Annotated in this window: 61 protein-coding genes, 3 tRNA genes and 1 other RNA gene (2 of these 65 only partly in view); 31 read left to right on the top strand and 34 right to left on the bottom strand. The window is 31.2% G+C overall.

All coding sequences use genetic code 11. The features are described 5' to 3' along the window. From ACH5TX_RS07080 to ACH5TX_RS07100, 5 genes are all read right to left on the bottom strand, one after another. A protein-coding gene (locus tag ACH5TX_RS07080) for a PAS domain-containing protein (RefSeq protein ID WP_439338834.1) crosses the window boundary here: on the bottom strand, nt 1-133 show its start. 2999 nt of this gene lie to the left of the window's left edge; 133 of the gene's 3132 nt are visible here — the first part of the coding sequence; its start codon is at nt 131-133; the stop codon falls past the left edge of the window. 169 nt (nt 134-302) lie between these two features. Next, nucleotides 303-376 (bottom strand) — tRNA-Arg (locus ACH5TX_RS07085). Between the two features lie 29 nt (nt 377-405). After that, nucleotides 406-480: transfer RNA gene (locus tag ACH5TX_RS07090), tRNA-Pro, on the bottom strand. Nucleotides 481-501: 21 nt separating this feature from the next. Continuing rightward, nucleotides 502-590 (bottom strand) — tRNA-Ser (locus ACH5TX_RS07095). 106 nt (nt 591-696) lie between these two features. Next, on the bottom strand, nt 697-2745 hold the full coding sequence (locus ACH5TX_RS07100) for an HD family phosphohydrolase (RefSeq protein ID WP_439338835.1): 2049 nt from the start codon (nt 2743-2745) through the stop codon (nt 697-699). 161 nt (nt 2746-2906) lie between these two features. Between ACH5TX_RS07100 and ACH5TX_RS07105 the strand changes: the two genes are divergently transcribed. Then, on the top strand, nt 2907-4085 hold the full coding sequence (locus ACH5TX_RS07105) for an acetyl-CoA C-acyltransferase (protein ID WP_439338836.1): 1179 nt from the start codon (nt 2907-2909) through the stop codon (nt 4083-4085). Between the two features lie 12 nt (nt 4086-4097). Next, on the top strand, nt 4098-4847 hold the full coding sequence (locus ACH5TX_RS07110) for a C40 family peptidase (RefSeq protein WP_439338837.1): 750 nt from the start codon (nt 4098-4100) through the stop codon (nt 4845-4847). Between the two features lie 49 nt (nt 4848-4896). Here ACH5TX_RS07110 and ACH5TX_RS07115 read toward each other — a convergent pair whose 3' ends face one another. Together ACH5TX_RS07115 and gyrA are read right to left on the bottom strand one after the other, a co-directional pair. Beyond that, nucleotides 4897-6144, bottom strand: a complete 1248-nt coding sequence (locus ACH5TX_RS07115) for a tetratricopeptide repeat protein (RefSeq protein ID WP_439338838.1) — start codon at nt 6142-6144, stop codon at nt 4897-4899. A 16-nt stretch (nt 6145-6160) separates the two neighbouring features. Next, a complete protein-coding gene (gene gyrA / locus ACH5TX_RS07120) occupies nt 6161-8716 on the bottom strand; it encodes a DNA gyrase subunit A (protein ID WP_439338839.1) in 2556 nt (851 codons plus the stop codon). Between the two features lie 262 nt (nt 8717-8978). Between gyrA and ACH5TX_RS07125 the strand changes: the two genes are divergently transcribed. From ACH5TX_RS07125 to ACH5TX_RS07140, 4 genes are all read left to right on the top strand, one after another. Next, a complete protein-coding gene (locus ACH5TX_RS07125) occupies nt 8979-11528 on the top strand; it encodes an ATP-dependent Clp protease ATP-binding subunit (RefSeq protein ID WP_439338840.1) in 2550 nt (849 codons plus the stop codon). A gap of 120 nt (nt 11529-11648) precedes the next feature. Then, nucleotides 11649-12212 (top strand): RNA polymerase sigma factor, encoded by a 564-nt coding sequence (locus ACH5TX_RS07130; RefSeq protein WP_439338841.1) that lies wholly within the window; start codon nt 11649-11651, stop codon nt 12210-12212. Nucleotides 12213-12222: 10 nt separating this feature from the next. Further along, the gene (locus tag ACH5TX_RS07135) at nt 12223-12774 is read left to right on the top strand and encodes a hypothetical protein (RefSeq protein WP_439338842.1); all 552 of its coding nucleotides are present in this window, start codon (nt 12223-12225) and stop codon (nt 12772-12774) included. Then, complete coding sequence (locus ACH5TX_RS07140) at nt 12752-13840, top strand: hypothetical protein (protein WP_439338843.1); 1089 nt, start codon at nt 12752-12754, stop codon at nt 13838-13840. The genes ACH5TX_RS07135 and ACH5TX_RS07140 overlap by 23 nt, the downstream gene beginning before the upstream one ends. Before the next feature lie 75 nt (nt 13841-13915). Here ACH5TX_RS07140 and ACH5TX_RS07145 read toward each other — a convergent pair whose 3' ends face one another. Further along, complete coding sequence (locus tag ACH5TX_RS07145; RefSeq protein ID WP_439338844.1) at nt 13916-15232, bottom strand: MFS transporter; 1317 nt, start codon at nt 15230-15232, stop codon at nt 13916-13918. 175 nt (nt 15233-15407) lie between these two features. Further along, a complete protein-coding gene (locus ACH5TX_RS07150) occupies nt 15408-16223 on the bottom strand; it encodes a M48 family metallopeptidase (protein ID WP_439338845.1) in 816 nt (271 codons plus the stop codon). 158 nt (nt 16224-16381) lie between these two features. Here ACH5TX_RS07150 and msrB point away from each other — a divergent pair, with 158 nt between their 5' ends. Together msrB and ACH5TX_RS07160 are read left to right on the top strand one after the other, a co-directional pair. Beyond that, nucleotides 16382-16864: a peptide-methionine (R)-S-oxide reductase MsrB gene (msrB, locus tag ACH5TX_RS07155; protein ID WP_439338846.1), complete on the top strand. Its 483-nt coding sequence runs from the start codon at nt 16382-16384 to the stop codon at nt 16862-16864. 16 nt (nt 16865-16880) lie between these two features. Continuing rightward, nucleotides 16881-17432, top strand: coding sequence for a DUF1572 family protein (locus ACH5TX_RS07160; protein ID WP_439338847.1), 552 nt, complete (start codon nt 16881-16883; stop codon nt 17430-17432). Between the two features lie 142 nt (nt 17433-17574). On the opposite strand, the gene ACH5TX_RS07165 is transcribed toward ACH5TX_RS07160, so the two are convergent. Next, nucleotides 17575-18858 carry an NAD(P)/FAD-dependent oxidoreductase gene (locus ACH5TX_RS07165; protein ID WP_439338848.1) on the bottom strand — a complete coding sequence of 428 codons (1284 nt, stop codon included), beginning with the start codon at nt 18856-18858 and terminating at the stop codon, nt 17575-17577. 105 nt (nt 18859-18963) lie between these two features. Between ACH5TX_RS07165 and lpdA the strand changes: the two genes are divergently transcribed. Then, nucleotides 18964-20340 (top strand): dihydrolipoyl dehydrogenase, encoded by a 1377-nt coding sequence (lpdA, locus tag ACH5TX_RS07170; protein WP_439338849.1) that lies wholly within the window; start codon nt 18964-18966, stop codon nt 20338-20340. A gap of 91 nt (nt 20341-20431) precedes the next feature. Here lpdA and ACH5TX_RS07175 read toward each other — a convergent pair whose 3' ends face one another. The 3 genes from ACH5TX_RS07175 to ACH5TX_RS07185 form a co-directional block, all read right to left on the bottom strand. Further along, nucleotides 20432-20746, bottom strand: a complete 315-nt coding sequence (locus ACH5TX_RS07175) for a hypothetical protein (RefSeq protein WP_439338850.1) — start codon at nt 20744-20746, stop codon at nt 20432-20434. Between the two features lie 359 nt (nt 20747-21105). Then, entirely contained in the window at nt 21106-21522 is a 417-nt protein-coding gene (gene aroQ, locus ACH5TX_RS07180) for a type II 3-dehydroquinate dehydratase (RefSeq protein WP_439338851.1), read from the bottom strand. 75 nt (nt 21523-21597) lie between these two features. Next, complete coding sequence (locus ACH5TX_RS07185) at nt 21598-22200, bottom strand: porin family protein (protein ID WP_439338852.1); 603 nt, start codon at nt 22198-22200, stop codon at nt 21598-21600. Nucleotides 22201-22362: 162 nt separating this feature from the next. Between ACH5TX_RS07185 and xerD the strand changes: the two genes are divergently transcribed. Continuing rightward, entirely contained in the window at nt 22363-23259 is an 897-nt protein-coding gene (gene xerD, locus ACH5TX_RS07190; RefSeq protein WP_439338853.1) for a site-specific tyrosine recombinase XerD, read from the top strand. A gap of 67 nt (nt 23260-23326) precedes the next feature. On the opposite strand, the gene rny is transcribed toward xerD, so the two are convergent. The 4 genes from rny to ACH5TX_RS07210 form a co-directional block, all read right to left on the bottom strand. Continuing rightward, a complete protein-coding gene (gene rny, locus ACH5TX_RS07195; protein WP_439338854.1) occupies nt 23327-24901 on the bottom strand; it encodes a ribonuclease Y in 1575 nt (524 codons plus the stop codon). 57 nt (nt 24902-24958) lie between these two features. After that, nucleotides 24959-25085: non-coding RNA, 6S RNA (gene ssrS, locus ACH5TX_RS07200), on the bottom strand. Between the two features lie 57 nt (nt 25086-25142). Then, nucleotides 25143-25436, bottom strand: a complete 294-nt coding sequence (locus ACH5TX_RS07205; protein ID WP_439338855.1) for a cell division protein ZapA — start codon at nt 25434-25436, stop codon at nt 25143-25145. A gap of 15 nt (nt 25437-25451) precedes the next feature. Next, the gene (locus ACH5TX_RS07210) at nt 25452-25742 is read right to left on the bottom strand and encodes a coiled-coil domain-containing protein (protein ID WP_439338856.1); all 291 of its coding nucleotides are present in this window, start codon (nt 25740-25742) and stop codon (nt 25452-25454) included. Nucleotides 25743-25917: 175 nt separating this feature from the next. Between ACH5TX_RS07210 and ACH5TX_RS07215 the strand changes: the two genes are divergently transcribed. After that, entirely contained in the window at nt 25918-27606 is a 1689-nt protein-coding gene (locus ACH5TX_RS07215; protein ID WP_439338857.1) for a M23 family metallopeptidase, read from the top strand. Then, nucleotides 27560-30085 carry a TonB-dependent receptor gene (locus ACH5TX_RS07220; protein WP_439338858.1) on the top strand — a complete coding sequence of 842 codons (2526 nt, stop codon included), beginning with the start codon at nt 27560-27562 and terminating at the stop codon, nt 30083-30085. Before ACH5TX_RS07215 ends, ACH5TX_RS07220 begins: the two co-directional genes overlap by 47 nt. Nucleotides 30086-30088: 3 nt before the next feature. On the opposite strand, the gene ACH5TX_RS07225 is transcribed toward ACH5TX_RS07220, so the two are convergent. Next, nucleotides 30089-31228 (bottom strand): cysteine desulfurase family protein, encoded by a 1140-nt coding sequence (locus tag ACH5TX_RS07225; RefSeq protein ID WP_439338859.1) that lies wholly within the window; start codon nt 31226-31228, stop codon nt 30089-30091. A gap of 101 nt (nt 31229-31329) precedes the next feature. On the opposite strand from ACH5TX_RS07225, the gene ACH5TX_RS07230 reads away from it, so the two are divergent. Then, entirely contained in the window at nt 31330-32244 is a 915-nt protein-coding gene (locus ACH5TX_RS07230) for a hypothetical protein (protein ID WP_439338860.1), read from the top strand. Between the two features lie 3 nt (nt 32245-32247). On the opposite strand, the gene ACH5TX_RS07235 is transcribed toward ACH5TX_RS07230, so the two are convergent. Together ACH5TX_RS07235 and ACH5TX_RS07240 are read right to left on the bottom strand one after the other, a co-directional pair. Continuing rightward, nucleotides 32248-32793, bottom strand: coding sequence for a DUF8465 domain-containing protein (locus ACH5TX_RS07235; protein WP_439338861.1), 546 nt, complete (start codon nt 32791-32793; stop codon nt 32248-32250). A 2-nt stretch (nt 32794-32795) separates the two neighbouring features. After that, nucleotides 32796-32942 carry a hypothetical protein gene (locus ACH5TX_RS07240; RefSeq protein WP_439338862.1) on the bottom strand — a complete coding sequence of 49 codons (147 nt, stop codon included), beginning with the start codon at nt 32940-32942 and terminating at the stop codon, nt 32796-32798. A 226-nt stretch (nt 32943-33168) separates the two neighbouring features. Here ACH5TX_RS07240 and ACH5TX_RS07245 point away from each other — a divergent pair, with 226 nt between their 5' ends. After that, complete coding sequence (locus ACH5TX_RS07245; protein ID WP_439338910.1) at nt 33169-33432, top strand: DUF2752 domain-containing protein; 264 nt, start codon at nt 33169-33171, stop codon at nt 33430-33432. Nucleotides 33433-33441: 9 nt separating this feature from the next. Continuing rightward, the gene (locus tag ACH5TX_RS07250) at nt 33442-33771 is read left to right on the top strand and encodes a CCC motif membrane protein (RefSeq protein WP_439338863.1); all 330 of its coding nucleotides are present in this window, start codon (nt 33442-33444) and stop codon (nt 33769-33771) included. Nucleotides 33772-33850: 79 nt separating this feature from the next. On the opposite strand, the gene ACH5TX_RS07255 is transcribed toward ACH5TX_RS07250, so the two are convergent. The 4 genes from ACH5TX_RS07255 to ACH5TX_RS07270 form a co-directional block, all read right to left on the bottom strand. Next, nucleotides 33851-34300 (bottom strand): DUF5362 family protein, encoded by a 450-nt coding sequence (locus ACH5TX_RS07255; protein ID WP_439338864.1) that lies wholly within the window; start codon nt 34298-34300, stop codon nt 33851-33853. Between the two features lie 34 nt (nt 34301-34334). Beyond that, on the bottom strand, nt 34335-35579 hold the full coding sequence (rocD, locus tag ACH5TX_RS07260) for an ornithine--oxo-acid transaminase (protein ID WP_439338865.1): 1245 nt from the start codon (nt 35577-35579) through the stop codon (nt 34335-34337). Nucleotides 35580-35713: 134 nt separating this feature from the next. Further along, a complete protein-coding gene (locus ACH5TX_RS07265) occupies nt 35714-36100 on the bottom strand; it encodes a DUF6768 family protein (protein WP_439338866.1) in 387 nt (128 codons plus the stop codon). Next, nucleotides 36090-36647, bottom strand: a complete 558-nt coding sequence (locus ACH5TX_RS07270; RefSeq protein ID WP_439338867.1) for an RNA polymerase sigma factor — start codon at nt 36645-36647, stop codon at nt 36090-36092. The genes ACH5TX_RS07265 and ACH5TX_RS07270 overlap by 11 nt, the downstream gene beginning before the upstream one ends. Before the next feature lie 237 nt (nt 36648-36884). On the opposite strand from ACH5TX_RS07270, the gene ACH5TX_RS07275 reads away from it, so the two are divergent. From ACH5TX_RS07275 to ACH5TX_RS07320, 10 genes are all read left to right on the top strand, one after another. Beyond that, nucleotides 36885-37319, top strand: coding sequence for a c-type cytochrome (locus tag ACH5TX_RS07275; protein ID WP_439338868.1), 435 nt, complete (start codon nt 36885-36887; stop codon nt 37317-37319). A gap of 81 nt (nt 37320-37400) precedes the next feature. Further along, complete coding sequence (gene rlmD / locus ACH5TX_RS07280) at nt 37401-38813, top strand: 23S rRNA (uracil(1939)-C(5))-methyltransferase RlmD (protein WP_439338869.1); 1413 nt, start codon at nt 37401-37403, stop codon at nt 38811-38813. A gap of 8 nt (nt 38814-38821) precedes the next feature. Further along, nucleotides 38822-39325 (top strand): DUF6452 family protein, encoded by a 504-nt coding sequence (locus ACH5TX_RS07285; protein ID WP_439338870.1) that lies wholly within the window; start codon nt 38822-38824, stop codon nt 39323-39325. After that, a complete protein-coding gene (locus ACH5TX_RS07290) occupies nt 39291-40022 on the top strand; it encodes a DUF6048 family protein (protein ID WP_439338871.1) in 732 nt (243 codons plus the stop codon). The genes ACH5TX_RS07285 and ACH5TX_RS07290 overlap by 35 nt, the downstream gene beginning before the upstream one ends. A gap of 165 nt (nt 40023-40187) precedes the next feature. Beyond that, nucleotides 40188-40532 carry a helix-turn-helix domain-containing protein gene (locus ACH5TX_RS07295; RefSeq protein WP_439338872.1) on the top strand — a complete coding sequence of 115 codons (345 nt, stop codon included), beginning with the start codon at nt 40188-40190 and terminating at the stop codon, nt 40530-40532. Further along, the gene (locus tag ACH5TX_RS07300; RefSeq protein ID WP_439338873.1) at nt 40526-41836 is read left to right on the top strand and encodes a type II toxin-antitoxin system HipA family toxin; all 1311 of its coding nucleotides are present in this window, start codon (nt 40526-40528) and stop codon (nt 41834-41836) included. Before ACH5TX_RS07295 ends, ACH5TX_RS07300 begins: the two co-directional genes overlap by 7 nt. A gap of 258 nt (nt 41837-42094) precedes the next feature. Then, nucleotides 42095-42715, top strand: a complete 621-nt coding sequence (locus tag ACH5TX_RS07305; RefSeq protein WP_439338874.1) for a hypothetical protein — start codon at nt 42095-42097, stop codon at nt 42713-42715. 16 nt (nt 42716-42731) lie between these two features. Next, on the top strand, nt 42732-43406 hold the full coding sequence (locus ACH5TX_RS07310) for a hypothetical protein (protein ID WP_439338875.1): 675 nt from the start codon (nt 42732-42734) through the stop codon (nt 43404-43406). Between the two features lie 50 nt (nt 43407-43456). Continuing rightward, the gene (locus ACH5TX_RS07315; RefSeq protein WP_439338876.1) at nt 43457-43855 is read left to right on the top strand and encodes an RDD family protein; all 399 of its coding nucleotides are present in this window, start codon (nt 43457-43459) and stop codon (nt 43853-43855) included. 275 nt (nt 43856-44130) lie between these two features. Next, nucleotides 44131-44643 (top strand): 3'-5' exonuclease, encoded by a 513-nt coding sequence (locus ACH5TX_RS07320; RefSeq protein ID WP_439338877.1) that lies wholly within the window; start codon nt 44131-44133, stop codon nt 44641-44643. A gap of 167 nt (nt 44644-44810) precedes the next feature. Here ACH5TX_RS07320 and ACH5TX_RS07325 read toward each other — a convergent pair whose 3' ends face one another. Further along, on the bottom strand, nt 44811-45974 hold the full coding sequence (locus ACH5TX_RS07325) for a THUMP domain-containing class I SAM-dependent RNA methyltransferase (RefSeq protein ID WP_439338878.1): 1164 nt from the start codon (nt 45972-45974) through the stop codon (nt 44811-44813). A gap of 134 nt (nt 45975-46108) precedes the next feature. Here ACH5TX_RS07325 and ACH5TX_RS07330 point away from each other — a divergent pair, with 134 nt between their 5' ends. The 3 genes from ACH5TX_RS07330 (at nt 46109) to ACH5TX_RS07340 (ending at nt 48181) form a co-directional block, all read left to right on the top strand. After that, on the top strand, nt 46109-46879 hold the full coding sequence (locus ACH5TX_RS07330; protein WP_439338879.1) for a class I SAM-dependent methyltransferase: 771 nt from the start codon (nt 46109-46111) through the stop codon (nt 46877-46879). Between the two features lie 51 nt (nt 46880-46930). Then, nucleotides 46931-47605 (top strand): ZIP family metal transporter, encoded by a 675-nt coding sequence (locus ACH5TX_RS07335; protein ID WP_439338880.1) that lies wholly within the window; start codon nt 46931-46933, stop codon nt 47603-47605. 147 nt (nt 47606-47752) lie between these two features. Then, entirely contained in the window at nt 47753-48181 is a 429-nt protein-coding gene (locus ACH5TX_RS07340; RefSeq protein WP_439338881.1) for a DUF4268 domain-containing protein, read from the top strand. A gap of 108 nt (nt 48182-48289) precedes the next feature. On the opposite strand, the gene ACH5TX_RS07345 is transcribed toward ACH5TX_RS07340, so the two are convergent. Genes ACH5TX_RS07345 through ACH5TX_RS07355 form a run of 3 tightly spaced genes read right to left on the bottom strand, consistent with a single transcriptional unit; the run spans nt 48290 to nt 50097 of the window. Continuing rightward, nucleotides 48290-48787 carry a GNAT family N-acetyltransferase gene (locus ACH5TX_RS07345; protein ID WP_439338882.1) on the bottom strand — a complete coding sequence of 166 codons (498 nt, stop codon included), beginning with the start codon at nt 48785-48787 and terminating at the stop codon, nt 48290-48292. Nucleotide 48788: 1 nt separating this feature from the next. After that, nucleotides 48789-49415, bottom strand: coding sequence for a PAQR family membrane homeostasis protein TrhA (gene trhA / locus ACH5TX_RS07350; protein WP_439338883.1), 627 nt, complete (start codon nt 49413-49415; stop codon nt 48789-48791). A 4-nt stretch (nt 49416-49419) separates the two neighbouring features. Further along, complete coding sequence (locus ACH5TX_RS07355) at nt 49420-50097, bottom strand: DUF4294 domain-containing protein (protein ID WP_439338884.1); 678 nt, start codon at nt 50095-50097, stop codon at nt 49420-49422. Nucleotides 50098-50200: 103 nt separating this feature from the next. Here ACH5TX_RS07355 and ACH5TX_RS07360 point away from each other — a divergent pair, with 103 nt between their 5' ends. The 3 genes from ACH5TX_RS07360 to ACH5TX_RS07370 are packed head-to-tail and all read left to right on the top strand — an operon-like array spanning nt 50201 to nt 52569. Beyond that, entirely contained in the window at nt 50201-51289 is a 1089-nt protein-coding gene (locus ACH5TX_RS07360) for a M42 family metallopeptidase (RefSeq protein WP_439338885.1), read from the top strand. Between the two features lie 50 nt (nt 51290-51339). Beyond that, nucleotides 51340-51894 (top strand): NUDIX hydrolase, encoded by a 555-nt coding sequence (locus ACH5TX_RS07365; RefSeq protein WP_439338886.1) that lies wholly within the window; start codon nt 51340-51342, stop codon nt 51892-51894. Then, nucleotides 51895-52569, top strand: a complete 675-nt coding sequence (locus tag ACH5TX_RS07370; protein WP_439338887.1) for a PrsW family intramembrane metalloprotease — start codon at nt 51895-51897, stop codon at nt 52567-52569. It begins immediately after the preceding gene. 369 nt (nt 52570-52938) lie between these two features. Here ACH5TX_RS07370 and ACH5TX_RS07375 read toward each other — a convergent pair whose 3' ends face one another. The 6 genes from ACH5TX_RS07375 to ACH5TX_RS07400 all read right to left on the bottom strand — a co-directional run. After that, complete coding sequence (locus ACH5TX_RS07375; RefSeq protein WP_439338888.1) at nt 52939-54510, bottom strand: helix-turn-helix transcriptional regulator; 1572 nt, start codon at nt 54508-54510, stop codon at nt 52939-52941. 72 nt (nt 54511-54582) lie between these two features. Beyond that, nucleotides 54583-55221, bottom strand: a complete 639-nt coding sequence (locus ACH5TX_RS07380; RefSeq protein WP_439338889.1) for an acyloxyacyl hydrolase — start codon at nt 55219-55221, stop codon at nt 54583-54585. Nucleotides 55222-55231: 10 nt separating this feature from the next. Continuing rightward, nucleotides 55232-55840 (bottom strand): DEAD/DEAH box helicase, encoded by a 609-nt coding sequence (locus ACH5TX_RS07385; RefSeq protein ID WP_439338890.1) that lies wholly within the window; start codon nt 55838-55840, stop codon nt 55232-55234. 127 nt (nt 55841-55967) lie between these two features. Next, nucleotides 55968-56546 carry a YceI family protein gene (locus tag ACH5TX_RS07390; RefSeq protein WP_439338891.1) on the bottom strand — a complete coding sequence of 193 codons (579 nt, stop codon included), beginning with the start codon at nt 56544-56546 and terminating at the stop codon, nt 55968-55970. A 99-nt stretch (nt 56547-56645) separates the two neighbouring features. Further along, entirely contained in the window at nt 56646-57239 is a 594-nt protein-coding gene (locus ACH5TX_RS07395; protein WP_439338892.1) for a Crp/Fnr family transcriptional regulator, read from the bottom strand. 1 nt (nt 57240) lies between these two features. After that, on the bottom strand, nt 57241-57671 hold the 3' portion of the coding sequence (locus ACH5TX_RS07400; protein WP_439338893.1) for a DinB family protein. Its footprint extends 16 nt past the window's final position; only the last 431 of its 447 coding nucleotides appear in the window; its start codon lies beyond the right edge, outside the window; its stop codon occupies nt 57241-57243.

The following is a 57671-nucleotide window of genomic DNA, read 5'->3' on the forward strand; positions in this document are numbered from 1 at the left end:
GCTCCAATTGTTTAATTGCTATTTTTAATTGGTTTATTTCAGTAAAAAAGTAATATGTTAGCTGGTTTGATTCTGGTAAAGAATCGGCCATAAACTTAAAATTGTCATGGCTATAAATAAATATTTTATTCATTTGCTATTAATCAATGTCTACCATAAATATAATATTAATTTTTCTACCAACTCTGTTTTTGTAAGAAATTCGTTGTTAACTATAAATAAAATAATGAAAAATGAAAATACCGATCTTAAAAACCTTATATAAAACAAAAAAGCCTCACTATAAATAGTGAAGCTTTAAGTGAGCCCTGAAGGATTCGAACCTTCGACCGCCTCCTTAGAAGGGAGGTGCTCTATCCAGCTGAGCTAAGAGCCCGTAGTTTTTATGTTTCTACGAAAACAGTGTCGGGGTGGCAGGATTCGAACCTGCGACCTCCGCGTCCCAAACGCGGCGCGATAACCGGGCTACGCTACACCCCGAATTGGTTATCTTATTTTTTGCGGAGAGACAGGGATTCGAACCCTGGGTAAGTGTTTCCACCTACGACGATTTAGCAAACCGCTCCTTTCGGCCACTCAGGCACCTCTCCGTTAATTTTTAATGAACTATGCACTTTGTCTCAAATGCGGATGCAAATGTAACTTTTACTCCTGTATGACACAAACATTTTTTTTACTTTTTTTACTTTTTTTTTACTATTCTGGATATTCAATACGTAAGTGATAGATATTAGCCAACTTATGTTTTAAAACTTTTTTTATAGATTGAATTTCTTTAAAAGTAATATTAGCATTTAAAAACTGTCCTTCTTCTATTTGCTTATCAATAATATTTTCTACAAAAGCATCAATTTTGGAAGATGTTGGTTCTTTCAAACTCTTTGAAGCCGCTTCAATACTATCACACATCATCAAAATAGCAGTTTCTTTACTAAATGGTTTAGGTCCAGGATAACTAAAATCTAATTTATCTACGGTCTCAAAATCTTTTTTCTCTTGCATATAAAAATAATAAACAACACTTGTTCCATGATGTGTTCTAATAAAATCTACAATCCTATCTGGTAGATTATTCTTTTTAGCTATTTCAATACCATTAATTACATGATCTGTAATAATTCTTGCACTTTCTTTTGAGGACAATTCATCATGCGGATTAATACCTGTAGATTGGTTTTCGGTAAAATAAGTTGGGTTTTTCATTTTCCCAATATCATGATATAAAGCTCCTACCCTAACCAACATAGCATTTGCTCCTATTTCACTAGCTGAAGCTTCAGCTAGATTCGCCACGTTTAATGAATGATGAAATGTGCCTGGTGCTAAATTAGAAAGTTCCTTTAGTAATTTTGAATTAGTATCTGATAATTCTAAAAGCGATACATCCGACACTAAACCAAAAAGTTTTTCATAAATATAAATTAGTGGTTGTACAAATAAAGTTGCCAATCCACATAAAACAAACCAAATAAAAGTCTCCCATTTTATAGTTTCAATAGTACCTTCATGAATAACAAAAAATGCAAAATAAGCTACTATATATATTAATGTAATCTGACCTACTGAAACAAACAAATTAGCACGTTTATAAAGCTCTGAAACCGTTAATATAGTTACAATACCAGCAATGATTTGAAGAAACATATACTCATAACTATTAGGAACTATAAACCCTAATAGCAACACTGTAACAACATGAGCAAACAAGCCTAATCTTGCATCAAAAAAAGCTTTAAAAACTAATGGTAAAATACAAATAGGAACGACATAAATATATTTAGCATTATAATTAATTACTAAAGTTGTAATTAATATCATTAAAAATATATTGAAAAATATAAAAGTAACTTTTGTGTTATTTTCAAAAACCGAAACTCTATATTTTCTTAAAAAAAGTAACAACATTAATAATGCCAATGCTACTAATAAAGTATATGCAAATAAAACCCATATATAATTAGATTTACTCCAAACTTGAGACTCGTACTCAGACTTAAGAGAATTTAATTTTTGAAACTTATCGCCTTCAACAACTTCCCCTTTTGAAACTATTAAAGTTCCCTTTTCAATGCTCCCTCTAACAAAAGAAATTTTATCAAACTCTTCTTTTAAAACGCGCTCTGTAAAAGATTTATCATATATTAAATTAGGCTCAATTAAATCAAAAAACAAAGCAACAAACTCGGTATTTAATTCCCTCTCATCATTGGCTATTAATACTTTATCAATTGTTTCTTTTACAGCATCAAGTTTTATCAAATTTGAAAATATCGCTTTTTGCTTTTCGACTCTACCTTCTAAAAGCACAATAGAACTCTCATCAGAGAAATCATAATTTTCATTTAAAATACCGTATGTATATAATTCATTTATAATACGCTCTCCTAAATTATATATTTTAGGTAAATCATTTTTAAAAACTGAATCACGAAAAACATTATTAAACTCTTCTCTATATGCCAGTTTAACATTTTTACTTACAGCCCTATCAACATTAAAATATAAAACAGAATTATCTGTTACTACTTTTTTCTCAGCACTTATTTCTTCTTCTGTTTTTTTTATTGCAAAATCAAAAGGAGCATATAGGTTTTCAGACTGCCAAGGTTTACCTTTTTCAAAATTATACTTAAACTTTCCGCTTTTTGGAAATAAATACACTATTAAAATAGTGGTACTCACAAACAAAAGTCCTTTATAAATTAAGGAATGATTTCTATATAGGCTATTTATAAAGTCTTTCATCTATCTGTTTTATTTTATAAGTAGTAATACTATCACTTATAATACTAATTTCAAATGTAATAAAATTATAAGCTATAACCATTTTTTATAATACGTGAATCTTTCAAATTTCTACCAAAAAATCATTATTTTCGCCTACAACTAAGCTAATTAATTTAATTATGAATAAAGAAGTTGTTATCGTAGCCGCAGCAAGAACACCTATAGGTAGTTTTATGGGTGGACTATCTACTATTCCAGCACCAAAACTTGGAGCAGCAGCCATAAAAGGTGCATTAAACAAAATAGATTTAAACCCTGAATTAGTTGAAGAAGTAATTATGGGTAATGTAGTTCAAGCAGGAACAGGACAAGCTCCTGCAAGGCAAGCAGCTATTTTTTCAGGAATACCTAATACTGTTCCTTGTACCACCATTAATAAAGTTTGTGCTTCTGGTATGAAAGCAGTTATGCAAGCCGCACAAGCAATTGCTTTAGGTGATGCTAATATTATTGTTGCTGGAGGTATGGAAAACATGAGCTTAATCCCTCATTATTTGTATGGTAGAACAGGCACAAAATTTGGGCCTACATCACTAATTGATGGCATGCAAAAAGATGGATTAGTAGATGCTTATGATCAAAATGCTATGGGTGTTTGTGCTGATGCTTGTGCTAATGAATATGAGTTTTCTCGTGAAGACCAAGATGCATATGCTATACAATCATATACTAGATCTGCAAAAGCTTGGGAAGCTGGTATGTTTGATAATGAAATAATACCTGTTGAAGTTCCTCAAAGACGCGGAGAACCTATCATTGTTTCAAAAGACGAAGAATTTAGTAATGTAAGAATAGATAAAATACCGCAACTTCGACCTGCTTTTACTAAAGACGGCACAGTAACTGCTGCTAACGCTTCAACAATTAATGATGGTGCAGGCGCTATGATATTAATGAGTAAGGAGAAAGCTGATGAGTTAGGATTAAAGGTTTTAGCTACCATAAGAAGTTATGCAGATGCTGCTCATGAACCAGAATGGTTTACAACAGCTCCAGCAAAAGCTTTACCTAAAGCTTTAAATAAAGCAGGATTAAACATAAAAGATGTTGATTTTTTCGAATTAAACGAAGCATTTTCTATAGTTGGTTTAGTAAATATGAAAATTCTTGGACTTAATGATAATAACGTAAATGTAAATGGTGGAGCTGTATCATTAGGACACCCTTTAGGTTGTTCTGGTGTTAGAATTTTAATCACTTTATTAAATGTTTTAGAACAAAATAACAGTAAAATTGGTGCAGCAGCTATTTGTAATGGTGGCGGTGGTGCATCTGCAATTGTTATTGAACGTAATTAAGCTTATTAATTAATGCAGTACGGAATTTGTAATTTAAGCATTGTTCCTCTTAGAGAAGAAGCCTCAGATACTAGTGAACTTGTATCTCAAGTGCTTTATGGAGATATTTTCAAAATTTTAGAACAACGTAAAAATTGGAGCAAAATAAGACTTGCTTTTGATTCTTATGAAGGCTGGATTGATAATAAGCAATACATAGAAATTACGGAAGATCAATATAAATTATTAAACAAAGAAACCCCCAAAATATGTATTGATTTAGTTGAATTTATTCAAGACAATAATCAGCAATTACATACTATAGTATTAGGCTCTTCACTAAATGGATTATCTGTTTTAAATCATTCCCACGATGGTAATATAGTTGAAGGTAAGACTCCAAAAGAAAACTTAATACAAACTGCTTTTTTATATTTAAACACTCCTTATTTATGGGGAGGAAAAACCCCTTTTGGCATTGATTGCTCTGGATTTACACAAATGGTTTATAAACTTAATGGCTACAAACTATTACGTGATGCTTCACAACAAGCCTCTCAAGGAGAAGCTTTAAGTTTTATTGAAGAAAGCGAACCTGGTGATTTAGCTTTTTTTGATAATAATGAAGGGGTTATAACTCATGTTGGTATTATAATGAAAGATAACTACATTATACACGCTCATGGTAAAGTGAGAGTTGATAGATTAGATCATTCAGGTATTTACAATGTAGATAAAAAAATACACACACATAAATTACGTGTAATTAAAAAAGTGATATAAAAAAAGCCGCAAATTGCGGCTTTTTTTATATTACTAAATAAGAGAGAAATTAGTTTGCTTCTAAAGCATCTACTGTTTCTTTAATACTCTTATATTTATCTGTTTCTCCTAAAATACTATAGATATTCATTAATGTTTTAGCTGCATTAATATTCTTAGCATCAATCTCTAAAGCTTTTGACAAATAAGGAATAGCTTCTCTATAAAGGTTTTGACGCTCTTCTCTTAATTCATCATATCGTTTATCATCTGCTTTTGACGATCCTAAACCATTCATTTCCTCAATTAACGGCTTCTCTCTTGATAATACTAAAGCTGAAAGGTTTATATATGCATTAATATAACTAGGGTTTAATTCAATCGTTTTTTCGTAATACCCTCTTGCTGCTTCATTTTCACCAGCTTCTGCAGACACAACTCCTAAATTATATTGAAGTTCAGCATTATTAGGATCCATTTGAGTTGCTTTTTCTAAAAGCTTTTTAAACTCTACTATGTTCCCCATTTTATAATGAACATTTGCTTCACTAAGAATAAGGTTAACATCATTAGGGCTTTCTGCTCTAGCATCTTTCATTGCTTCAATAGCTTTTTCATCCTCTCCTTGGCTAACATAAATAAGTGCAATGTTTTTAACAATTTCTGGCTTTTTTGAGTCTGTTAAACGCTCTCCTGGATTTATATGACTTTTAGCCTTAACATAAATATCACGAGTTGATTTATCTAAAATCTCTTCTTCACCAGTCTCTTTATTTGTCGCAAAATACTTAGTTTCAATACCTGTATAGCCTAAATTTTTAAGTTCTTCATACAAACCTATAGCTCTATCATATTCTTGTACATTAACAGCTGTTGCTGCTGCATAGTAAAGAAACAACGTATCCTTTTCACTTAATCTATATGATTTTTCAAAATATTTAGATGCTACAGAATATTCCTTTTTCTCATAAGATTCATTTCCTTTAGTTAATAATGCATTTACCATCTCTTGTTTTAAAGTAGCTATTTCAGAACTATAAGCTCCTTTTACTTTACCTAAACTTTCTAAAGCACCATCAACATCATTTAAAGATCCTGCTCCTCCAGCATACAATGCTTTTCCTAGTAAATAGTAATATTTTGATTTACTCTTTTCGTCCATTGCAGACATTAAACCTTCGGCTTGTTTTAAAGCCGCTTTAGCCTCTGCATAGTTGTTTCCTTTAATAGCCTTTTCTACCGCTTTCAATTCTTTTTTTTGGGCAAATGAAAATGCACCAATAGAAAGTGCTAAAGCTATAATAATTTGTTTTTTCATTTTAATAATATTTAATTTAATTTTCAGTGTTAATATCTTCTTCTTGATTATTATCAAGAGTTGTGCCACCTTCTACACCTTCAGTGTTATCAACAGATTCAACGCCTTCTTCGTCAACTACAACTTCATCTTCATCATGCATTACTTTTGCAACTGCTGCAATAGAATCATTACCTTTAAGATTAATTAATTTAACACCTTGCGTTGCTCTTCCCATAACTCTCAAATCTTGAACGGCCATACGAATAGCAATACCAGATTTATTAATAATCATTAAGTCATCATCGTCTGTAACATTTTTAATAGACACTAGATTACCTGTTTTTTCTGTAATTGAGATAGTTTTAACCCCTTTACCTCCACGGTTGGTAATTCTATAATCCTCTAAACTAGAGCGTTTACCATAACCATTTTCAGATACTACAAGCACATTACTATCCATATCATCAACAGCAATCATACCAATAACTTCATCTGTTTTTTCATCTTGTAAACGAATACCTCTTACTCCAGAAGCACTACGTCCCATAGGTCGTGTTTTAGCTTCTTCAAAACGAATGGCTTTACCAGATTTTAATGCTAACATTACTTGGCTTTCTCCTGTCGTTAATTTAGCTTCTAATAAAACATCATCATCTTTAATAGTAATGGCATTAATACCATTTGTTCTTGGTCGAGAATATTGCTCAAGAGACGTTTTCTTAACCTGGCCTTTTTTAGTAGCCATAATTACATAATGACTATTAATATACGCTTCATCTTTTAAATCTTGCGTACAAATGAAAGCCATTACTTTATCGTCTTGCTCTATATTTATAAGGTTTTGAATAGCTCTACCTTTAGATGTTTTGCTACCTTCTGGAATTTCGTAAACACGCATCCAGAAACATTTTCCTTTTTGAGTGAAGAATAACATATACTGATGGTTTGTACCAACAAATAAATGTTCTAAGAAATCTTCATTACGAGTTGTTGATGCTTTTTGACCAACACCACCTCTATTTTGTGTTTTATATTCAGTAAGTGAAGTACGTTTAATATAACCTGCATGCGAAATAGTAATCACTACTTTTTCATCAGGAATCATATCTTCAATACTTAAATCACCACCTGCATATTCAATAACTGAACGACGCTCATCACCATATTTATCTCTTACAACTTCTAATTCGCCTTTAATAATATCCATACGACGCTCTTTCCTGTCTAGAATATCTTTTAAATCGATTATAGTTTTCATGATCTCGTCATACTCAGCACGCAATTTGTCTTGTTCTAGTCCTGTTAATTGACGTAGACGCATTTCAACAATGGCCTTAGCTTGAATTTCAGATAATTTAAAACGTTCTATTAAATTAGCACGTGCTTCATCAGCATTTGAAGACGCTCTAATTATTTTAATAACTTCATCTATATTATCTGAAGCAATAATTAATCCTTCTAAAATATGTGCGCGCTCTTCTGCTTTACGTAACTCATAAGTTGTTCTTCTTACAACAACCTCATGTCTATGCTCAACAAAATAATGTATTAATTCTTTTAAGTTTAATAACTGAGGCCTTCCATTAACTAATGCAATGTTATTTACACTAAATGAAGACTGTAGCGCTGTGTATTTAAATAATTTGTTTAATACGATATTTGGAATAGCATCACGTTTTAAAACGTACACAATACGCATTCCGTTTCTATCAGATTCATCACGAATAGTAGAAATACCTTCTAACTTTTTATCGTTTACCAAGTCAGCAGTTTTCTTAATCATATCTGCTTTATTCACTTGGTAAGGAATCTCATCTACAATGATACACTCACGACCATTAACTTCTTCAATATTAGCTTTCGCACGCATAACAATACGCCCTCTACCTGTATGAAAAGCTTCTTTTACACCATCGTAACCATAAATTGTTCCTCCTGTTGGAAAATCTGGTGCTTTAACATGGGTAATTAACTCATCTATTTCAATATCGTTATTTTCTATATAAGCAATCGTTCCATTAACAACTTCTGTTAAGTTATGAGGAGGCATATTAGTTGCCATACCAACTGCAATACCAGATGCTCCATTAACTAAAAGCCCTGGAATACGTGTTGGTAAAACGGTTGGTTCTTGTAGCGTATCATCAAAATTTAATTTATGATCTACAGTCTCCTTGTCAATATCTGCCAACATGTCTTCAGATATTTTTTTCATACGCGCTTCTGTATAACGCATTGCTGCTGGACTATCACCGTCAATAGAACCAAAGTTCCCTTGTCCATCAACCAGCATATAACGTAAACTCCATTCTTGAGCCATACGCACCATAGCGTCATATACAGATGTATCACCATGTGGGTGATACTTACCTAAAACTTCTCCAACTATTCTTGCGGACTTTTTATGTGCCGAATTTGCTCTAATACCTAGTTCATGCATACCATAAAGTACACGTCTATGAACAGGCTTTAAACCATCTCTTACATCTGGTAAAGCACGTGACACAATAACTGACATTGAATAATCAATGTAAGCCGATTTCATCTCATCTTCAATATTAATAGGGATCAATTTTTCTCCTTCTGCCATATATAATTTAATTAAGTTTTTATCAATATTTCAAAACATGCTAATATACTAATTCCATCAGTCAGAAAAGATGATATACATCTGTTTTTTGAGACTTTTTATTAACAATTTAGACCTACATTTTCGTTAATAAGTATGCCTAGTTAAATTTTGATTTTTTAAAGTTTTTTTCGTCAATTAGCAACTTTCACATTAATTTAAGGTATAGTTTTTGCCTTAAGTAAAATGTTTTAGTATTTTTAATGCAGAAAGGAACCCTATTATGGATGATAATTTTTCCCCAAGAGTAAAAGATGTAATTGCATTTAGCAAAGAAGAGGCTTTACGTTTAGGTCATGATTTTATTGGCACCGAACACTTAATGCTAGGATTATTACGTGATGGAGATGGCAAAGCCATTAGCATATTAAATGCTTTAGATATTGATTTAAATCATTTAAGACGAAAAGTAGAAATACTAAGTCCTGCCAACCCAAATATAGCAGTAGCCTCTAATCAAAAAAAGAATCTACATCTTACCAGACAAGCAGAACGTGCTCTAAAAACAACATTTTTAGAAGCCAAACTATTTCAAAGTACTTCCATAAATACAGCGCATTTACTGCTTTGTATTTTAAGAAATGAAAACGACCCCACTACCAAGCTTTTAAATAAGCTTAAAGTTGACTATGATAATGTTAAAGAACAATTTAAATTTATGATTACAAACGACAATGATTATATAGAACCAAAATCTGAATCTTTTCAAGATGATGACACAACACCTGAAGGAGGCTCATCAAAAGATAATATTTTTAATGCACCTACAGGAAAGACAAATAAAAAATCTAAAACACCTGTTTTAGATAATTTTGGACGCGATTTAACTGCTATGGCCGAAGAAGGTAAATTAGACCCTGTAGTTGGACGTGAAAAAGAAATACAACGTGTATCTCAAGTTTTAAGTAGAAGAAAGAAAAACAATCCGCTACTTATTGGTGAACCTGGAGTTGGTAAATCGGCTATTGCAGAAGGTTTAGCACTCAGGATTGTAAAAAGAAAAGTATCTCGTATTCTATTTAACAAGCGTGTTGTTACCTTAGACCTTGCAAGTTTAGTTGCGGGAACCAAATACCGTGGACAGTTTGAAGAACGTATGAAAGCTGTTATGAATGAGCTTGAAAAAAATGACGATGTTATTCTTTTCATTGATGAAATTCATACCATAGTTGGTGCAGGTGGTGCAACTGGAAGCTTAGATGCTTCAAACATGTTTAAGCCAGCCTTAGCAAGAGGTGAAATACAATGTATTGGTGCTACAACTTTAGATGAATACAGACAGTATATTGAAAAAGACGGTGCTTTAGAACGTCGTTTTCAAAAAGTAATAGTAGAACCTACTACAGTAGAAGAAACTATTGAAATTCTTAACAATATTAAAGGCAAATACGAAGAACATCATAATGTTGATTACACACCTGAAGCTATTGAAGCTTGTGTAAAATTAACCAATCGTTATATGACCGAACGATTCTTACCAGACAAAGCTATTGATGCTTTAGACGAAGCTGGATCGCGTGTTCATATAACTAATATTGATGTCCCTAAACAAATACTTGAATTAGAAAAACAACTAGAAACAGTTAAAGAAACTAAAAATTCGGTTGTTAAAAAGCAGAAATACGAAGAAGCGGCAAAACTTAGAGATGATGAAAAACGCATTGAAAAAGAACTTGTAGCTGCTCAAGAAAAATGGGAAGAAGACACCAAACAACATCGTGAAGTCGTAACCGAAGACAATGTTGCCGATGTGGTTTCTATGATGACTGGTGTACCCGTAAACAGAATTGCGCAAACCGAAATTAATAAACTCGCAGAATTACCAAACCTTATAAAAGGGAAAGTGATTGGTCAAGACCAAGCTGTTGCAAAGGTTGTTAAAGCTATCCAGCGAAACCGTGCTGGACTTAAAGATCCTAATAAGCCAATTGGGTCATTTATATTTTTAGGACAAACAGGGGTTGGTAAAACGCAGTTAGCCAAAGTATTATCTCGTGAGTTGTTTGATAGCGAAGAATCACTTGTACGTATAGACATGAGTGAATACATGGAAAAATTTGCTATTTCTAGATTAGTTGGAGCGCCTCCAGGATACGTTGGTTATGAAGAAGGTGGACAACTTACAGAAAAAGTAAGACGCAAACCTTACGCTGTTATTCTTTTAGATGAAATTGAAAAAGCGCATCCAGATGTTTTCAACATGCTTTTACAAGTACTTGACGATGGGTATTTAACAGATAGTTTAGGTAGAAAAATTGATTTTAGAAATACCATTATTATTATGACTTCTAATATTGGAGCTCGTAAAATTAAAGATTTTGGTACAGGTATTGGTTTTGGAACAGCTTCTCAAAAAGCTCAAGAAGATGCTAACACTAGAAGTATTATTGAAAATGCTCTAAAAAAATCGTTTGCTCCTGAATTCTTAAATAGAATTGATGATGTTATTGTATTCAATGCTTTAGAAAAAGAAGATATCAATAAAATTATTGATATTGAATTAGAAAAGCTACTTGCTCGTATTAAACTTTTAGGATATAACTTAACACTTACCGATAGTGCTAAAGATTATATTGCCGATAAAGGTTTCGACAAACAGTATGGAGCACGTCCATTAAAGCGAGCGATTCAAAAATATGTTGAAGACGCTTTAGCCGAAGAAATTGTAGCTTCAAATTTAGAAGAAGGCGATAACATAAAAATTGATTTAGATAAAGATTCTGAAGAGTTAAAAATTTCTATTGAAAAAGCTGAAAAGCCTACGGAATCATAATTAATCTTAACTTTTAATCATATTAAAATCCTACAATCTTTTAGAGCGTAGGATTTTTTTTTTGAAAAACTGTAACAAATAAAAAACCGAATACTCTTTACTATAACAATTTGATCATATTTGACACCAACCAATTTAAATACTGAGCAACTCATTGACTTATGTAAGTCTGGAAACCAATCTGCGCAATTGGAAATTTACAACAGGTATTACAAAGCCATGTATAACACTTCTTTTAGAATTGTAAAAAACAATTTTGAAGCAGAAGATATTATGCAAGACTCGTTTTTGATAGCTTTTACAAAATTGGAAAACCTAAAAGATGCTAAAATTTTTGGCCCTTGGTTGAAACGAATTGTTATAAACAACAGCATTTATCATTACAAAAAGAACAACAAAAAACAAGAAACTTCTTTAGATGATATGCTATATAAAATTGAAGATAATTCTGATGGAATTGATAGTGATTATGAGTTTACAAACACAAAGGCGCAGCAAGTATTAAACACCATGAAAACGCTTAAAGATAACTACAGAATTGCTTTAACATTAAACCTTATTGAAGGATATGATTACGAGGAAATTAGTGAGATTATGAATATTTCTAACGCTAATTGCAGAACAACAATCTCTAGAGCTAAAGACAGTTTAAGACAGAAATTATTAGCATCTGTTGCGATTTAAAATACATACTATGAGTAAAGATACTATAGATAATTTATTTAAAAGACTGGAGCATGATTTTGATATGGAAACTCCAGAAGTAAATCATACACAACGTTTTTTAGATAAGTTAAATAACCAAGAGTCGCCCAAGTTAGCGGTTAACAAAAAAAGTAGACCATTTTGGAAACCTTTTATAGGTATAGCTGCTTCAATAGCGCTTTTTATAGTTACTCAGCAACAACCAGAAACAAGAGATTTAGCTAGTGTATCTCCTAAAATGGCTGAAACTGAAGATTTCTTCATTGGTTCTATTAATGACGAGTTAAACAAACTTCAAGAAGCATCTTCTCCTGAAACTAAAAAAATAATAGAAGATGCCTTAAGCAGAATAGAAACCTTAGAAAGAGATTACGAAAATTTAAAATACGACTTAAAAGAAAGTGGTAATGACAACCAAGTGATATATGCTATGATCTCTAATTTTCAAAATAGAATAGACATTTTACAAAACACTTTAGAACAAATTAATATCATCAAACAATTAAAAAATCAATCAAATGAGAACAGTAATACCATATAAAATTTTATTAGCATTCATCATGCTTCCATTATTCGTTTTAGCATCTCCCAAATTGGATGGTAAATACACAAAAAAGAAAGTTATTAATAAAACGTATTCCGTTTCTTCGAATGCTACATTAAAAGTAAATAACAGCTATGGAAACATAGATATTATTACATGGAACGAAAATCGCATTGTCTTTGAAGTAACCATTACTACTTCTGGAAATGATGAAGAAAAAGTACAAAAAAAATTAGACAATATTGGAGTCGATTTTGAAGAGGCTTCAAACTTTGTTTCTGCAAAAACAATATTTAGTAAATCAAAATCAAGCTCTTGGTGGAGTTGGGGAAATAACAACAATGTTAATATGAAAATTAATTATGTTATTAAAATACCAATAACAAATCATGTAGATTTAAACAACGACTACGGTTCTATTAATTTAGACAAACTTGAAGGTGTTGCTAAAATAAGCTGTGATTACGGAAAAATTACTACCAAAGAATTAATGGCAGATAATAATGATATTAATTTTGATTACACAAAAGGTTGTTATTTTGAATACATAAAAAGTGGAAAAATAAATGCAGATTATAGTGATTTTACAGTTTCTAAATCACAAAAAATAAATATAACTGCTGATTATACGAATTCTAAAATTGAAGTTGCCGAAGATGTTAATTACAATTGTGACTATGGTAGTATAAAAATTGAAAAAGCAAATAATATAATTGGCAAAGAAAACTACTTAACAACTTACATTGGTGATGTATACAAAAACATCTCCCTTAATTCTGATTACGGATCTATAAAAATAAACAGATTAACTAAAAACGCCGAAAACATAACAATTAAAGCCGATTATGTTGGTGTAAAAATTGGCTATGATGCAACTCATGATTTCACATTTGATATCGATTTAGATTATGCCTCTTTAAGAGATAGTGATGGATTAATTTTTACCAAGAAAATTGTAGAATCTACTTCAAAACACTATATCGGATATCACGGAGATGCTAATTCTAAAAACACTGTTAATATAGTATCAGATTACGGAAGTGTATCTCTTGTAAAAAAATAATTTATAATCATCAATCAAAAAACGAATAGCTAAATCTATACCTAAAAGCAATTAAAAGAATAAATCACATTAATTTTAGGACGATTTAGGCACCCTAAACAACAAAATAATCCCTACAAAAAAGAACAAAAACAAAAACAAGATTGCATTACGCATACTACCTGTAATTTGAGCTACAAAGCCATAAAGAAAAGTACCTATTACAATCCCTATTTTTTCAGCAACATCATAAAAACTAAAGAAAGATGCCGTATCTGATGTTTCTGGCAAAAACTTAGAATAAGTAGATCGCGACAATGCTTGTATCCCTCCCATAACTATACCTACTAAACCTGCAGCAATATAAAAATCGGTTGGAGTAATAACAAAATAAGCATACACACAAATAATAGCCCAAAAAACATTTATAACAATAAGCGTCTTTATATTTCCAAAAACTCTAGAAATTCTAGCAGTAACTATTGCTCCTATAATAGCTATAACTTGAATAACTAATATACTAACAATAAGTCCCATTGTACGATCTGAATCTGTTCCCCAATCTATTTCTTCTTCTCCAAAATAAGTTGCTATAAGCATAACAGTTTGTACAGCCATACTATACACAAAAAAGGCTCCTAAATAACGCTTAAGTTTTACATTTTCTCCTAATTGATTCCAAACTAATTTTAATTCTTTAAACCCATTAAGGATAATATGTTTTTTAGGATTCTCTTTCTTTGTGCCATTGGGTAAATGATAAAATGTATATTGACTAAAAATAATCCACCAAAAACCAACAGAAACAAAAGAGTATTTCATGGCTTTAATTTCTGCTACACCATCAACATCAGTACTAATTCCAAAAAAATCAGGCTTCATAACCATTGCTAAATTAAACAACAAAAGAATTACGCTACCAACATAACCTAAAGAAAAACCTTTTGCACTAATCCTATCCTGTTGATCTGGAAATGCTACATCTGGTAAATAAGAATTATTTATTGCAAAACTTACCCAGAACCCAACTAATCCAAAAAAATAACAAGCAAGACTAAAATAAATATGCTCTAATGAAAACCAATACAACCCTATACACGAACCTCCTCCTAAATAGCAAAAGAACTTCATAAACATTTTCTTATTCCCTAAATAATCAGCGACTCCAGAAATTAATGGTGTTATTATAGCTATAAATATAAAAGCAACAGAAGTTGTGTAGCTTATTAAAGGCGCTCTTGCTATTTCTCCTCCAAAAATACTCACCTTTTCAATGTCTGCTATCCTAAATAGCGCTCCATAAAAAATTGGAAAAATGGCTGAAGCTATAACTAAACTATACACCGAATTTGCCCAATCGTAAAACGCCCAAGCGTTAAGAAGTTTTTTACTTCCTTTTTCTAGTTGATTCATATAAAATGTTTACTATAATTAATTAACTTTTATCTTATAACTTATAAGACCCCAACCTACCTTGGAGTTCTTAAAATAAGAGAAATGGTGATTTCTTATTTTAATAAAAAAAGCTGCCCATTTATGAGCAGCTCCTAAAGTAAACAAATATTTTAATTTGAATGATAATAAATTATTATCTAAACGATGTTACACCAAATTTAGCAGCTTCTTCTCTTGCTTTTGGCGCTAATGCTGTAAGATTAGCAATTCTTGATTCATTTGACGGGTGTGTACTTAACATTTCTGGTGGTGCTTCTCCTCCACTATTAGCACTCATACGCTTCCAAAGTTCGGCAGCTTCTTCCGGGTTATAACCTGCAATAGCCATTAAATACAAGCCTATTTTATCGGCTTCTGTTTCATGACTTCTACTAAATGGCAACATCCCTAAAACATTAGAACCTACACCATAATATTGGTTAAACATGCCTCTTGACTGCTCATCTTTAATTACTACATTTCCTGCAACGGCTAATCCTTGTTGTATATAACCAGCACTCATACGTTGTTGTCCGTGATTTGCAAGCGCATGCGACACCTCATGCCCCATTATTGCAGCTAAACCAGCCTCCGTTTTAGCTATTGGTAAAATTCCTGTATACACAACTATTTTACCTCCTGGCATACACCAAGCATTTACTGTTTTATCATCAACTAAATTATACTCCCATTTATAATCGTTTAAATAACCTTGGTGACCGTTAGCATTTAACCAACGTTCTGCAGCAACAGCTATTTTTTGACCAACTCGAGTTACCATAGCCGCATCAGACGTTCCTGTAACGACATTGTTTTCAGTTAAAAATTGATCGTATTGCGCAAAAGCTGTAGGGAATAGCTGAGAATTAGGCACTAATGCCATTGTTTTTTTTCCTGTAAATGGATTTTCTGCACAAGCAACAAATAGTAATGCAGCTCCAAATAGAATAAATATGTTTTTAATTTTCATGGTTAATGGTTTATTTAAGTTATAAAAATACAATAATTGTCTCTTGAATATTTTTTAGACACCTATTTTTTTTATTGGTCACTTAACTCCTAAAATTATTTTCTATTAATACGTTAAGTTTCGTATGTATTCTCGACAAAACATAAAAACCTATATAAATGAAAAAATTAATAATTTTAATAGTATCCTTTTTTGTCTTAAGCTGCAATAGTTCTGCTCAAAAATCTAGCAAAACAGAAACCAATACATATAAAATTACTAAAACAGATAGTGAATGGAAAGCACAATTATCAGACATAGAATATCGTGTACTTAGAAAAGCTGGTACAGAACGTGCTTTCTCTAGCCCTTATAACAAAAACTACAAAGCAGGTGTTTATGTATGTAAAGCTTGTGAAACACCTTTATTTAAAAGCGAGCATAAATTTGATTCTGGTAGTGGCTGGCCTAGTTTTGATAGAGAAATTAAAGGTAACGTTGCTTTTTCTACCGACAAAAAATTAGGCTACACTAGAACTGAAGAACATTGTGCAACTTGTGGCGGCCATTTAGGACATCTTTTTAATGATGGACCAAGAAATACGACTGGAAAGCGTCATTGTATAAATGGGGTTTCACTAAAATTTATTCCTGAAAAATAAAAATTATATTTGCTGAATGGAAAGCTATTTAGGAAGTATTATTAAACAATTTGAATATTATAAAAGTTTAGGCGACAAAACTTTTGCGCAACTTTCGTTTGAACAAATGGAATGGCAAAGTGATGAAGACTCAAACAGTATATCTATAATCGTTAAGCATATTGTTGGTAATATGCTTAGCCGATGGACTAACTTTTTAGATGAAGATGGTGAAAAAGCATGGAAAAATCGTGATGCTGAATTTATAAGCAGTTATAATAGCTTAGAAGAAATTATTGCTTCTTGGGAAAGTGCTTGGGCTTGTTTATTTAAAGCTATTACACCTTTAGAAACTGCCGATTTAGAACGTATTGTTTATATTAGAAATGAAGGACATACAGTTACCGAAGCCATTAACAGACAATTGGCTCATTACCCATATCATATTGGGCAAATGGTGTTTTTAGGAAAGCTTTTAAAGGGTAAAGAATGGCAATCATTATCAATACCAAAAGGAGGTTCTTTAGAATATAATGACAATAAATTTAGTAAAGAAAAAGGAAAACGTCATTTTACTGATTATTTGTAAAAACTAAATTGTTTTGTTCTCATTTTAAATTAGCAAATACACCCCGCGAGAAGGATTGAGGCATTTGTTGGAGCTCCTCGCAGAGAGCGACTGCCGAAAGCCTGTTTGCCATTTTTCTTGGCAACTCGCCCAAACCTCTACTCTACTGCTTTCTGTTCTTTTTATAGGGCCTAATAATTAATCGTGCCTCTCTATCAAACCTAATGTAATTATACACCCAATTTATAAAAACTACCATGCGATTTCTAAAACCTATTAAGAAAAAGAGGTGCACAAACATCCAAACATACCAAGCAAATACGCCTTGAAACTTAAACTTTTTTAAATCTACTACCGCTTTGTTCCTTCCAATAGTTGCCATAGAACCTTTGTCTTTATATGTAAAAGGCTCCATAGGTTTTTGCTCTATTAATTTTAAAATATTATCGCCTAATTGATCGCCTTGTTGTATGGCAGGTTGCGCCATCATAGGAAATCCGTTAGGAAATTCATCACTAACCATAGATGCTATATCTCCAATTGCAAAAATGTGATTATATCCTTTAACTTGATTAAATTCGTTTACAACAAGTCTATTGCCTCTTGTTATAAATTCTTCTGAATCTAGCCCTTTTATGGTAGCACCTTTTACACCAGCAGCCCAAACCAATGTAGCTGCTTCAAAAGTTAAATCGGTGTTTGTGGTAACCGTTTTACCATCATAATTAGTAACGCGTACGTTTTTCCAAATGTGAACGCCTAGTTTTTCTAAAAAATCTTCTGCCTTGGCTGAAGCATTAGCACTCATTCCTTTTAAAATACAATCGCCTGATTGTACAATATGTATTTGTACTAAACGGGTATCTAAATCGGGATAATCTTTTGGTAAAATACCTTTTTTAATTTCGGCTAATGCACCAGCAAGCTCAACACCAGTTGGTCCACCTCCTACTATTACAAAATTCATTAAAGCATTACGCTCGTTTAAATCTGATGTTAATAAGGCGTCTTCAAAATTTTCAAGAATTAGACTTCGTAAATTGAGCGATTGTGGTATGGTTTTCATTGCCATACTGTGCTTTTCTATTTCAGAATTACCAAAATAATTTGTTTTAGAACCGGAAGCAACAACCAAATAATCGAATTTTAAATCGCCAATATCTGTATTAACGACCTTATTTTCGGTGTCAATTTCATTTACTTCTGCTAAGCGAAAATGAAAATTAGGAAAATCTTTAAGAATTTTTCTAATAGGATAAGCAATAGAATCGGGTTCTAAACCACCTGTAGACACCTGATAAAGAAGCGGTTGAAATGTGTGGTAATTATTTTTATCTAACAAAACAACTTGCACTTCTTGCTTCGATAATTTTCTGGCTAAAGCCACACCTGCAAAACCGCCGCCAATAATAACGATTCGAGGAAAACTTGTTCTTGATATATTCATATAATGAAATTGCAAAACAAAGGTAATAAAAGATATAAATTTATAGGTTTCTAAAATTTATTATTCAAAATCGATTTCGTAAATTCGTAGCCTAAAAAATTACACATGAGTAAATACGATATTATTGTTCTTGGAAGTGGTCCTGGTGGTTATGTTACAGCTATTAGAGCATCTCAATTAGGTTTTAAAACTGCTATTGTTGAAAAAGAAAACCTTGGAGGGGTTTGTTTAAATTGGGGTTGTATACCTACAAAAGCCTTATTAAAATCTGCTCAAGTTTTTGAATATCTTAAACATGCAGGAGATTATGGTTTATCTGTTAAAGATTTTGATAAAGATTTTGACGCCGTTGTAAAACGTAGCCGTGGTGTTGCCGATGGTATGAGCAAGGGTATTGAGTTTTTAATGAAAAAAAATAAGATTGACGTTATTTCTGGTTACGGAAAATTAAAACCAGGCAAGAAAATTGACGTTGATGGTACAGAATATAGTGCCAACAACATTATAATTGCTACAGGAGCACGTTCTCGCGAATTACCAAATTTACCTCAAGATGGTAAAAAAGTAATTGGTTATAGAGAAGCGATGACTTTACCTAAACAACCAAAGAAAATGATTGTGGTTGGTTCTGGAGCAATTGGTGTTGAGTTTGCATATTTCTATAATTCAATGGGAACTGAAGTTACTATTGTTGAATACTTACCAAACGTTGTACCTGTTGAAGACGTAGATGTTTCTAAACAATTAGAGCGTTCTTTTAAAAAGAGTGGTATAAAAATAATGACTTCTGCCGAAGTAACATCGGTCGATACTTCTGGTAAAGGCGTTAAAGCAACTGTAAAAACAAGTAAAGGTGAAGAAGTTTTAGAAGCTGATATTATACTTTCTGCTGTTGGTATTAAAACAAACATTGAAAACATTGGTTTAGAAGATGTTGGAATTGTTGTTGATAGAGATAAAATTTTAGTTAACGATTTTTACCAAACTAACATACCTGGATATTTTGCTATTGGAGATGTTACTCCTGGTCAGGCGTTGGCACACGTTGCTTCTGCCGAAGGTATTCTTTGTGTTGAAAAACTTGCAGGACAACATGTTGAAGCTTTAGACTACGGAAACATTCCTGGTTGTACATATTGCTCTCCAGAAATTGCTTCTGTTGGTTTAACTGAAAAACAAGCAAAAGATAAAGGTATTGATATTAAAGTTGGTAAATTCCCTTTCTCTGCTTCTGGTAAAGCGAGTGCTGGTGGAAACAAAGATGGCTTTGTAAAAGTTATTTTTGATGCTAAATACGGTGAATGGTTAGGTTGCCATATGATTGGTGCTGGTGTAACCGATATGATTGCTGAGGCTGTTTTAGGTAGAAAACTAGAAACTACGGGTCATGAAGTATTAAAAACAGTACACCCTCACCCAACTATGAGTGAAGCGGTTATGGAAGCTGTTGCTGATGCTTATGATGAAGTGATACATTTATAAAATCGCTTAGATTTTTATAAATCTAGATTCTTAAATATAAAAAAGTTCCGATATAATCGGAACTTTTTGTTTTTACATAAAACTACAGTTTTTAAAATCTAATTTTCGAGCCTACTGTAAACGACGTTTTAGATCCGAAAGTATAATCTGGAGTTATAGAAGCTCCATTTGACAATCTATAATTAAATCTTGCTTCTAACAATGTGCTTTTAGAAACTTCATACTGAATACCGAAAGTAGAATGTAAAGACACATCTTCAATCTTGCCGTCTGTTTTTAACACATCTACTTTGGTGCCAAATAAAACACTAAACTTATTACTAATTTTATATTTAGCCAATAATGGATGTTCTATAAGTGTATAACTACCAAGTAAGTTATTATTACTTCTTTCTAACATTTCCATTCTAAAAAACCAATTTTCATTCAAATTAAACTCAGAAAAATAATTTCTATAAAACCTCGGAGTATTTAATATATTGACATCGTCAATTACACCAAAAGAGCTTGTTTCTCTTTTTTCTTGTGAAAAAAATAATACAAGAACTTGTTAAAACACATATAAAAGTAAGTTTCTTCATCACAATAGACTTTGTTTTATTGATTAGCAAAACAAATCTAAAAGAAATACTTCTTAAAATTCTCACAAGAAACTTATAAATAAAACAAAATATTAAGTTAAGCTTATGTGAAAAATCACAATTATAAAAAAAGCGATTCAAAAAAAATTGAATCGCTTTTTTTTATTTTAATATTTAAGATTGTTTAAAGAAAACTCTGAATAGCTAACTCATAACTCTGCAAGCCAAAACCTAATATAACACCTCTAGCATTAGGCGATATAAACGATTGGTGACGGAATTCTTCTCTATTAAACGTATTAGAAATATGAACTTCCACAACAGGTGTTTCAATAGCTTTAACAGCATCTCCTATGCCTACCGATGTATGTGTATATGCTGCAGCATTTAAAATAACACCATCATAACTAAATCCTATTTCATGTAACTTATCAATAAGTTCTCCTTCTATATTCGATTGAAAATAATCTATATCTGCATCTGGGTATTTTCTAACTACTTCTTCCAAAAACTCGGTAAAAGATAAACTTCCGTAAATATTTGGCTCTCTTTTACCTAAAAGATTAAGATTAGGTCCGTTGATTATTATTAGTTTTTTCATTAGGTAAATATATTAAAAATAAGGCATAAAAAAACCGAAGTTATTCACTTCGGTTTTTTTATAAACTAGATTATTTTAAAGTTGAAAAACAACCCCAAAATTAAGAGCTGAACTAGCATTAAATAAACTAAAATTAGCATCTATTATACTTATAAAACCATTGTATCCTTGATATTGAATATATAGCTGCGTGTCATCTGCTAAATCAAATTTATAACCTATTCCTACACCTAAACCAGCATCAAAACTATTCATCCCATCTTTGATATCGATTTCTCCAGATGGTAAATCAGATTTAGCACTAATTAAAACTCCTAATGTAGGTCCAAAATTTAAGAACCAATTTCTTTCAGAACCAAAATGCCAATTAGCATGAATAGGTAATGCTATATAATTTAATTTATCAATTACATCATATCCAGACTGACTTACTTTTGTTCCTTTAGAATCATAAAGAAGTCCAGAACGTAAACTCCAACGGTCACTAAAATAATACTCAGCAATTACACCTGCATCAAAAGATGTTCTTATTTTATTTGTTAAACTTTCAGAACTTGTATAGTTGGACAAGTTCAAACCAACTTGCGGTGCTATTGTAAAATCACCTGAATCTGATTGAGCAGTCATATTTGACAATCCAAAAACTGCAATAGCAATAAATAATAATAATTTTTTCATCTTTTTAAGTTTATTTGATTAATTCACTACAAATTAAGTTTTTATTTACTAAACATAAAAGTAATTTCCTTATTATATTGTAGTCTTATTCTTAACAACCTATACTTTAATACTTTATATTATAATTTAGATATATAATGTAATTAAACTATTTTTACATCTATGAAATGGCAACAAGCACTTAAAGATTATCAATTATACTTAAAGATAGAACGCGGACTATCTAAAAACTCTATTGATAATTATGCTCTCGATGTAAAAAAGTTAATGTCTTATTTAGAAATTAACAACATGAGTATATCTCCAATTTCAATTACACCAGAAATTATTCAGCAATTTATTTATGAAGTTGCAAAACATGTAAATGCACGTTCTCAATCAAGATTAATATCTGGCTTACGTAGTTTTTTTAACTATTTAGTTTTTGAAGATTATAGACCATCAAACCCTTTAGAATTAATTGAATCTCCTAAAATAGGTAGAAAACTTCCTGACACTTTATCTGAAGAAGAAATAGATAGTCTTATTAATGCCATAGATTTAAGTAAACCAGAAGGTGAACGCAATCGTGCGATGCTAGAAACCTTATATGGCTGTGGGTTACGTGTTAGCGAATTAATAAATTTAAAATTATCTGATTTATTCTTTGACGAAGGTTTTATTAAAGTAACTGGTAAAGGAGATAAACAACGCTTTGTTCCTATTGTAGCAATTACTCAAAAATTCATCAATATTTATAGAATCGAGATACGTAATCATTTAAATATTCAAGCTGGTTTTGAAGACACCTTATTTTTAAACCGCCGCGGAAAACAATTAACCAGAGCCATGATTTTTACTATTATTAAGCAATTAGCAGAAAAAATAGAACTTAAAAAAAGTATTTCCCCTCATACCTTTAGACATTCGTTCGCAACTCATTTATTACAAAATGATGCCGATTTGCGTTCTATACAACTTATGCTAGGTCATGAAAGTATTACCACGACTGAAATTTATGTGCATCTAGACAAAAGCCATTTAACTAAAGTGGTTGAAAAATTTCATCCTAGGAAATAGAGTTTACACAAAATAAAAAATCCAGCAAATGCTGGATTTTTTATTATTTCTGCCTTCTTAGGAATTTTTACTTCGCGATATTAACCGCTCTAGTTTCTCTAATAACAGTTACTTTAACTTGTCCTGGATAGGTCATATCTGTTTGTACCTTTTGAGAAATATTAAATGATAAATCGGCTGCTTTTTGATCGTCTACTTTTTCGCTTTCTACAATAACACGTAGTTCTCTACCTGCTTGAATGGCATAAGCCTTTTTAACACCTTGAAAACCAAAAGCAATATCTTCTAAATCTTTTAAACGTTGTATATAACTATCTAAAACTTGACGACGCGCTCCTGGACGCGCTCCTGAAATAGCATCACAAACCTGAATAATTGGTGCTATTAATGATTTCATTTCTACTTCATCATGGTGAGCTCCAATAGCATTACACACATCAGCTTTTTCATTATATTTTTCAGCCCATTGCATTCCTAAAATAGCGTGAGGAGTTTCCATATCTGCTTCTGCATCTGGCACTTTTCCTATATCATGTAATAATCCAGCACGTTTTGCTAATTTTGGATTTAAACCTAATTCGGCAGCCATAACACCACAAAGTTTAGCAACTTCACGCGAGTGTTGTAATAAGTTTTGTCCGTAAGAAGAACGATACTTCATACGTCCTACCATCTTAATAAGTTCTGGATGTAAATTATGAATTCCTAAATCAATAACAGTACGTTTACCAACTTCAATAATCTCCTGCTCTATTTGTTTTTGAGTCTTTTTAACAACTTCTTCAATTCTTGCAGGGTGAATTCTACCATCTGTTACTAACTTGTGTAATGACAAACGAGCAATTTCTCTTCGAACAGAATCAAAACAAGACAAGATAATAGCTTCTGGGGTATCATCGACAATAATCTCTACTCCTGTTGCCGCTTCAATAGCACGTATGTTTCGACCTTCACGACCAATAATTCGTCCTTTAACATCATCAGATTCTATATTAAAAACAGATACACAGTTATCTACCGCTTCTTCAGTTCCTATACGTTGAATAGTGTTAATAATAATTTTCTTAGCATCTTGTTCAGCTGTTAATTTAGCTTCTTCTAAAGAACTTTGTACAAATGCCATGGCATCATTTTTAGCTTCACCTTTTAAAGACTCAACTAATTGTTCTTTGGCTTCTTCTGCAGAAAGACTAGAAATAACTTCTAATTGTTGTACTTGATTTTTATGTAATCTATCAAGCTCTTCTTGTTTCTTTTCATAAACATCAATTCTATGATCGTAGTCTTTAAGCTTATCTTCAAGACTTTGATTTAGCTTAGTACTTTTAGAAAGTTCATTTGAAATCTTAGACTCTTTATCTCGAGTACGCTTTTCGGCTTCTGCCATTTTTTTATCACGAGAAAGAATGACTTTTTCGTGTTCAGATTTAAGTTCTAAAAACTTTTCTTTAGCTTGAAGTATCTTATCTTTTTTAATTGATTCTCCTTCACTTTTAGCTTCTTTAAGTATTAAAGCAGCATTTTTTTTCGCTTCTTTTACCAGTTTTGAAGCATTATTCTTTTCAAGTGTCTTTGCTATAATAAAGCCTATTATTAGACCTAAAGTAACACCACCTAGTGCAAATATAATTGGGTTATCCATCGTATTTAGTTAATTAGTATATATAAAAAAAGCCTACACCAGTATAAAGTTTTGTATAAACTCCTTAAAAACAAGTTTAGGGCTAACAAGCTGATCAAGGATCTGCTCAAGATTCTAAATTAATAGTTCTAGCAGCTTGCTTTTACAACTTAAACTCACCCTTTTTAAAGAATTAACGTTGAGTTTATCAAAAAAAATAACCAATGTAGGCAGTAACTTTTAGTTTATTTTAAAGAACGTTTTAAGAGACTAAATAAGACTGTAACAAATCATTTAAAGCATTAAGCTTTTCTTCGACATGCTCGTTTACATTTTCTTTATCTATAGACTTCTGCTCTACTTGAGAAGCAAATTGTAAAGCACACATAGCTAATACATCTTGTTTATCTCGAACAGAATAACTTTGCTCAAATTGTTTAACCATTTCTTCAATGTTTTTAGCCGCTTTACGAAGTCCTTCCTCTTGACTCGCTTCAATAGTTAAAGGATATACCCTATTTCCTATTGACAACTTTATTTTAAGCTTTTCTGACATTGAATTTATGTTGCTTTATTCAGAAAGTTGACCAATACAATGATCTATATCTCTAATTAATGCGTTTATTTTAAGCTTAGTATCTCTTTTATTATCGTCACTACCTAATATTGAATTCGCAATTTTAAGAGCTTCATACTTTTCTTCCCAAGTTGCAATGTGCACTTTTTGGTTATGAATTTCTTTTTTTGAAACTTCTAATTCTTCAGTTAATTTAAAATTAGCTTGCTTTAAAAGCTCTAGTTTGTGTAATACTTTGCTAATTTTGTTTTCTAAAGAATCTACAATATCTTCAATATTACTCATTTACAAATTTCAATACTTATCTCACAAAGTTAACATACCTTATGATAAATTACAATTGTTTTTACATAAAATTTAAAATAAAATGTTATTACTCATAATCAATACAATGGCTTGATTATTGTTTTATTCTTTGCGTTCTCATATCTAATTAATATTTTAGCACCAATACTTACCTATGCGATTCAGTCTTTTTATTTTTTTAATTTTCACAGCCCTTTCTAGCGCTCAAAATAATTACCCACAAGATTACTTTAGCAACCCTTTAGAAATACCTCTCATACTTTCTGGTACTTTTGCAGAGTTACGTTCTAACCATTTTCATTCTGGATTAGATATAAAAACACAACAACGTGTTGGTTTAAAAGTAAAAGCTATTGCTAACGGTTATGTTAGCCGCATAAAAGTATCTCATTTTGGTTACGGAAAAGCTTTATACATAACACACCCTAATGGTTATACAAGTGTTTACGGGCATTTACAAAAATTTGCTCCAGAAATTGAAGCTTATATTAAGAAACATCAATATGAAAAGGAATCTTATCAAATAGAACTATTTCCTTCTGCAGAAACTCTACCCGTTTCAAAAGACAGTTTAGTTGCTTATAGTGGAAATTCTGGAGGATCTGGCGGTCCTCATTTGCATTTTGAAATTAGAGACAAGGCTGAACGCCCCATGAACCCTATGCTTTTTGGAATTAACATAAAAGATAATATAGCACCTGTTATCAAATCTATTTATGCATACCCCATTGATAACAATTCTTTTATTAATAAATCGAATGCAAAACAAAAGCTAAACTTAATCCCTTTACAAAATGGTGATTATGTAATAAAAAATATTGAAGCCTATGGAAACATTGGATTTGGCATTGAAACAATAGACAGGCAAGACCTAGCAGCTAATTCTAATGGTGTTTACAATATTCAAACTTTTGTAAATGGTAATAGAACTTTTGAAATAGACTTTAAAAAATTCTCCTTTGCAGAAACAAGACATCTTAATCAATTAATTGATTATGAAATTTACACGACTAAAAAACGTCGCATTCAAAAACTATTCAAAAAAAATAATCCTTTAAGCCTTATAAAACCTATTATTAACAATGGAAAATTAAATATTGAAGACAGCACCTATTCGGTTTATAAAATTAGAGTTGCCGACTACAAAAACAACGAGTCTTGGGTTACTATCAATATAAAAGGAACAAAAAACAGTATTTCTGATACTAAAACAAATAAAAAAACAACACCTTATTATATTAAAGCTAACCAAGCTGTTAATTTAAAAGAAGGAAATGTTGCTGTTAATTTTTACAAGGACACTTTTTATGATGATTTTTATTTGAATTTTGAAACAAAAAACGATACCCTAACGCTTCACAAAAACACGATTGCTGCAAAAAAAAGTTTCAATATAACTTTTGACATTAGCAAATACAATGAAGAAGACAAACAAAAACTATACATTGCGCGTTTGGTAGGTTACAAAAAGCTCCCAACTTATTCTACTACTAAAAGAAAAGAAAATATCTTAACTACTAACACAAAAACACTTGGCACATATACAATTGCTACAGACAGTATAAAACCTACTATAACTCCTATTAATTTTAAAAACGGTCAATGGCTTAGTAAGTATCGATATTTAAAAATTAAAATTAACGATACAGGCTCTGGCATTTCTAATTACAGAGCAACTATTAATGGAAAATGGATTTTAATGGAGTACGATTACAAAACAAAAACACTCACTCACGATTTTAACGATAGTGTTATAACCGATACTAAAAATAATTTAAAAGTAATTGTAACTGATAATGTTGGAAATAATTCTACTTTTGAAACGTTATTTTACAGAAAATAAACCAACAAACCAATTGAAAGCAAAATTCTCACTCTTCACTGTATTCTTTTTATCAATATTATATATTGGCTATTCGCAAACTGGTACTATTCAAGGTGTTATTTTAAATGAGGACAACTTCCCCATTTCTAATATAAACATTAAAGCTGGTACTAATAATGGAACAAAAACAAATGATAACGGGTTTTATACAATTAACATTCCCGCAAATCAAGATATAACAATTGAGTTTACTCACTTATCATATAAAAAAGTTGTTAGCACCTTTCATTTAAAAAATGGCGAAACAATAGAATTTAACCCTGTAATGAGTACTTCTATATCACAAATAGCTACTATAATTGTAAATAGTAATAGAAGAAAAGATGTGGAAGGTGTTGTTACCATAAAACCAGAAACCATTAGAAAAATTCCTGGTGCAAATGCAGGTGTAGAAAACCTATTATTAACACTTCCTGGAGTTAGTAACAACAACGAATTAAGTACACAATATAATGTTAGAGGTGGAAACTATGATGAAAACCTAGTATATGTTAACGATATTGAAGTGTATCGTCCGTTTTTAGTTCGCTCTGGACAACAAGAAGGCTTAAGCTTTGTTAATACGGACTTGGTTCAAAACGTTGATTTTTCAGCTGGGGGATTTCAAGCAAAGTATGGCGATAAATTATCTTCAGTTTTAGATATTACTTATAAAACACCTTATCAATTTGAAGTTAATGCCGATTTAAGCTTATTAGGAGCTAGTCTTTCTGTTGAAAACATAAGTAAAGACTCAAAGTTTTCAGCAATCGTAGGGCTTCGTTACCGTGACAATAGCTTATTGGTTAATGCAAAAGAAACGGAGACCAATTTTAATCCGTCATTTGCAGATGCTCAAGGCTTTTTTACGTATAAATTTTCAAATAAATTTCATTTGAGTTTTTTAGGAAACGCCTCCTTCAACAAGTATAATTACGCTCCGCAAACAAGACAAACCAATTTTGGAACATTAACAGATCCTATTGCATTACTTGTTTTTTACGAAGGACAAGAAAAAGATCAATACCAAACCTTATTTGGAGCTTTTAAAGGCACCTACTTTGCTAATGATAATCTATCACTTGATTTAATTACATCAACTTATCATACTACCGAAGAAGAGTATTTTGATATTTTAGCACAATACAGGCTTGGTGAAGTAAACACAAATATTGGTGAAGAAAATTTAGGTGAAGTTGAATTTAGTGAAGGCGTAGGTAGCCAATTAAATCATGGACGCAACGACTTAGATGCTCTTATTACTAATATTGAACATAAAGGGCATTTAAAAATTGATGAAAATCGTATTGAATGGTCTCTTAAATATACAAATGAAGATATACGTGACCGTTTAGTAGAATGGGAAGTTATTGATTCTGCAGGCTTTTCAATTAGACCACCAAAAACAGTACTTGACAACGAACAACCTTACACACCTTACAGCGGTCCTCTAGAATCTTTTAATAATGTTCGCACTACTAATAATACACAAATAAACAGAATACAAGCCTATGCCCAATGGAGTAAACGCTCAACAATAGGAACTAGTGATGTTTGGTATAACGCAGGAGTTAGAGTTCATAACTGGTCGGTTAGTGGCGATGGGATTGCGTCATCAAACCAAACCGTTTTTAGTCCGCGTGCACAATTCACAATAAAACCTTATTGGGAAAAAGACATGTTGTTTAGAATTTCAACTGGTTTATATTATCAGCCACCTTTTTACAGAGAACTGCGTGATGCTAATGGTATTGTGCAACCTAATGTAAAAGCACAAAAATCGTTTCATGTTGTTTTAGGAAACGATTATAGTTTTAAAATGTGGGATAGACCTTTTAAATTAACCACAGAAGCTTACTACAAGGGTTTAACCAATGTAAACCCGTATACACTTGAAAATGTACGAATTAGATACAGTGCTAATAACAATGCAAAAGCACGTGCTTATGGTTTAGACATGAGATTGAATGGCGAATTTGTTCCAGGCACAGAATCATGGGTTAGTTTTGGGTATTTAAAAAACGAAGAAAACATAGATAACAGAGGTTATATTGCACGACCAACAGATCAACGTTTAAAATTTGCCGCCTTATTTCAAGATTATGTACCAAATGTACCAAACATGAAAATGTATTTAAATTTGGTTTATAACACAGGCTTACCTGGAGGCTCTCCTAGTTATGTAGATCCTTACGATTATCAAAACAGACTCCCAGATTATAAAAGAGCCGATTTAGGGTTACAATTTGTTTTAGTAGATGAAAGAAAACAATTCAAAAGCGGTTGGAAAAAACCTTTTAAAACTTTATCCTTTGGGTTTGAAATATTCAACATGTTTGATGCACAAAACTCTATTACAAATACATGGGTAAGAGATGTGTATAGCAAGCGTCAATACGCCATTCCTAATTACTTAACACCGCGGGTTTTTAATGTAAGAACTACTATGAAGTTCTAATTACTAAATAAACTCCTTCAAAACATCAACAACATAATCTACTTCTTCTTTAGTATTATAAATACTAAAAGAAAATCGAATAGAAGGTTTAAGTAAATCTTCTTCTGTTAAAATTTCAGTCAAAACATGCGAGTTATGAGAGCTTCCACTTTGGCAAGCACTTCCTTTAGAACAAGCTATTCCTTTTAAATCCAACTGAAATAATAACATCGCCGATTTTTCAGGAGGCACAGGCAAACAAACGTTTACCAAGGCATAACTACTTTTTTCTAAACCATATGATTCTCCATTAAATGTCGCTTCTGGAATATGCTTAGTAACAGAATCTATAAAATATTGTTTTAGTTCTTTTACGTATGTAGCTTCTGTTTCAAAATTATTATTAGCCATTTTTAAAGCCGTTTCAAGCCCTACAATATTATGAACACTTTCGGTCCCTGCACGAAGTCCACGCTCCTGTTCGCCACCAAAAATAAGGGGTTTTAAACCTGTATTCTTTCTAACAAAAGCAAAACCAACACCTTTTGGTCCGTGAAATTTATGTGCAGCAGCAGCTAAAAAATCAACTTGAATATCTTGTAAATCCATTTTATAGTGCCCTACAGATTGTACAGCATCAGTATGAAACAAAGCACCATTATCTTTACATAAATTGGCAACACGTTTTATATCTAACATATTACCAATTTCATTATTTATATGCATTAAGCTAACTAATGTTTTCTCCTCGGTTTGCAACAACGTTTCCAAATGTAAATAATCTACATCACCATTCTTCTCAATATTTACATAACTAACAGTAATTCCATATTCCTTTTGCAATTGCTCTACAGTGTGTAAAACAGCATGATGTTCAATTTTTGAAGTTATAATGTGTTTAATATTTAAATCTCTAACAGCACTATTTAGTATTAAATTGTCAGCTTCAGTGCCACCGGCTGTAAACACAATTTCACCTGCCGAAACATTTAAACTACTCGCAATAAGCTTTCTTGATTTTTCAATTAAAACTTTTGATGATCTACCAAAACTGTGTGAAGACGAAGCATTTCCGTAATTGCTTCTCATAACTTCCATCATCGCATTAATCACCTCTTCTCGTATTTGAGTAGTCGCAGCATTATCAAAATATATTGGATTCATCTATTTATTTTAAAACACAAAAATACTTGAAATAAAATTATTATTAATATCCTACGTTATAAATAACAATTCCATTATTTTTGCCTAAAACCCAAATACAAATGCGCAAGTTATTTTATATTCTTCTTCCTTTAAGTTTATTAACCTTATACACATGTGATGATGGCGACATTATTACAGTTGAATTTGATTTTGACAAAACATTAGAGTTATGTCGAGAAGATAATATTGATAATTTTGTTACTAAAGACAACTATGTTTTGTCTGATGTCCGTAAAGATCCATACGAATCACTTATCCTTTTGTTTCCTTATTCAACAGCTAATGAAGCCATATTTAACCCAACAGAAGCTAATACAGAAACAGAACTTATAGTAAATAACTCTTCTGTTATTTTTAATTACAGAACCTATGATGGTGACCCTAGCGATTTAATTTGTCAAGATATTCCTGGTTCTGGCACTAATATTTTAAGTGATTATAGTGCTGCTGCAGGTGCTAGAGTTAGCTTTTTATCAACTTTTACTGATGATGATGACGATGGAGTCCTTACAATAGATGAAGATATAAATCAAGATGGAGACCCAACAAATGATGACACAGACGAAGATGGTATTCCTGACTATATTGATGAAGATGATGATAATGATAATGTAAAAACATCTATAGAACTTGGAAATATTGACGACCCCTTAGATACCGACGAAGATGGTGTTCTTAACTATTTAGATTCTGATGATGATGGAGATGACATACCTACTATAAATGAAGATGAAAATGGTAATTCTAATCTACGCGACGATTTTGATATAACTATAACAGGTAGTGAACAAATTCCTAGATATTTATTAAAAGAAGCTAAAGATTCTTTCCCTGCGGGTAAATCACTTTCTAACTCCTACGAAAGAACCTATACCGTTTCTATAAAATTATTAGATTTTGATTTAGTAACTATACAAAGTGATTCTCTTGATTTTGGAACATATACTAGAACCATTACAATAGAATCTGAATAACAACTAATTAGGGTTTTGGTAAATATAAACCTCGGTAGCTCCTAAACCATATTTTTGGTAATTGGCATCGTAGAATTTTACGTTGCTATAACGTCCAAATAAATATTCTAATTCTATTTTTAGAACCCCTTCACCTACTCCGTGAATAAAAACAATTTTTTGAATACGCTTAGATATAGCCCAATCTAGTTTATGTCTAGCTGTATCTAATTGAAGGGTTAACATATCGTGATTAGACATACTTCGTGACGATTTTACTAACTGATTAATATGCAAATCTACTTCCATAGTAGGTTCATATCTATCTTTAGCTTTTACACGTTGTTGTTGTTTTCTTGCTGGCTGCTCTTTTTCTGAAATAACAGTATTGGGTATCCTAGCTTTATTCAACATACTTTTAGAAGTATCCTTTATAAGCTCTTCGCTATTAAAATCTAACAAAAAACCGTCCTCAGTTTCTATAGAAATTGAAGTTCCAACAATGTCTTTAATAACACCAGACATGTTTTCGTCTAAAACCATTACATGATCTCCAATATTAAAAGTCATAACTAATTATTTGTTTCCTCATCAAAATTATCTTCATCAGTATTTTTACTAGGAATCGTTTTTGATATTCTATAAACTCCAATCATTAGCAAAACAATACCTCCTATTAAAACGTATTGATTTTGCTCTAAACCAGTCTTAGCGTACATTGCTACAAACCCTCCAACAATGATTAGTAAATAATTTAAATATTTCATGAAATAAACTTAAAATTTAAGACTGTTAAATTACATTAAAAAAATCTCATAAATAGTTAACCATACTTAAAGAAAATTATGCTTTAAAAATAAAACAATAGTAGGTTTTAGCATATGTTTATTTTTTAAATTTGCTAAAAACAAATAACAATAACCTTTGCAATCTCCAGAAGAATATATGTTACCCTGCTTAAACAAAAAGCTTTTTGGAGTAGATTGTATGGGTTGTGGTATGCAACGTGCTGCCCTTTTAGTTTTTAAAGGTGAGTTTGTCGAGGCTTTTTATATGTATCCAGCTATTTACACGCTTATACTTTTGTTTGGATTCATTGTTCTAAATATTTTCTTTAAATTTAAACATTCAAATAAAGTAATTGCAGCACTAGCTATTTTAACTGTTCTTACAATTATAACAAGTTATATTATTAAAATAATCAATTAAAATTCACACATGGAACAACAAAAACTCAACCCAACTATCGTTTACGTATTAGCTATTATAGGACTATTTTGCTGCTGTTTTGCTGGTCTTGGTTTTATATTGGCAGGTATTGCCTTTTTTATTGCTTACAGTAAATTAAATGCCGCAAAGCTTAATCCTGAAAACTATGAACCGGCTAGTGTTAAGGCTATGGATACAGCAAAAACAGTTGCTCTAGTTATACTAGCTATTAACGTTTTATATTTTATTTATTCTATCTACCAAATATCTACAGTTGGCTGGGACGAAATGATGAGAAAATCTCAAGAAATGATGGAACAATATCAACAAAACCAATAATAAAAATATTTTAGAAAATAAAAACGACGACCAATTGGTCGTCGTTTTTATTTAAACTGTTGTTTTTATCCTATAGTAATTAAAACAATGTAGAATTAGCCAGTACTCCTATAAAAACCAACAAATAAAGTGATAATATTACAATTACAAAAACAGCTATAAATTTATAATGTGATTTTAGATTTAAAAAAGCCATTTTAAAATCGTTATTATTATTCGAACTTAATGCGCTTTTCATTTTCTTTGAAAATTTAAATAAATAAAGAAGTGGAAAAAGGTAAATTAATGCAAATAGGACGTAAAAAATGCCTACTCCTACCGAATAACCTAATCCATAAGCTGAATTGTCTCCAAACTTATTTAATCCGGTATAAAAACTTATACCTACACCAATTAAAACCAACAAACCAATACCTATAAAACCGATTACAGATAATAAATAAGACCACTTAATTATTTCTTTTAGATAACCTCTAATTTCATTATTTACTTCTAATTCAAAACTTTCAAAGACCGACCTCTCTTCCATATAAATTTAATTTTCATCTATCAAATACCAATTATTAGCTTTCAAATTGCTTCAATGTTTTTACAATAATACTAACGCAATCTAATAATTGTTCTTTATTCATAACCAAAGGTGGTGCAAAACGTATAATATTTCCATGCGTAGGTTTTGCTAACAAACCATTATCTCGTAATGCCAAACATATATTCCAAGCGGTATCACTGTCTTCATCATCATTAATAACAATAGCATTAAGCAAGCCTTTACCTCTAACTAATTTCGCAATGCTACTTGTTTCAATATAAGTGTTTAATTCACTTCTAAACAATTGCCCTAACACTTCTGCATTATCGGCTAACTGTTCATCTCTAACAACTTCTAAAGCAGCAATTGCTACTACAGCAGCTACAGGGTTTCCTCCAAAAGTACTACCATGATTTCCTGGTTTAATAACATCCATAACGTTATTATTTGCCAAAACAGCACTTACGGGATACACTCCTCCACTTATAGCTTTACCAAGTATTAAAATATCTGGTTTTACATTTTCATGATCTACAGCCAATAATTTTCCGGTTCTAGCAATACCTGTTTGAACTTCATCTGCTATAAACAATACATTATATGCTTCGCACAATGCTTTTGCTTTTGCTAAATAATTGTCGCTTGGCACATAAACACCTGCTTCTCCTTGTATTGGCTCCACTAAAAAACCTGCTACATTCGGATTGTTTTTTAAAGCAGCTTCCAAAGCTTCTAAATTATTATATTCAATTTTAATAAATCCGTTTGTAAACGGCCCGAAATTTTTACGAGCAACAGGATCATTACTAAAAGAAATAATAGTTGTTGTTCGTCCGTGAAAATTGTTTTCACAAACAATAATTTCGGCTTCATTTTTATCTATACCTTTTACTTCATAAGCCCATTTTCTACAAAGCTTCAAAGCGGTTTCTACAGCCTCTGCCCCTGTATTCATTGGTAATAACTTATCAAATCCAAAAAATTCGCAAGCAAATTTTTCGTATCTACCAAGCACATCGTTATGAAATGCTCTAGAGGTTAACGTTAATGTTTGTGCTTGTTGCACCATAGCATTAACAATTTTAGGGTGACAATGCCCTTGATTTACTGCGGAATATGCCGAAAGGAAATCGTAATATTGTTTTCCATCTACATCCCAAACATGCACACCTTCTCCCCTGTTTAAAACCACAGGAAGTGGGTGATAGTTGTGAGCTCCATACTTGTTTTCTAATTCAATTAATTGCTGAGAATTTAATTTTTCTAAAACAGCCATTTTAATTTGTGTTAAATTAATAAATAACCATTCCTTCTGTACCTTTATTCTTCCGAAGATTCGAAAAAGCAGCGTGGGAGAGAAATCATCCCTAGGGCTCGCAAATTACTAAATATTAATTGCTTCATAAAATGTTATTCAGACATTCTTCCAGATAACGATGATACTTGTAATTCCAATCGTTTTAATTCACGCATCAAGGCATTCTTGTCCATTCGCATCCAAGCATATAATTTAATCATAGAATTAAACATCAAACAAACAACAACTCCTAACGCCCATTTAATAAGCTCGTTTGTTTCTGTGACGTTAAAAAACTGAATTAAACAATAAATAAAAAATCCAAATACTATTATATTAACAATATTCATAACAATTACTAACCATCCCAATTTCCCTTTAAAAATTCCAGTAACCATACCCCACATACCTTGCTCCTCTAATTCATCATAAAATTTAGCTTCTTCTTGTGTTAATGTTTCTTTAATTAATTTATCAATGTCTTCCTTATTAGTTTTCATAATTTTTATTTTTTAATGTTTGTTTTAATTTTTCTCTAGCATGAAATAATCTCGATTTTGCTGTACCAACTGATATATTCAAAATATCACTTATCTCTTTTAATGAATAGTCTTGTACATAAAACAACCTAATTACTACCTGTTGATGTTGTGGTAATTCTTTTATTGATTTTAAAAGTGTGTTTTTCAAGTTTTCAGTATCGTTTTCATCTTCTATAACGAGTTCATTCTGTTCATATTTATAATCTTCAAGAACTTTAGTTTTTCTTTTGTTTTCATTTATAACATCTAGAGATTTGTTATAAACAATACGTAATGCCCAACTACCAAAACTATTAGGGTTCTTTAATCTATCTATTTTATTAATAATCACCTTCCAACTATCTTGTGCTATATCTTTTGCTAAATCTGCATCTTTAACTACCCAAAAAGCCTTGTTGCAGAATAATTTATGCCAGCGTTTAACTAATAGAGTCAAAGCTTTACCATTTCCAGACTGGTATTCAAGTATCAACTTACTATCTATTAATTGCTCTTTTTTATTCATTGCAAAACTTTCGCTTTATACTTTAAAGACAGTAAAAGTCTAAAAAGGTTCATTTTTATTTTATATTAAAAAAAATCACATTAAAGTTAATGGAAATAAAATGATATTATTTATTCGTTTTCTCTCCCAATAATTTAAAAATTCAACGTAGAAAAATAATTGCTCTTAAGTAATATTTATCATCTTTTATAAAATTACAATCTATTATTTTAGTAAAATTTAAAATCTAAATTTTCCATGAAAAAAATTTTATCGTTAATACTTTTAGGTATCGTTATCTCTTTTTATAGCTGTGGCGAAAAAAAATCTAACAAAAAACCAGAAACTATAACAATTAAGGAAGCTCCAGCTATGAAAACCGAAGCGCCTAAAACTGTTAAAGGAGATCCCGTTTTAATTGCTAAAGGACAGCAATTATTTAAAGACAAAACATGTTTTACTTGCCATCAAGCAGACACTAAAATTATTGGTCCTTCAATTAAGGAGATCAATAAAATTTATTCTCAAAAAAACGGAGATATTGTTGCTTTTTTAAAAGGGAAATCACCTGCCATTGTAGATACAGACCCTGGACAAGTAGCCGTTATGAAAGCAAATTTAGACAGTTTTGTTAAAGATTTAAAAGATGAAGAGCTGAATGCTATTAAAGTTTATATGCAAAGCGTCAACTAACTTTCACTTTTCTTAATAATTATTTTAAAACGCCTAATAATATTTAGGCGTTTTTTAATGCAAAAAAATTACTTTTGCAGCATGTCTAGAAGAAAAGCAAGAAAACAAGTTTTTGAAAACGTAGAAGTCATTGATGCAGGCGCTAAAGGAAAAACCATAGCCAAAGCACCTGACGGAAAAGTGATTTTTTTACCAAATGCCGTACCTGGTGACGTTGTTGATGTACAAACTTTTAAAAAGCGAAAAGCTTATTACGAAGGAAAAGCAACGGTTTTTCATAAACTTTCTGATAAAAGAACCCAACCTGCTTGCGAGCATTTTGGAGTTTGTGGTGGTTGTAAATGGCAAGATATGGCATACGAACACCAGTTATTTTACAAACAAAAAGAAGTTACCAATAACTTAACCCGTATTGGACATATAGAACTTCCTGAAGTAACACCTATATTAGGCTCTGCTAATCAATATTTCTACAGAAATAAAATGGAATTCTCTTTTAGTGATAGCCGTTGGTTAACATTAGAAGAAATTCAATCTGATGAAGATCTAGGAGATAGAAATGCTTTAGGTTTTCATATTCCGGGTATGTGGGATAAAATTTTAGACTTAAACAAATGTCATTTACAAGCAGATCCTTCAAACGCCATAAGAAATGCGGTTAAAAAATTTGCTATTGAAAATGACATAGAATTTTTCAATACGCGTAATCAAACTGGTTTATTGCGCACCATGATGATTCGCACCTCAAGTACGGGTGATATTATGGTGATGCTTCAGATGTTTCAAGAAGATAAAACGAAACGCGAATTATTACTAGATTTTATTGCGGAAACATTTCCAGAAATAACATCCTTACAATACGTTATTAACGGAAAAGCAAACGATACCATTTACGATCAAGATGTTATTTGCTACAAAGGAAATGATCACATTTTTGAAGACATGGAAGGCTTAAAATTTAAAATTAATGCCAAATCATTTTACCAAACAAATTCCGATCAAGCTTTTGAGCTATATAAAATAACACGAGACTTTGCAGGTTTAACAGGAAATGAATTAGTTTACGATTTATATACAGGAACTGGAACCATTGCGCAATTTGTTGCAAAACAAGCCAGTAAAGTTGTTGGTGTTGAAGCGGTACCTGATGCTATTATAGCTGCCAAAGAAAATGCACAATTAAATAACATTAATAACGTTGAATTCTTTGTTGGAGATATGAAAAATGTATTTAACGCCGATTTTATAAACACACATGGCGAACCAGATGTTATTATTACCGATCCGCCACGTGATGGTATGCATAAAGATGTTGTACAACAAATATTAAATATAGCGCCTAAGAAAGTGGTTTATGTAAGCTGTAACAGTGCTACACAAGCGAGAGATTTAGCTTTAATGGATGCACAATATAAAGTAACAAAAACCCAAGCTGTCGATATGTTTCCACAAACATTTCATGTGGAAAATGTTGTACTTTTGGAAAAACGATAATACTATTAATGAAAAAAATAAGCCTACTTGTTATTATTCTAATTGCAACAATTGTATACATAAGTTGCGAACGCGATGATATTTGCCCTGAAAACACTCCTACAACACCAAATTTAATTATTGATATTTTTAATGCAGAGAGTATAGAAGACGCAAAAAATGCTGTCAATCTACTTATAGTTGGAGTTGGTAATAAAGACACCTTAGGTATCTACCCTTCTACAAGAACTATTGTATTACCACTAAACACAAATGCAGATAGTACCCAATACATACTTCACAACAACTATAAAGTAAAAGAAGATGGAACCATTGAAGGCAAGAAAGATACCCTAACCATAAATTACACCAGAGAAAACGTATATGTATCTCGTGCTTGTGGTTACAAAACCATTTTTAATAATGTAGCCTTTAATGTTGAAACCAATAACTGGATACAATCAAGTCAACCCGCAAACGATAACCAATCTGTAGAAGATGAAGAAGAAGCACATTATATCATATTTTATTAGTAGCCTTATACTAGTATTTCTTATTTGTGCTCCTGCAAACGCACAAAATGATAGCATTGCTAGTACCGTAAACGATTCTATAAAAATTAAAGAAAAATACGGACTTCGTGTTGGAGCAGATCTTAGCAAACTTGTGCGTACATTTCTTGATGATGACTATACAGGTTTTGAGGTTACGGCAGATTACCGATTAAAAAAGCGTTTATATATTGCTGGAGAAATTGGTACTGAAGAAAAAAACACGACTACCAATTACCTTGATATTACCAGCAAAGGAAGCTATATTAAAGTAGGTATTGACTACAACATGTATCAAAATTGGTTAGATATGGATAATATGATTTATAGCGGGTTTCGTGTTGGAGCAAGCACTTTCAGCCAAGACCTAAATAGCTTTAACATTTACAACACAAACCAATATTGGGAACCTCAGTTTTCTTCAACCGATTTAAAAGAGTTTAAAGATTTATCAGCTGTGTGGGTAGAACTTATATTAGGTATGAAAGCAGAGTTACTCAACAACTTATACTTAGGTCTTAATGTTCAGCTTAAGGTTTTAGCAAGTGAAACCGAACCAGACAACTTCCAAAATGTATACATACCTGGGTTTAATAAAACTTTTGATAGTAGCGGTATAGGCGTTGGTTACAGCTATACTATTTCTTATAGAATTCCGCTTTACAAAAAGGACAAATAGTTTAACTCATATATTAGTGCTAGTTTTTACTAACATTAATACTTTTTAAATTTGTTTGTGATGGTTTTTACCATCACAAACAAACATCCTACATGCTTAACTCAAATATTTTTAGTAAATTGCGATAGTAAATACTAACATTAAAAATATTTAAACACTTTAATTATGGCAAATACTAACATTAACTGGACTTCAATGAGCGATAAATCTATCATTGAAAGCATAGGTAGCTATATTAAGCAGCAACGCTTAAATAAAAATAAAACCCAAGCACAAACAGCAGAACATGCAGGTGTTAACCGCTGGACCATTAGCCAAATAGAAAACGGAGAAGCCATTTCATTAACATCTCTTGTGCAAATACTTCGTGCACTCGATTTACTGCATGTTTTTAATTCATTTAAAATAGAGACTCAAATAAGTCCGTTAGAGTTAGCAAAACTTGAAAAACAAAAACGACAACGCGCTAGAAACAAAAATAATAACACGCAAACCGAATCGGAATGGTAAGTACAAACACAGCCTTTGTTAAAATATGGAACCAAATAGTTGGTGCCGTTTCTTGGGATGCTACCACTGGTATTGCCAGTTTTGAATACGACCCAAAATTTAAAACTACCGAAATTGATTTAGCTCCAATTAAAATCCCCATTCTATCAGGAACTAAAGTTTTTTCTTTTCCAGAATTACGTATGTTAAGAAATGGTGATTATGATACGTTTAAAGGTTTACCAGGATTATTAGCCGATGTTTTACCAGATAAATATGGAAATCAACTTATAAATAGTTGGTTAGCACAACAAGGAAGACCAGAAAATAGCATGAACCCTATTGAGCAATTATGTTTTATAGGTACCCGAGGCATGGGAGCTTTAGAATTTGAACCTACACAGTTAAAACCAAACAAACGTACTTTTGAAGTTGAAATAGACAGTTTGGTTGATATTGCGCAACGTATGCTAAACAAGCGTGAAGGTTTTGAAACCAACCTAAATCAAGACGAGCAACAAGCTATGCTCGACATACTAAAAATAGGAACCTCAGCAGGTGGTGCACGCCCAAAAGCAATTATTGCTTACAATAAAAAAACAGGACAAGTACGTTCTGGACAAACCAAATCGCCAAAAGGTTTCGAACAGTATCTTATAAAACTAGACGGTGTTAGCGATGCACAATTTGGAAAAAGCAGAGGCTACGGAAGAATTGAAATGGCCTATTACAACATGGCAAAAGACTGTGGTATAAACATGATGGAGTCTATTTTGTTAGAAGAAAACGGACGCGCACACTTTATGACCAAACGTTTTGATAGAGAGGGTGGCGACATAAAACACCACATACAAACCTTTTGCGCCATGCAGCATTTCGATTTTACCGATATGCAAAGTTTTAGTTACGAGCAACTCTTTCAAACTATGCGTATACTTCGTTTGCCTTATCCACAGGCAGAACAAATGTTTCGCAGAATGACATTTAACGTTATTGCAAAAAACTGTGACGATCATACCAAAAACTTCGCTTTCAGACTAAAACAAGGACAACCTTGGGAGCTTGCTCCTGCTTACGATATTTGCTACGCTTACAGACCAGGTAGTATTTGGGTAAGTCAGCATGCCTTAAGCATCAATGGAAAACGTAAAGATTTTACACGCCATGATTTATTAACCGTAGCTAAAAGCATGAACATTAAAAAGGCAGATAATATAATTACAGAAATAAATCAAGTGGTTGCCAATTGGAACGCTTACGCGGAAGACATTAATGCTAAACCAGAACTACGAGATAATATTAATAATAATTTGTTGTCAATTTAAAAAACACCTTTGCTTAAAAAACAAAAAAACTGTTAATCAAACAGTTAAATCACATCTACCACTATTTCTCATTAGCAGTATAAAGTTAAATTTCCCACCTAGTCATTTCTTCTTATTTTGAACGAAAATAAATTACTAGATTCACTCTATATTCTTACTTTATTGTAAATACTTTTATACAATATTATCTTAGATTTATTTTTTTTTTAGAAAAAAAACAAACAATAGCATAATCAAAACAATCAAAAAACAAAAACAATGAAATTATCAAAAATCATCTTTCTACTTATTGGAGCCATCATTTTAAATAGCTGTGCTTCCCGCTACAAAATAATTAATCCTAAAAGTATAAATTATCTTTCTAGTAGTAAATCTGATGATGTGTTATTAGAATACAAATATGATTTATTAGATAAAAAATACGAAAAGAAAGAAACTAAAAAAGGCGTAAAATTAGTAGCAATAAAAGTTACTAATAATTCAGATAGAGATTTAACTTTTGGAAAAGACATCAAGCTAGTACAAGAAGATGGAAAAGAGTTTTACATCTTGGACTCAGAAAAAACATTCCAAACGCTAAAACAAAGTCCTGCAACACATTTATTTTACTTACTACTAACACCTGTAAATTTATACACAACAAGTTCTAACTCCAACGGTTTTCAAGAAGAAACAAGCTCTACTCCTATTGGATTAGTTTTAGGCCCAGGTTTGGCGGCTGGTAATATGATTACTGCTGGTTCAGCAAATAAAAAATTTAATACTGAAATGTTAGAGTATAATATTAATGGTTCAGTTATTAAAAAAGGAGAAACCGTTTATGGGTTAATTGGCATTAAATCATTCAGCTATAATTCTATAAAATTAAAAGTAGAATAACCCAAAAAATAAATAGATGACCAGAGAAGCACATTTAAAATTTTGTAAACAATGTACAAAAAGAGAACTCGATATGAAAATTGGTCTCATTTGTAGTGAAACAAAAGAAATAGCCAATTTTGAAGGCGAATGCAAATCCTTTGAATTAGATAAAGAGGTTGTAGAAAAAATTGATGATACCGAAGTTGTTGAACATGGGCACGTTTTACAAAACCTATCAGAACGAGACATCGATAAATTTAAAGCAGAGCAAGATTACCCAAAAGCACTCATAGTAGGTTTAATTGTAGGCATTGCAGGTGGTTTATTATGGGCAGCTATTACTGTTGCAACAGAATATCAAATAGGTTATATGGCCATTGCCATAGGTGCAGGTGTTGGCTTAACTATGCGCTATATTGGTAAAGGTATCGATCAAATATTTGGTATTACAGGAGCTATTATTGCTATACTTAGCTGTTTATTAGGGAATTTTTTTAGCATGATTGGTTTTGCTGCAAACCAAGAAGGTTTAGGTTATTTAGAAGTTTTAGGCTTGATAGATTATAGTTTAGTACCATCATTAATGGTAGAAACCTTTAGCCCTATGGATATATTCTTTTATGCTATTGCTGCCTACGAAGGTTATAAATTTTCTTTTAGAGCGTTTACAGAAAAAGATCTTTATAATTTAGAAAGTAATAAGTCTTAACTTGATATATTTTACTGTTTAAAGATTAAAAAAAACTTAAATAAAATAGTATGGAAAACAATTATGCACGATTATCAACACGAGTTAAAGCGGCTGTTATTGATTCCATTGTATTAATAACTTTAATGTATTCGGCTAGCGAAATTTTTAATGCATTCGAAACAGTTTCAAATGGTGTTAGAATATCGGTTTTCATATTTATATTTTTAATTTACGAACCAATTTTAGTAACTTTATTTGGAGCATCGGTAGGACATTTTTTTAATGACATTGTCGTTAAAAAAGAAAAAGATGAAACTAAGAATATTAATTTCCCCATAGCTGTCATACGTTTTATAATAAAAGCACTATTAGGTTGGTTGTCTTTATTAACTATTCATGGAGATAAAAAAGGACAAGCTATTCATGATAGATTTGCTAAGTCTATTGTGAAGGCTTATGAAAAATAAAATTTAACACTAAGTTCTAATTTTTGTATACAAATCAAAAGACTACCTTTTATATTTAACTAAAAAGTAAAAGAAAGTCATTTCGACGCTAGGAGAAATCTCATCACTGCTTTAGCTTCTTTTGTGATTTCTCCTTGCGTCGAAATGACTAAGTGTTTTATTTAATTTTATTTTTATCTATAAATACAAACTACAATTAAGATATTCCTGATTTCGCAGGAACTTTAAATATATTTCCAAACATAAAGCAGTAACTTTACTTCCAAAACCAAACCATGGCAACTACTTTCGCTGCAATAGATTTTGAAACTGCAAAAGGACATCACATTTGTTCTGTTGGTATTGTTACCTTTAAAGATGGTGTTATTATTGATGAGTTTCACGCTTTAATACAACCACCAAACAACGACTATAATTGGCACAACCAGCAAGTACATGGTATTACAGAAGACGATACGAGGTTTGCTCCAAAATTTAGCGCTGTATATCCTGAAATTAAAAAACGAATTTCTGGCATTATTACCGTGGCGCACAACGAATCGTTTGACCGAACTGTTTTACTAAAAACGATGAAAGATTATAACATTCCGCATACAGATTTAGTTATGGAAGAGCGTTGGGAGTGTACACTTAAAATTTATCGTAAAAAAGGTTACAAACCCGCCAAGTTAGATGCCTGTTGCAAAGTGCATAATATTGCTTTAAAACATCATGATGCACTGTCTGATGCACGCGCTTGTGGTAAGTTGTTTTTAATTGCTCAATATGAGCGGTTACCTTTGTTTTAGATGTAAAAGTTAATCCTATGTCATTTCGACGACAGGAGAAATCGCATACAAGTGCTAAAATAATAATGTGATTTCTCCTTGCGTCGAAATGACTAAGTGTGTTTAATAAACTTTATAGCTGTATTAAATACGAAATACTATCAAAAGATTCCTGCCTCAAAAGGAATTTAGTCTTTTTTAATGTATTTCCCCTTCTTACTTCCTTCATACATAACATATTTAACCAAACGCGATTCTAGTTTGGCATTAAATAAATGTATTTTTCTTGACGGTCGTAAGCCTACAAATTTTAAGGCTTCTAAATTAGATGTAATAAACCAAGCATCGGTTCCTGGGTAACTTTGCTTAAGTGTATCGCCAATGTTTGCGTAAAACTCTTCCATATCAATATTTAAACGCTCACCGTAAGGTGGATTAAATACCATGTGTAGTTTTTCGTCGCCTCCTTTTTGGGTTTTAAAGAAGTCTTCATGTTTAACTTCTATAAAATCTTCTAATTGGGCATTTTTTACGTTTTCTTTAGCTTTGGTTACTGCACTTGGTGCTTTATCGTAACCTATTATTTTATGATGAAAATCGCGTGTTTTCTTTAATAGCGATTCTTCTATTTTTTCGAATAAATCGACATCCCAATCGCTCCAACGTTCAAAGGCAAATTCTTTACGCATGAGGTTTGGTGGTATGTTGCAAGCTATCATAGCGGCCTCGATAAGCATGGTGCCCGATCCGCACATAGGATCCATAAAATCGGTTTGTCCGTCCCAACCCGATAACATAATGAGTCCTGCTGCCAATACTTCGTTTATTGGCGCAATATTAGTGGCTGTTTTATAACCACGTTTATGCAGAGAATCTCCCGATGAATCTAAAGAAATAGTACATTGATGCCTATCTATATGTACATTTATTTTAAGATCTGGGAATTTTAAATCTACGTTAGGTCGTTCACCAGTGGTATCTCTAAACTTATCTACAATGGCATCTTTTGTTTTTTGCGCAATATATAGCGAGTGCGAAAATAAATCGGAATGAATGGTAGCATCTACGGCCAAAGTACCTGAGGCTTTTAAATACTGCGACCAATCCATCGCATAGATTTTATTGTATAAATCTTTTTCGTTATTTACTTTAAATGAATGGATAGGTTTTAAAATTTTAACAGCCGTACGCAACCCTAAATTACATTTGTACATAAAGCCTTTATCGCCAACAAATGAGACGTTACGAATGCCTTTCTTAACATGCAATGCGCCTAGTTGTGTAAGCTCGTTTGCTAATAAATCTTCAAAGCCAAAAAGGGTTTTGGCTACCATTGTAAAATTTTCTTCCATTTTTCTTATCAAATACTTTGCAAAAATAACGTAATTTTGCTGCAAACGTTAAAGTTTATTGATAATTCGGGTTAAGGATTGATGCGGCATCCTTTTGCTTTTTTTGCAAAAGATATAGCGGAAAGCCTGACCTTATGTTGCCTAAGCAACATGAGGGAACCCCAAAAACATATATGAGCAAAGACACTACAAAATGGTTTACATCGTGGTTTGATACACCATTTTACCATATTTTATACAAGGATAGAGACGATACGGAGGCGCATGCTTTTATGGATACGCTTACCAATTATTTAAACATTCCGGAGAGCGGTACTGTTTTAGATTTGGCTTGTGGCAAAGGACGGCATGCTTTGTATTTAAATAAAATAGGCTATCATGTTACGGGTGTAGATTTAAGCGAAAACAGTATTAATTACGCCAAACAGTTTGAAAACCATTCGTTACATTTTGATGTGCACGACATGTGTAAACCGTATTCTAAACAGTTTGATGCTGTTTTTAATTTATTTACAAGTTTTGGGTATTTTGATAAGGATGAGGATAACTTAAATACGATTAAGGCTATAAAAGCAGATCTTAACGAGTTTGGTTTTGGGGTGATTGATTTTATGAATAGCGAATTTGTTATTGATAATTTAGTACCCGAAGAGGTTAAAACGGTTGATGGTATTACCTTTAATTTAAAACGCTTTGTGGAAGACGGTTATATTGTAAAAGATATTAACTTTACGGTTGATGGTACTTTATACAATTTTCAAGAGCGTGTGCGGGCTTTTACTTTAGTCGATTTTGAAGCGCTTTTTGAAGCGGCTGGTGTATTTTTACTAGATGTTTTTGGCGATTATAAATTACGTAAGTTTAATGCTAAGACTTCCGACAGATTAGTAATGATTTTTAAATAGTCAATTTTTGACTGCAAATTATACTCACAGTTGTGAGCTTTATTTTTTTAAATGAATAACTACTTATTACCTTTTTACGCTGTTATTTTGGGCGTGCTTATTGCAAGTTTTACCAAAAACAAAAAAACATGGAACACTAAGCTCCTACTCTCTTTTAGTGGTGCTTTTTTATTGGCATTAACGCTTTTTGAGTTATTGCCAGAAGTGTATGAGCATTTAGACACCAAACTTGCCGGACTTTTTATTATGTGTGGTATTATGCTGCAAATAGTGTTAGAACTGTTTTCTAAAGGCGCCGAACACGGGCATGTACACGTACATAAGCACGACACGTCGTTTCCATGGTTGTTGTTTGTTAGTTTATGTATTCATAGCTTTTTAGAAGGGTTTTCTATACATGAACATAACGATATGGTTTATGGTGTTTTAATACATAAAATTCCTATTGCAACTATTATTAGTATGTTTTTATTTAAGTCTAATTACAGTAAAATTCAAATTGGATTGTTTCTGCTTGTTTTTGCAAGTATGACGCCTTTAGGCACCATGATTTCTCATACTTGGGAAGCGCTTTCTAATTACGGACACGCTATAAATGCACTTGTTATTGGTATCTTTTTCCATATTTCGACCACCATTTTGTTTGAAAGCGGCGAAGGACATAAATTTAATTTATCGAAATTTATTGCCATTATTTTAGGGGTTGGTATTGCTTATTTTATATAAACCTGTCATTCCTGCGAAGGCAGGAATCTCATAAATTAAAACAGAATTAATGTAAAATAGATTCCTGCCTGCGCAGGAATGACAAGAATTGAAATTATAAAATTGAGGAGATTCCCTTCTTCAAGGGAATTTAAAAACAACTTTTTGATGTTTAGTAAAGAAGAATCACGCAAATTAAAACAAGAATTTTGGACGAGTTTTGGGAAATCGTTTCCACGGAAATGGATTTTATACAACACCAAACTGAAAGGTTTTAGTTTTAAATTTCATTTTGATACCAAAAGCGCTTTAATTGCTTTAGACCTTGAAGACGATTTAGAAAACCGTATTAAATACTGGGAAAAACTAGTGGCTTTAAAGTCTATTTTTATTGAAGAATACGTGCCTGATGCTATTTTTGAAGAAGAATATTTTTTAGATAATGAAAAAGAGATTTCTCGTATTTACTTGCCTTTAGAACAGAAAGTATCTATACATAACAAAAACACTTGGCGTGATGTTATGGAGTTTTTTAATGAAAATATGAGCTTATTTGAAGCCTTTTTTGAGGAATATAAAGAGGTTATTGAAGGGTAGAATCCTGCGCAGGCAGGAATCTGGTGAATTAAAAAGGTATTATTATCTAAATAGAAAAAGACGATAACAAAACGATTGAATAAAAACTTCTTGCAATAAGATTCCTGCCTACGCAGGAATTGTTTTCTCCATCAAATAATCATCCATAACAAAGCCATTACCAATATCCTCTATTGTAGATGCTGTTTTTACAAATCCCATTTTCTCATAAGCTAGCATAGAATTGCTATTATACTTATTCACATTGAGTTTTATAACAGATATATTTTGAGACTTAGCCATAGACTCTGTAAAGAACATGGCTGCTTTCGCTATTTTTTTCCCTCTATAAGTTTTTAAAACATATAATTTACTAATGTATAAATAATCAGATTTGTTTTCTATGGCTGTATAACCTACGGGTTCATTATTGTATGTCAAACAATAAAATAACACACCTACTTGCACACGTTCTTCAATGCTTTTCACAGAATTATACTTTTCAAGCATATACTCTATTTGTTCTAAGCTAATTATTTTTATATAATGCTCATGCCAAATAGTATGCGCTAATTTTGAAATACATTCGTAATCGGCTTTCGTTGTTGCTGGTTGAAGTTTAATCATACTAAATCACATAAAAGAATATCATAAAAAAATGAAACACCGCACCTGCTAAAACAAACAAATGCCAAATAACATGATTATACGGTATTTTTTGAATGGCATAAAAAATAATACCGACGGTATATGCTAATCCGCCAGCAAAAAGAAACAAAATACCATCACTTCCTATAATATCTGATAAGTTAGAAAAATCGAAAACAATAAGCCACCCCATAACTAAATACAGTAATGTTGAAAACAACTCAAAACTCCCCGTAAAAAACAGCTTTAAAACCACTCCAAAAGCTGCAATACCCCAAACTATCCAAAAAAGCAGCCAACCACTACTTTCACTAAGTGTAATTAACAAAACAGGTGTGTATGTGCCAGCAATGAGTAAGTAAATACTAATATGATCTACAATTCTGAAGTAATGTTTCTTTTTTTCACTCTTTACAGAATGATATAAAGTAGAAGCTGAAAATAAAACTATAATAGAAATACCATAAACAATAACACTAAAAAGACTCCAAGCAGTTTTATTGCTGTCAAAATGAATAAGTAATACCAAAACAACAATACCAAACAAAGCACCAACAGCATGAGTGAGAGCATTTAGTTTTTCTTCGTATGCTGTTTGAATGCGCATGAGTTTATGGTTCTTTAGATTGATGTAACCATTTATCGGTTAAATCGTAAAAATCAAAAGGAATTGCAGATTTTTGATACTCTAATCGTCCACTTTGAAAATTACGCTGTAAAATATCTTCAATTAAATAATCTTCTTTTTCATTAAGAGGGTCAAACTCTTTTTTTAAAGAAATATCGAACATACTTGCCGTTGTATTATACCAAAAGGCACGCCAGCCACTGCGTAATTCTTTTACTAAATCGAATGCTGTTCTTCCAGTTTGTCTATGTATCAACTTAACCAATATTTGACCTTCTGTTCTTGTAAATTTTTTAAGCTTTTCTGAAAACTCGCCTTCAATATACTTTTGAAGCATTTTAGTATAACGTTTTTTATCACGCTTTTTAGTCATTGTTTCTAAACGAGCACTTAAAGAATCTAATCTATCAGCCGCCATTTTAGCATACGGATATACTTTTATAGTTTTTCTACGTAAAATTAAATACCTAATTCTGTCCTTTTTACTATCAAACTTTAGCTTATTTAAAAGCATAACCTCTTCAAGATTTATAGTTGTTCTAGGAACTGAATCGCCTTTAATAATAAGATACTTTGTTTCTGTTGAATCTTGCTCAACATCAGTAACTTGAGCAAAAAGCAAAACAGGAAAAAATAATATTATAAGTTTTAAATATTTCATCTATAAAAACAACAAAGCTTTAATGCATCAAAATTACTAATTTCCACTGTTTAAAACATTTTTTTTCTATTTATATTATTATTTTAGTGCAAAACTTTTATACATGGCAAAGAAGAGCATTCTTAATAAAAAGTCGATAGACTTTCTTGAAAAATATTTAAATAACGCAGCACCAACCGGCTATGAGTGGGATGGACAAAAACTATGGATGGATTACCTTAAACCATATGTTGATGAATTTATTACCGATACTTATGGTTCGGCCGTAGGCGTTATAAACCCTGAAGCAAAATACAAAGTTGTTATTGAAGGACATGCCGATGAAATTTCGTGGTATGTAAATTATATAAGTGATAACGGACTTATATATGTGATTAGAAATGGTGGTAGTGACCACCAGATAGCACCAAGTAAAATTGTAAACATTCACACAAAAAATGGTTTTGTTAAAGGTGTTTTTGGTTGGCCAGCTATACATACAAGAAGTAGAACAAACGAACAAGCACCAAAACCAGATAATATCACTATTGATGTTGGAGCAAAAGACAAGGAAGAGGTTGAAAAAATGGGCGTTCATGTAGGGTGTGTTATTACCTATCCAGACGAATTTCATATTTTAAATGGCAATAAGTTTGTTTGTCGTGCTTTAGATAACCGCATGGGTGGTTTTATGATTGCTGAAGTAGCACGTTTACTTAAAGAAAACAAAAAAGAACTTCCTTTTGGTTTATACATTACCAATGCTGTACAAGAAGAAATAGGCTTACGTGGTGCCGAAATGATTACGCAAACCATTAAACCTAATGTTGCTATTGTAACCGATGTAACGCATGATACATCTACTCCAATGATTGAAAAGAAAGTACAAGGCGACTTAGAAATTGGAAAAGGTCCTGTTGTTGCTTATGCTCCAGCTGTACAACAAAAATTACGTGATTTAATTACGGAAACTGCAGAAGCTAAAGAAATTCCTTTTCAACGCTCTGCCCTATCTCGTGCAACAGGCACCGATACAGACGCTTTTGCTTATAGTAATGGTGGTGTTGCCTCTGCTTTAATTTCGTTACCGCTTCGTTATATGCATACTACAGTTGAAATGGTGCATAAAGATGATGTTGAGAACGTTATAAAATTAATTTACGAAACATTACTGAATATAAAAGATGGAGAATCTTTTAGTTATTTTGAATAATATTTTTATTGATTCCCGCTTTCGCGGGAATCTTTTTTAACAGTCATTTCATGGACGAATACATAGACATAGTAACTAAAGAAGGTAAGCCTACAGGGAAATCTGAACTTAAATCTATTATCCACCAAAAAGGATACTACCATAATACAGCGCATATTTGGTTTTACACCGCAAATGGTGAGGTATTATTATCTCAACGATCTGCAAAAAAAGCAATTTGTCCACTCATGTGGGATGTATCGGTTGCTGGACATATAGATGCTGGAGAAACTATAGAACAAGCTGCTGTTAGAGAAACTCAAGAAGAAATAGGCGTATCTATCTCTGAAACCGATTTAAAAAAAATAGGCATGTTTGAATGTTTTAAATCTTATGGAGACAACATTCATGATAACGAATTTCATCATACCTTTTTAGCAGAACTTAAAGTTCCAATATCTAAATTAACACCACAGGAAGAAGAAGTTGAAGCTATAAAATTAATTTCTATTGAAGATTTAAAACTCCTTTTTAAAACTATTGGCAATAACAATAATCACTTTGTAGAATCTAACAAACCGTATTACGAATTTGTTTTACAAGAAATTATAAAAATTCTGAGTTAAATGAATTTATTATTAGTTGCTATTGCTCCAGTAGTAGTTGTTATTTTATATATCTATTATAAAGATAAATATGAAAAAGAACCGAAACGCCTTCTTCTTTATAATTTCTTATTAGGAGCTATAGTTAGCATTATTATAACTACCATATTCTATTATATTTTTGATATTGTTTTACCGTTAACAGATTACGAAAGCATCTTTCAGCAGTTTATAAAAGCTTTTTTTGTTGTTGGTTTTTCTGAAGAATTTAGCAAATACATTATAGTTTACTATTTTGCGCAGCGCAATAAAGCATTTAACGAACCATTTGATGGTATTGTTTACGCCGTTATGGTTTCAATGGGGTTTGCTGCAACAGAAAACATATCGTATGTATTACAAGGCGGTTATGAAACCGCGCTTTTAAGGGCCTTTACAGCTGTTCCTGCTCATGCTACCTTTGGTATTCTTATGGGATATTATATGGGAAAAGCAAAATTCTCAAATAATAAAACCATATTAAACATTAGCGGTTTACTTTTAGCCACTCTTTTTCATGGTGCTTACGACTTTTTCTTATTTATTGATTTTGTACCAGGTATTTGGGTTGGTGCTTTTATATCGCTATTTATTGGCATTGTATTATCTAGAAAGGCCATTAAACGACATCAAGACAATTCGAATTTTAAGATCTAAATAAATCAATAAAAAAAGGAAGCCTATTAACAAGCTCCCTTTTAATTTACATAACCAAATAAAAGCTACCTTTAAATTAACCTTAATTTAAATAGCTTTTATCATAACAACCATAACCCTATTTTACTTTCATATTACAATACAAGATTGTAATTTTTTCCAACCCTTTTGAAAGCAAAACAAGTAGGCTATCATGAGTGGATTATAGTTGTTGATTAATAGCTCTACAAATTTTATAATTCACTTTGATTAAAGCATCATTTATTACTACGCATTTATTACGCAAACCTTTAAAATAAAGAGATTAAAGCCTTTTTTATTAAAAACATCAGAAATTAAAACATTTAGACAAATAAATTTATCACATTATTAAAATGTGGCTTCAAGATGCTTTATTAAAGTTGTATTTTCGAGATTAATTTTTTTAGTAATACGGTAACGTTTACTTTCTATAGCTCTAACAGTAGTATTTAAAAAAACAGCTATTTCCTTATTTTTAAAACCAATGAATAAATAATAACAGATAATAACTTCTGAATTATTTAATTGCGGATAAAATTCATTAATTTTCTTAAAAAACTCAATATTCAAATCGTTTACTAATTCTAAATGGCTTTCTGTTTTATCTAAAAGTGTTGAAGAATTAAGGTGTAAATTTTTATAAAAACCTTTTATGCTTTCACGTAAACTTAAAGGATCATTAATTGCAGCAATTGTTTTAACCTCTTTTTTTAAATTGACTATATACTCTTCTAAACCTTGTACTTTAACCGTAAGCTTTTCGTTATTAGATTTTAAATAAGAAAGATTACTTTCTTGATTTCTAACCTTCTTTAATTTAAACTTGACTTTCTTTTTATTATTAATAAACAAAACACATAAAAAAGATAAAGCAAAAAATAGTATAACAGCTAGAGCCCCATTAAAATATTTTTTAATATTTTCAACTTCCAATTCAGATTCTGCTTTTATCAACAAATCATTTAGTTTATGATCGGCATTTACTATATTATTCATCATTTTTTCTTCAAAAACCAATAACGAATCTACATAAGCTCTAGCTTTATCAATATTTCCAGAAATTTTATATGCGTTTATACTTAGGTTTAAATAGTTCTTTACTAAATTAACATCCATATAGTTTCTAAGTTTAGCTGCCTCTGACAAATAATAAAACGTAGAATCTAATTGTTTCTTTTTAAAATAATTTTCGGCCAAAGGCACATCAATTCCTACTTTAAAAGCTAAATAATTATATTTAATTATTGTTGAATCTTTTTCTAAAGATTTAAATTCCTTAAAATATTTTTTTGCTTTATTTAAACTATCAAGATCTATATAATTTACAGACAACATAAAAGTTGCAAACATATAATAGTAAGCATCTTCTTTAGCATTTTTATAAGTATCTAGATGTTTTATTAACATCTTATTACATGCATCATAATTATAATCAAGAAACAAAGTATAAGCATGCATTTGTTCAACTTCTAGTAAGCCAAGTGAATCATTAGCTAAAATAAAATACTCTTCTGCTTTATCTAAATATTTATAAGCAATAGTATCTTTTTTAGCAAAATAAACTCTTGTAAACAATTCTAAACAAGAAGTAGCTGCAACACTATAATTCTTTTCTTCTTTCGCATATTTATATGCTAGTAAATTACTTTGATATTTATCAGCCTCTTCATGCCTGTCATCATGTACTAAGGCCTTAATAGCATAATAGTCGGCAATTCTACCCTCTATAGCTTCTTCAATAGGTTTCGGTATAGAGTTTAAAAAATTACTAGCTATTTTAGAATTTGTATCTATATATACTTCTGCTGAATCAACAAAACGATGATAATTTTTATTTTTCTGACTAAATCCTGAAAAACATAAAATTATAGCAAAAAAGCTTGAAAATAATATTTTGAGAGAGTAACTATTTTTTTGCATTACTATAAGTATGCTGTTGTTTTAAAATTATGCAAAAATACATAAAAACAAGATAAAATAGCATATAAAACATTACATCTTATATAACACAGAAAATTCAATGTTCGTTGTGTTATGGCCTTCATTTGGAACTTTCAGTTGTAAGTTAGACGTATGTCTTAACGAATATCTAAAATCAAGTTGTGCCTGACCAATTCTATAAGATAACCCTAATCCAAATACATCTGAAAACGCAAATCCTTTTGCTAACCTCTCCGTAGGTTTATCAGCAATCATAGGACCAACACTACCTAAAGCATATGCACTTAGATTGTTATATATATTATACCTCGCTAAAAAACCAAGATTTAACACATACTCTTTAATGGTTCTATTTTGAGTATATAAATCTCTTAATTCTAAATAGTTTTCACTATCAGTAGGTTTTATAAACCATTTATTTAGTAATTGATGCTCAGCTAAATTATAACTTGGCTCTATATTAATCTCATAACTCCAATCTTTTTTTTCTAAAATCTTATAGTTTATTACAGCTTTATAAAAAGTAATTTCATGACTATAATCTTTTGAATTAAAAGGAAACTTATTTTGAGATCCTGTTCCGTAAGACAAACCTAATTTAAGGTTTTCTTTTTTTATTTGAGCTAATGCTATATTATTTACAACGAAAAATACAACAATCAGAAAATATCTATTAAAAATAAACATCATTTAAAGTAACTTAACCTTTTACAATTTCAGATCGATGCATAAACGAATCTTGCCAACGTTCAAAACGAGCATCAAATTTATCAGAGAATACTAAATATTGGCATTTCCCAATACTTTCTGGTGTTCTTGTTACTTCACTTAAACTATTATTTCTAAATAAAAATTCAGCATCTTCAACAATAAACATTTGCAACTTATTAAGATTAATGCCATTTAAAAAAAAGATTTTATTTAGACGCTTTGGGGTTGCGATAACAATATCGGTTCCAACATAAATTTCATCCTTTTGGTCGTCTATACTCTTTTCTTCATAAGCACAATATACACGTAAATTGGTTCCTTTTTTAAACGCATTAAACTCTAATTCTAAATCTAGTGCAGCTTGCTTATCTTTTACAAAAATGAGTGCACGCGGTGCATCTTCAAAAGCATTTTTTAATTTTTGAATAACACTAATAACCAAACTAGTTGTTTTACCTGATTCTTTTGGAGCGATAACAAACAAACTTGATCCCCCTTTAATTTTAGATAATATTTTTTTCTGAAGCGGTAAAGGCGTATCAAACCCCTTATGAGCAATCGTATCTTTAAGTGGTTCAATTAATTTCTTGAATGGCATAAATAGTGTTTAATTTTATTTGCTTCAAATATAAGGTTTTCAGAATCTATATATAGTAGGAATATTGAAAACAAAAAAAGGCATTCATTTCTGAACACCCTTTTTCTGCTATTAGTCACTCTATAATTTAGAATTCTAAATCTGCTACTAAATCGAACTCATCGTAAATAGCTTTATCTTTTAAACCATCCATAAAACTAGCCGAACCATATTTTATATCATATTTAGTTCTATCTACTTTTAAAGATGCTGTTGCTTTATTTCCATAAATTGAAATTACAAAAGCAATAGGGTGTGTTTGTTCTTTTATTGTTAAATTTCCAGTAACATTATAAGCGTTTTTTCCAGAAGCTTCTACTTTAGTAAAAGTTAATGTTGCCGTTTTAAATTTTTCAACACCAAAGAAATCTGCAGATTTTAAATGTCCATCTAACTTCCCTTTATACTCTCCTTGTAAATCGGTTGTATTAATAGTAGTCATATCAATAACAAACTCTCCTCCTACTAGTTTACCTGCGTCAAAAGATAATGATCCAGATTTAATAGCAATAGTACCTTCATGAGATCCTGTTACTTTATAACCTTTCCAAACAACTTTACTGTTATCTGTTTTAATGTCCTTTTTATCTACATCTATTCCTGTAAAAGAAAATGATGCAAATGCTATTATTGCTACTGCTGCTAAATTTTTAATTACTTTTTTCATCTTTTTGTTTTTTAATAAATATTATGATACAAATGTCTGAAACAAGTATTGAACAAAAAATAAGATAGATTAAGAAATGATGTTAATCTAGATTAACATTTATCGATCTAAAAGAAGTTGACTTTTTAGTTTACTAAGAAATTCTTTAGTTATACCAAGGTATGAAGCTATCATATACTGAGGTATACGTTGCTCAATTTTAGGATATTGTTCTTTAAAATACACATATTGCTCTTTAGCAGAAAGACTAAAACCTCTAACTATTCGTTTTTGTGATGCTATAAACCCGCGTTGTATAATTTGTCTAAAAAAACGTTCTAACTTAGGTATTTTATCAAACAATTCTTCTCTAGTGTCGTAAGGAAACAAGACTAAATCTGTGTTTTCTATACATTGAATATTAAAATCGGCTGGTGTTTGTGTTATAAAACTAGCCATATCAGAGGTCCACCAATCTTCAATAGAAAACATTAAAATATGCTCCTGCCCTTCTTTATCTACATAAAACGTTTTAGTGCAACCAGACAATACAAAACATTCATTTTTACAAATATCGCCTTGTTGTACAATATATTGTCCTTTTAAATAGGTTCTTAAAACAACTTTTGACTCTAAAAAAGCTTCTTCGTCTTTAGTTAAATCAATGTAGTTACTAATATATTTTAAAAGTGGTTCTATTTTTTTATCTATCATTTTATGAATCTAATAAACGCCTATGATAATTAATTTGCCCTAAGTGATAACTAAAATGGGTTGTCAAAAATGTTAAAAAATATTCAAAAGTCATCGGTTCTTTAAAAACCTCAATAGGATATTTTTTTTGTAAATCATTAACTGATAATTTACTTAAAGCATCTTCAATAACAACTACAGTATCATCAATCTGCTTTAAAAGACTATTAACAGGAATATCTTTAATAGAAAACTCAAGTTCTATTTGTCTTACATAACCTGTATTCCCTATAACGGCCCCAATAAAATGGTTAAGGTTTCCTATAATATGTAAACATAAATTTCCAGCAGAATTATTAATATTTTTATCTATAATCCAAAGGTTTTTTTCAATTTTATATAATTCAATCTCTTCTTTAAGACTAGCTAAATTATTTTTAAATATTTTAATTA

Source organism: Thalassobellus citreus (assembly GCF_044385915.1).
Classification (GTDB): Bacteria; Bacteroidota; Bacteroidia; order Flavobacteriales; family Flavobacteriaceae; genus Thalassobellus; species Thalassobellus citreus.

What these genes read in the sequence shown, in the direction of transcription:
- ACH5TX_RS07100 (WP_439338835.1), bottom strand. Translation starts at nt 2,745, where the DNA reads ATGAAAGACTTTATAAATAGCCTATATAGAAATCATTCCTTAATTTAT.
- ACH5TX_RS07105 (WP_439338836.1), top strand. Translation starts at nt 2,907, where the DNA reads ATGAATAAAGAAGTTGTTATCGTAGCCGCAGCAAGAACACCTATAGGT.
- ACH5TX_RS07110 (WP_439338837.1), top strand. Translation starts at nt 4,098, where the DNA reads ATGCAGTACGGAATTTGTAATTTAAGCATTGTTCCTCTTAGAGAAGAA.
- ACH5TX_RS07115 (WP_439338838.1), bottom strand. Translation starts at nt 6,144, where the DNA reads ATGAAAAAACAAATTATTATAGCTTTAGCACTTTCTATTGGTGCATTT.
- gyrA (WP_439338839.1), bottom strand. Translation starts at nt 8,716, where the DNA reads ATGGCAGAAGGAGAAAAATTGATCCCTATTAATATTGAAGATGAGATG.
- ACH5TX_RS07125 (WP_439338840.1), top strand. Translation starts at nt 8,979, where the DNA reads ATGGATGATAATTTTTCCCCAAGAGTAAAAGATGTAATTGCATTTAGC.
- ACH5TX_RS07135 (WP_439338842.1), top strand. Translation starts at nt 12,223, where the DNA reads ATGAGTAAAGATACTATAGATAATTTATTTAAAAGACTGGAGCATGAT.
- ACH5TX_RS07140 (WP_439338843.1), top strand. Translation starts at nt 12,752, where the DNA reads ATGAGAACAGTAATACCATATAAAATTTTATTAGCATTCATCATGCTT.
- ACH5TX_RS07145 (WP_439338844.1), bottom strand. Translation starts at nt 15,232, where the DNA reads ATGAATCAACTAGAAAAAGGAAGTAAAAAACTTCTTAACGCTTGGGCG.
- ACH5TX_RS07150 (WP_439338845.1), bottom strand. Translation starts at nt 16,223, where the DNA reads ATGAAAATTAAAAACATATTTATTCTATTTGGAGCTGCATTACTATTT.
- msrB (WP_439338846.1), top strand. Translation starts at nt 16,382, where the DNA reads ATGAAAAAATTAATAATTTTAATAGTATCCTTTTTTGTCTTAAGCTGC.
- ACH5TX_RS07160 (WP_439338847.1), top strand. Translation starts at nt 16,881, where the DNA reads ATGGAAAGCTATTTAGGAAGTATTATTAAACAATTTGAATATTATAAA.
- ACH5TX_RS07165 (WP_439338848.1), bottom strand. Translation starts at nt 18,858, where the DNA reads ATGAATATATCAAGAACAAGTTTTCCTCGAATCGTTATTATTGGCGGC.
- lpdA (WP_439338849.1), top strand. Translation starts at nt 18,964, where the DNA reads ATGAGTAAATACGATATTATTGTTCTTGGAAGTGGTCCTGGTGGTTAT.
- ACH5TX_RS07175 (WP_439338850.1), bottom strand. Translation starts at nt 20,746, where the DNA reads ATGGAAATGTTAGAAAGAAGTAATAATAACTTACTTGGTAGTTATACA.
- aroQ (WP_439338851.1), bottom strand. Translation starts at nt 21,522, where the DNA reads ATGAAAAAACTAATAATAATCAACGGACCTAATCTTAATCTTTTAGGT.
- ACH5TX_RS07185 (WP_439338852.1), bottom strand. Translation starts at nt 22,200, where the DNA reads ATGAAAAAATTATTATTATTTATTGCTATTGCAGTTTTTGGATTGTCA.
- xerD (WP_439338853.1), top strand. Translation starts at nt 22,363, where the DNA reads ATGAAATGGCAACAAGCACTTAAAGATTATCAATTATACTTAAAGATA.
- rny (WP_439338854.1), bottom strand. Translation starts at nt 24,901, where the DNA reads ATGGATAACCCAATTATATTTGCACTAGGTGGTGTTACTTTAGGTCTA.
- ACH5TX_RS07205 (WP_439338855.1), bottom strand. Translation starts at nt 25,436, where the DNA reads ATGTCAGAAAAGCTTAAAATAAAGTTGTCAATAGGAAATAGGGTATAT.
- ACH5TX_RS07210 (WP_439338856.1), bottom strand. Translation starts at nt 25,742, where the DNA reads ATGAGTAATATTGAAGATATTGTAGATTCTTTAGAAAACAAAATTAGC.
- ACH5TX_RS07215 (WP_439338857.1), top strand. Translation starts at nt 25,918, where the DNA reads ATGCGATTCAGTCTTTTTATTTTTTTAATTTTCACAGCCCTTTCTAGC.
- ACH5TX_RS07220 (WP_439338858.1), top strand. Translation starts at nt 27,560, where the DNA reads ATGTTGGAAATAATTCTACTTTTGAAACGTTATTTTACAGAAAATAAA.
- ACH5TX_RS07225 (WP_439338859.1), bottom strand. Translation starts at nt 31,228, where the DNA reads ATGAATCCAATATATTTTGATAATGCTGCGACTACTCAAATACGAGAA.
- ACH5TX_RS07230 (WP_439338860.1), top strand. Translation starts at nt 31,330, where the DNA reads ATGCGCAAGTTATTTTATATTCTTCTTCCTTTAAGTTTATTAACCTTA.
- ACH5TX_RS07235 (WP_439338861.1), bottom strand. Translation starts at nt 32,793, where the DNA reads ATGACTTTTAATATTGGAGATCATGTAATGGTTTTAGACGAAAACATG.
- ACH5TX_RS07240 (WP_439338862.1), bottom strand. Translation starts at nt 32,942, where the DNA reads ATGTACGCTAAGACTGGTTTAGAGCAAAATCAATACGTTTTAATAGGA.
- ACH5TX_RS07245 (WP_439338910.1), top strand. Translation starts at nt 33,169, where the DNA reads ATGTTACCCTGCTTAAACAAAAAGCTTTTTGGAGTAGATTGTATGGGT.
- ACH5TX_RS07250 (WP_439338863.1), top strand. Translation starts at nt 33,442, where the DNA reads ATGGAACAACAAAAACTCAACCCAACTATCGTTTACGTATTAGCTATT.
- ACH5TX_RS07255 (WP_439338864.1), bottom strand. Translation starts at nt 34,300, where the DNA reads ATGGAAGAGAGGTCGGTCTTTGAAAGTTTTGAATTAGAAGTAAATAAT.
- rocD (WP_439338865.1), bottom strand. Translation starts at nt 35,579, where the DNA reads ATGGCTGTTTTAGAAAAATTAAATTCTCAGCAATTAATTGAATTAGAA.
- ACH5TX_RS07265 (WP_439338866.1), bottom strand. Translation starts at nt 36,100, where the DNA reads ATGAAAACTAATAAGGAAGACATTGATAAATTAATTAAAGAAACATTA.
- ACH5TX_RS07270 (WP_439338867.1), bottom strand. Translation starts at nt 36,647, where the DNA reads ATGAATAAAAAAGAGCAATTAATAGATAGTAAGTTGATACTTGAATAC.
- ACH5TX_RS07275 (WP_439338868.1), top strand. Translation starts at nt 36,885, where the DNA reads ATGAAAAAAATTTTATCGTTAATACTTTTAGGTATCGTTATCTCTTTT.
- rlmD (WP_439338869.1), top strand. Translation starts at nt 37,401, where the DNA reads ATGTCTAGAAGAAAAGCAAGAAAACAAGTTTTTGAAAACGTAGAAGTC.
- ACH5TX_RS07285 (WP_439338870.1), top strand. Translation starts at nt 38,822, where the DNA reads ATGAAAAAAATAAGCCTACTTGTTATTATTCTAATTGCAACAATTGTA.
- ACH5TX_RS07290 (WP_439338871.1), top strand. Translation starts at nt 39,291, where the DNA reads ATGAAGAAGAAGCACATTATATCATATTTTATTAGTAGCCTTATACTA.
- ACH5TX_RS07295 (WP_439338872.1), top strand. Translation starts at nt 40,188, where the DNA reads ATGGCAAATACTAACATTAACTGGACTTCAATGAGCGATAAATCTATC.
- ACH5TX_RS07300 (WP_439338873.1), top strand. Translation starts at nt 40,526, where the DNA reads ATGGTAAGTACAAACACAGCCTTTGTTAAAATATGGAACCAAATAGTT.
- ACH5TX_RS07305 (WP_439338874.1), top strand. Translation starts at nt 42,095, where the DNA reads ATGAAATTATCAAAAATCATCTTTCTACTTATTGGAGCCATCATTTTA.
- ACH5TX_RS07310 (WP_439338875.1), top strand. Translation starts at nt 42,732, where the DNA reads ATGACCAGAGAAGCACATTTAAAATTTTGTAAACAATGTACAAAAAGA.
- ACH5TX_RS07315 (WP_439338876.1), top strand. Translation starts at nt 43,457, where the DNA reads ATGGAAAACAATTATGCACGATTATCAACACGAGTTAAAGCGGCTGTT.
- ACH5TX_RS07320 (WP_439338877.1), top strand. Translation starts at nt 44,131, where the DNA reads ATGGCAACTACTTTCGCTGCAATAGATTTTGAAACTGCAAAAGGACAT.
- ACH5TX_RS07325 (WP_439338878.1), bottom strand. Translation starts at nt 45,974, where the DNA reads ATGGAAGAAAATTTTACAATGGTAGCCAAAACCCTTTTTGGCTTTGAA.
- ACH5TX_RS07330 (WP_439338879.1), top strand. Translation starts at nt 46,109, where the DNA reads ATGTTGCCTAAGCAACATGAGGGAACCCCAAAAACATATATGAGCAAA.
- ACH5TX_RS07335 (WP_439338880.1), top strand. Translation starts at nt 46,931, where the DNA reads ATGAATAACTACTTATTACCTTTTTACGCTGTTATTTTGGGCGTGCTT.
- ACH5TX_RS07340 (WP_439338881.1), top strand. Translation starts at nt 47,753, where the DNA reads ATGTTTAGTAAAGAAGAATCACGCAAATTAAAACAAGAATTTTGGACG.
- ACH5TX_RS07345 (WP_439338882.1), bottom strand. Translation starts at nt 48,787, where the DNA reads ATGATTAAACTTCAACCAGCAACAACGAAAGCCGATTACGAATGTATT.
- trhA (WP_439338883.1), bottom strand. Translation starts at nt 49,415, where the DNA reads ATGCGCATTCAAACAGCATACGAAGAAAAACTAAATGCTCTCACTCAT.
- ACH5TX_RS07355 (WP_439338884.1), bottom strand. Translation starts at nt 50,097, where the DNA reads ATGAAATATTTAAAACTTATAATATTATTTTTTCCTGTTTTGCTTTTT.
- ACH5TX_RS07360 (WP_439338885.1), top strand. Translation starts at nt 50,201, where the DNA reads ATGGCAAAGAAGAGCATTCTTAATAAAAAGTCGATAGACTTTCTTGAA.
- ACH5TX_RS07365 (WP_439338886.1), top strand. Translation starts at nt 51,340, where the DNA reads ATGGACGAATACATAGACATAGTAACTAAAGAAGGTAAGCCTACAGGG.
- ACH5TX_RS07370 (WP_439338887.1), top strand. Translation starts at nt 51,895, where the DNA reads ATGAATTTATTATTAGTTGCTATTGCTCCAGTAGTAGTTGTTATTTTA.
- ACH5TX_RS07375 (WP_439338888.1), bottom strand. Translation starts at nt 54,510, where the DNA reads ATGCAAAAAAATAGTTACTCTCTCAAAATATTATTTTCAAGCTTTTTT.
- ACH5TX_RS07380 (WP_439338889.1), bottom strand. Translation starts at nt 55,221, where the DNA reads ATGATGTTTATTTTTAATAGATATTTTCTGATTGTTGTATTTTTCGTT.
- ACH5TX_RS07385 (WP_439338890.1), bottom strand. Translation starts at nt 55,840, where the DNA reads ATGCCATTCAAGAAATTAATTGAACCACTTAAAGATACGATTGCTCAT.
- ACH5TX_RS07390 (WP_439338891.1), bottom strand. Translation starts at nt 56,546, where the DNA reads ATGAAAAAAGTAATTAAAAATTTAGCAGCAGTAGCAATAATAGCATTT.
- ACH5TX_RS07395 (WP_439338892.1), bottom strand. Translation starts at nt 57,239, where the DNA reads ATGATAGATAAAAAAATAGAACCACTTTTAAAATATATTAGTAACTAC.